The organism is Dactylosporangium cerinum (assembly GCF_042653625.1).
Lineage (GTDB): Bacteria > Actinomycetota > Actinomycetes > Mycobacteriales > Micromonosporaceae > Dactylosporangium > Dactylosporangium cerinum.
On sequence record NZ_JBHSIU010000086.1, the window covers coordinates 178533 to 235855 of the forward strand.

At 72.1% G+C, this 57323-nt stretch carries 52 protein-coding genes and 1 tRNA gene (2 of these 53 cut by a window edge); 38 read left to right on the forward strand and 15 right to left on the reverse strand.

What is annotated here, in order from left to right; genetic code table 11:
• From ACFPIJ_RS49820 to ACFPIJ_RS49830, 3 genes are all read right to left on the reverse strand, one after another.
• A protein-coding gene (locus ACFPIJ_RS49820) for a serine hydrolase (protein ID WP_380126498.1) crosses the window boundary here: on the reverse strand, positions 1–236 show its 5' end (the start). 439 nt of this gene lie to the left of the window's left edge; 236 of the gene's 675 nt are visible here — the first part of the coding sequence; the start codon lies at positions 234–236; the stop codon falls past the left edge of the window.
• 631 nt (positions 237–867) lie between these two features.
• Positions 868–2490 (reverse strand): PQQ-binding-like beta-propeller repeat protein, encoded by a 1623-nt coding sequence (locus ACFPIJ_RS49825; protein ID WP_380126499.1) that lies wholly within the window; start codon positions 2488–2490, stop codon positions 868–870.
• 21 nt (positions 2491–2511) lie between these two features.
• The gene (locus ACFPIJ_RS49830; RefSeq protein WP_380126500.1) at positions 2512–3054 is read right to left on the reverse strand and encodes a CGNR zinc finger domain-containing protein; all 543 of its coding nucleotides are present in this window, start codon (positions 3052–3054) and stop codon (positions 2512–2514) included.
• 94 nt (positions 3055–3148) lie between these two features.
• Here ACFPIJ_RS49830 and ACFPIJ_RS49835 point away from each other — a divergent pair, with 94 nt between their 5' ends.
• Complete coding sequence (locus ACFPIJ_RS49835) at positions 3149–3562, forward strand: hypothetical protein (RefSeq protein ID WP_203845176.1); 414 nt, start codon at positions 3149–3151, stop codon at positions 3560–3562.
• Between the two features lie 64 nt (positions 3563–3626).
• Positions 3627–4844 carry an NADP-dependent isocitrate dehydrogenase gene (locus ACFPIJ_RS49840; protein WP_203845177.1) on the forward strand — a complete coding sequence of 406 codons (1218 nt, stop codon included), beginning with the start codon at positions 3627–3629 and terminating at the stop codon, positions 4842–4844.
• Positions 4845–4997: 153 nt separating this feature from the next.
• Here ACFPIJ_RS49840 and ACFPIJ_RS49845 read toward each other — a convergent pair whose 3' ends face one another.
• Both ACFPIJ_RS49845 and ACFPIJ_RS49850 read right to left on the reverse strand, forming a co-directional pair.
• Entirely contained in the window at positions 4998–5924 is a 927-nt protein-coding gene (locus ACFPIJ_RS49845) for a glycosyltransferase family 2 protein (RefSeq protein WP_380126501.1), read from the reverse strand.
• Positions 5921–6844, reverse strand: coding sequence for a sulfotransferase (locus ACFPIJ_RS49850; protein WP_380126502.1), 924 nt, complete (start codon positions 6842–6844; stop codon positions 5921–5923). The genes ACFPIJ_RS49845 and ACFPIJ_RS49850 overlap by 4 nt, the downstream gene beginning before the upstream one ends.
• A gap of 79 nt (positions 6845–6923) precedes the next feature.
• On the opposite strand from ACFPIJ_RS49850, the gene ACFPIJ_RS49855 reads away from it, so the two are divergent.
• Positions 6924–7736, forward strand: a complete 813-nt coding sequence (locus tag ACFPIJ_RS49855) for a WecB/TagA/CpsF family glycosyltransferase (protein ID WP_380126503.1) — start codon at positions 6924–6926, stop codon at positions 7734–7736.
• Between the two features lie 11 nt (positions 7737–7747).
• Here ACFPIJ_RS49855 and mfd read toward each other — a convergent pair whose 3' ends face one another.
• A complete protein-coding gene (gene mfd / locus ACFPIJ_RS49860) occupies positions 7748–11338 on the reverse strand; it encodes a transcription-repair coupling factor (RefSeq protein WP_380126504.1) in 3591 nt (1196 codons plus the stop codon).
• Positions 11339–11599: 261 nt separating this feature from the next.
• On the opposite strand from mfd, the gene ppc reads away from it, so the two are divergent.
• The 12 genes from ppc to ACFPIJ_RS49920 all read left to right on the forward strand — a co-directional run bounded on the left by ppc (position 11600) and on the right by ACFPIJ_RS49920 (position 26411).
• The gene (gene ppc / locus ACFPIJ_RS49865; RefSeq protein WP_380126505.1) at positions 11600–14425 is read left to right on the forward strand and encodes a phosphoenolpyruvate carboxylase; all 2826 of its coding nucleotides are present in this window, start codon (positions 11600–11602) and stop codon (positions 14423–14425) included.
• Positions 14426–14481: 56 nt separating this feature from the next.
• Positions 14482–16026: an adenylyl-sulfate kinase gene (gene cysC / locus ACFPIJ_RS49870; RefSeq protein ID WP_380126585.1), complete on the forward strand. Its 1545-nt coding sequence runs from the start codon at positions 14482–14484 to the stop codon at positions 16024–16026.
• Between the two features lie 83 nt (positions 16027–16109).
• On the forward strand, positions 16110–17927 hold the full coding sequence (locus ACFPIJ_RS49875) for a GNVR domain-containing protein (RefSeq protein WP_380126506.1): 1818 nt from the start codon (positions 16110–16112) through the stop codon (positions 17925–17927).
• A gap of 70 nt (positions 17928–17997) precedes the next feature.
• Complete coding sequence (locus tag ACFPIJ_RS49880) at positions 17998–18930, forward strand: hypothetical protein (RefSeq protein ID WP_380126507.1); 933 nt, start codon at positions 17998–18000, stop codon at positions 18928–18930.
• On the forward strand, positions 18890–19369 hold the full coding sequence (locus tag ACFPIJ_RS49885; protein WP_380126508.1) for a hypothetical protein: 480 nt from the start codon (positions 18890–18892) through the stop codon (positions 19367–19369). Before ACFPIJ_RS49880 ends, ACFPIJ_RS49885 begins: the two co-directional genes overlap by 41 nt.
• On the forward strand, positions 19366–20574 hold the full coding sequence (locus tag ACFPIJ_RS49890; protein WP_380126509.1) for a hypothetical protein: 1209 nt from the start codon (positions 19366–19368) through the stop codon (positions 20572–20574). Before ACFPIJ_RS49885 ends, ACFPIJ_RS49890 begins: the two co-directional genes overlap by 4 nt.
• 2 nt (positions 20575–20576) lie before the next feature.
• Positions 20577–21464, forward strand: coding sequence for a sulfotransferase domain-containing protein (locus ACFPIJ_RS49895; RefSeq protein ID WP_380126510.1), 888 nt, complete (start codon positions 20577–20579; stop codon positions 21462–21464).
• Entirely contained in the window at positions 21461–22933 is a 1473-nt protein-coding gene (locus ACFPIJ_RS49900) for a lipopolysaccharide biosynthesis protein (protein WP_380126511.1), read from the forward strand. Before ACFPIJ_RS49895 ends, ACFPIJ_RS49900 begins: the two co-directional genes overlap by 4 nt.
• Positions 22930–23676: a class I SAM-dependent methyltransferase gene (locus ACFPIJ_RS49905; protein ID WP_380126512.1), complete on the forward strand. Its 747-nt coding sequence runs from the start codon at positions 22930–22932 to the stop codon at positions 23674–23676. The genes ACFPIJ_RS49900 and ACFPIJ_RS49905 overlap by 4 nt, the downstream gene beginning before the upstream one ends.
• A 21-nt stretch (positions 23677–23697) precedes the next feature.
• Positions 23698–24771, forward strand: a complete 1074-nt coding sequence (locus ACFPIJ_RS49910) for a glycoside hydrolase family 26 protein (protein ID WP_380126513.1) — start codon at positions 23698–23700, stop codon at positions 24769–24771.
• Between the two features lie 2 nt (positions 24772–24773).
• Positions 24774–25469: a hypothetical protein gene (locus tag ACFPIJ_RS49915; RefSeq protein WP_380126514.1), complete on the forward strand. Its 696-nt coding sequence runs from the start codon at positions 24774–24776 to the stop codon at positions 25467–25469.
• A gap of 6 nt (positions 25470–25475) precedes the next feature.
• Positions 25476–26411: a nucleoside triphosphate pyrophosphohydrolase gene (locus ACFPIJ_RS49920; protein WP_380126515.1), complete on the forward strand. Its 936-nt coding sequence runs from the start codon at positions 25476–25478 to the stop codon at positions 26409–26411.
• A 42-nt stretch (positions 26412–26453) separates the two neighbouring features.
• On the opposite strand, the gene ACFPIJ_RS49925 is transcribed toward ACFPIJ_RS49920, so the two are convergent.
• A complete protein-coding gene (locus ACFPIJ_RS49925) occupies positions 26454–27335 on the reverse strand; it encodes a DMT family transporter (RefSeq protein WP_380126516.1) in 882 nt (293 codons plus the stop codon).
• Between the two features lie 69 nt (positions 27336–27404).
• Between ACFPIJ_RS49925 and pdxR the strand changes: the two genes are divergently transcribed.
• The 5 genes from pdxR (at position 27405) to ACFPIJ_RS49950 (ending at position 32896) form a co-directional block, all read left to right on the forward strand.
• A complete protein-coding gene (gene pdxR, locus ACFPIJ_RS49930) occupies positions 27405–28772 on the forward strand; it encodes a MocR-like pyridoxine biosynthesis transcription factor PdxR (protein ID WP_380126517.1) in 1368 nt (455 codons plus the stop codon).
• Positions 28773–28804: 32 nt separating this feature from the next.
• On the forward strand, positions 28805–30418 hold the full coding sequence (locus tag ACFPIJ_RS49935) for a DUF885 domain-containing protein (protein ID WP_380126518.1): 1614 nt from the start codon (positions 28805–28807) through the stop codon (positions 30416–30418).
• 86 nt (positions 30419–30504) lie between these two features.
• Positions 30505–31782 (forward strand): phosphopyruvate hydratase, encoded by a 1278-nt coding sequence (gene eno / locus ACFPIJ_RS49940; RefSeq protein ID WP_380126519.1) that lies wholly within the window; start codon positions 30505–30507, stop codon positions 31780–31782.
• Positions 31783–31844: 62 nt separating this feature from the next.
• The gene (locus tag ACFPIJ_RS49945) at positions 31845–32390 is read left to right on the forward strand and encodes an FtsB family cell division protein (RefSeq protein WP_380126520.1); all 546 of its coding nucleotides are present in this window, start codon (positions 31845–31847) and stop codon (positions 32388–32390) included.
• Positions 32387–32896: a DUF501 domain-containing protein gene (locus ACFPIJ_RS49950; RefSeq protein ID WP_380126521.1), complete on the forward strand. Its 510-nt coding sequence runs from the start codon at positions 32387–32389 to the stop codon at positions 32894–32896. Before ACFPIJ_RS49945 ends, ACFPIJ_RS49950 begins: the two co-directional genes overlap by 4 nt.
• 254 nt (positions 32897–33150) lie before the next feature.
• Here the strand turns inward: ACFPIJ_RS49950 and ACFPIJ_RS49955 are convergent, their stop codons facing one another.
• From ACFPIJ_RS49955 to ACFPIJ_RS49965, 3 genes are all read right to left on the reverse strand, one after another.
• A complete protein-coding gene (locus ACFPIJ_RS49955) occupies positions 33151–34092 on the reverse strand; it encodes a phosphotransferase (RefSeq protein ID WP_380126522.1) in 942 nt (313 codons plus the stop codon).
• A 67-nt stretch (positions 34093–34159) separates the two neighbouring features.
• The gene (locus tag ACFPIJ_RS49960; protein WP_380126523.1) at positions 34160–34903 is read right to left on the reverse strand and encodes a hypothetical protein; all 744 of its coding nucleotides are present in this window, start codon (positions 34901–34903) and stop codon (positions 34160–34162) included.
• Positions 34904–34945: 42 nt separating this feature from the next.
• Complete coding sequence (locus ACFPIJ_RS49965) at positions 34946–35416, reverse strand: cellulose binding domain-containing protein (protein WP_380126524.1); 471 nt, start codon at positions 35414–35416, stop codon at positions 34946–34948.
• Between the two features lie 33 nt (positions 35417–35449).
• On the opposite strand from ACFPIJ_RS49965, the gene ACFPIJ_RS49970 reads away from it, so the two are divergent.
• Complete coding sequence (locus ACFPIJ_RS49970) at positions 35450–35947, forward strand: amino-acid N-acetyltransferase (protein WP_380126525.1); 498 nt, start codon at positions 35450–35452, stop codon at positions 35945–35947.
• A 9-nt stretch (positions 35948–35956) separates the two neighbouring features.
• Positions 35957–36880 carry a Ppx/GppA phosphatase family protein gene (locus ACFPIJ_RS49975; RefSeq protein ID WP_380126526.1) on the forward strand — a complete coding sequence of 308 codons (924 nt, stop codon included), beginning with the start codon at positions 35957–35959 and terminating at the stop codon, positions 36878–36880.
• 10 nt (positions 36881–36890) lie between these two features.
• On the opposite strand, the gene ACFPIJ_RS49980 is transcribed toward ACFPIJ_RS49975, so the two are convergent.
• Positions 36891–37313: a hypothetical protein gene (locus ACFPIJ_RS49980; RefSeq protein ID WP_380126527.1), complete on the reverse strand. Its 423-nt coding sequence runs from the start codon at positions 37311–37313 to the stop codon at positions 36891–36893.
• Between the two features lie 155 nt (positions 37314–37468).
• Between ACFPIJ_RS49980 and ACFPIJ_RS49985 the strand changes: the two genes are divergently transcribed.
• From ACFPIJ_RS49985 to ACFPIJ_RS50030, 10 genes are all read left to right on the forward strand, one after another.
• Positions 37469–38068 (forward strand): LppU/SCO3897 family protein, encoded by a 600-nt coding sequence (locus tag ACFPIJ_RS49985; protein WP_380126528.1) that lies wholly within the window; start codon positions 37469–37471, stop codon positions 38066–38068.
• A 101-nt stretch (positions 38069–38169) separates the two neighbouring features.
• Positions 38170–38493 (forward strand): PadR family transcriptional regulator, encoded by a 324-nt coding sequence (locus ACFPIJ_RS49990; protein ID WP_203845204.1) that lies wholly within the window; start codon positions 38170–38172, stop codon positions 38491–38493.
• Positions 38490–39434 carry an HAAS signaling domain-containing protein gene (locus tag ACFPIJ_RS49995; RefSeq protein WP_380126529.1) on the forward strand — a complete coding sequence of 315 codons (945 nt, stop codon included), beginning with the start codon at positions 38490–38492 and terminating at the stop codon, positions 39432–39434. Before ACFPIJ_RS49990 ends, ACFPIJ_RS49995 begins: the two co-directional genes overlap by 4 nt.
• Before the next feature lie 9 nt (positions 39435–39443).
• Positions 39444–40157 (forward strand): uracil-DNA glycosylase, encoded by a 714-nt coding sequence (locus ACFPIJ_RS50000; RefSeq protein WP_380126530.1) that lies wholly within the window; start codon positions 39444–39446, stop codon positions 40155–40157.
• 19 nt (positions 40158–40176) lie between these two features.
• On the forward strand, positions 40177–40899 hold the full coding sequence (locus tag ACFPIJ_RS50005; protein ID WP_380126531.1) for a DUF4129 domain-containing protein: 723 nt from the start codon (positions 40177–40179) through the stop codon (positions 40897–40899).
• Complete coding sequence (locus tag ACFPIJ_RS50010) at positions 40889–41557, forward strand: hypothetical protein (RefSeq protein WP_380126532.1); 669 nt, start codon at positions 40889–40891, stop codon at positions 41555–41557. Before ACFPIJ_RS50005 ends, ACFPIJ_RS50010 begins: the two co-directional genes overlap by 11 nt.
• Positions 41554–42543: an AAA family ATPase gene (locus ACFPIJ_RS50015; protein ID WP_380126533.1), complete on the forward strand. Its 990-nt coding sequence runs from the start codon at positions 41554–41556 to the stop codon at positions 42541–42543. Before ACFPIJ_RS50010 ends, ACFPIJ_RS50015 begins: the two co-directional genes overlap by 4 nt.
• Positions 42536–43864 (forward strand): DUF58 domain-containing protein, encoded by a 1329-nt coding sequence (locus ACFPIJ_RS50020; RefSeq protein ID WP_380126534.1) that lies wholly within the window; start codon positions 42536–42538, stop codon positions 43862–43864. Before ACFPIJ_RS50015 ends, ACFPIJ_RS50020 begins: the two co-directional genes overlap by 8 nt.
• A complete protein-coding gene (locus ACFPIJ_RS50025; protein ID WP_380126535.1) occupies positions 43861–44433 on the forward strand; it encodes a hypothetical protein in 573 nt (190 codons plus the stop codon). Before ACFPIJ_RS50020 ends, ACFPIJ_RS50025 begins: the two co-directional genes overlap by 4 nt.
• Positions 44434–45313: 880 nt before the next feature.
• Positions 45314–46681 carry an NAD(P)/FAD-dependent oxidoreductase gene (locus ACFPIJ_RS50030; protein ID WP_380126536.1) on the forward strand — a complete coding sequence of 456 codons (1368 nt, stop codon included), beginning with the start codon at positions 45314–45316 and terminating at the stop codon, positions 46679–46681.
• On the opposite strand, the gene ACFPIJ_RS50035 is transcribed toward ACFPIJ_RS50030, so the two are convergent.
• On the reverse strand, positions 46678–48390 hold the full coding sequence (locus ACFPIJ_RS50035; protein WP_380126537.1) for a hypothetical protein: 1713 nt from the start codon (positions 48388–48390) through the stop codon (positions 46678–46680). The genes ACFPIJ_RS50030 and ACFPIJ_RS50035 overlap by 4 nt on opposite strands.
• Before the next feature lie 148 nt (positions 48391–48538).
• Between ACFPIJ_RS50035 and ACFPIJ_RS50040 the strand changes: the two genes are divergently transcribed.
• The 4 genes from ACFPIJ_RS50040 to ACFPIJ_RS50055 all read left to right on the forward strand — a co-directional run bounded on the left by ACFPIJ_RS50040 (position 48539) and on the right by ACFPIJ_RS50055 (position 53059).
• A tRNA-Leu gene (locus ACFPIJ_RS50040) sits at positions 48539–48622 on the forward strand.
• Positions 48623–48781: 159 nt separating this feature from the next.
• Positions 48782–51802, forward strand: a complete 3021-nt coding sequence (locus tag ACFPIJ_RS50045; protein WP_380126538.1) for a lamin tail domain-containing protein — start codon at positions 48782–48784, stop codon at positions 51800–51802.
• 121 nt (positions 51803–51923) lie between these two features.
• On the forward strand, positions 51924–52742 hold the full coding sequence (locus ACFPIJ_RS50050; protein WP_380126539.1) for a Bax inhibitor-1/YccA family protein: 819 nt from the start codon (positions 51924–51926) through the stop codon (positions 52740–52742).
• Positions 52742–53059: a hypothetical protein gene (locus ACFPIJ_RS50055; RefSeq protein ID WP_380126540.1), complete on the forward strand. Its 318-nt coding sequence runs from the start codon at positions 52742–52744 to the stop codon at positions 53057–53059. The genes ACFPIJ_RS50050 and ACFPIJ_RS50055 overlap by 1 nt, the downstream gene beginning before the upstream one ends.
• 90 nt (positions 53060–53149) lie before the next feature.
• Here the strand turns inward: ACFPIJ_RS50055 and ACFPIJ_RS50060 are convergent, their stop codons facing one another.
• The 3 genes from ACFPIJ_RS50060 to ACFPIJ_RS50070 all read right to left on the reverse strand — a co-directional run bounded on the left by ACFPIJ_RS50060 (position 53150) and on the right by ACFPIJ_RS50070 (position 56297).
• On the reverse strand, positions 53150–54397 hold the full coding sequence (locus tag ACFPIJ_RS50060) for an acetyl-CoA C-acetyltransferase (protein WP_380126541.1): 1248 nt from the start codon (positions 54395–54397) through the stop codon (positions 53150–53152).
• Between the two features lie 71 nt (positions 54398–54468).
• Entirely contained in the window at positions 54469–55254 is a 786-nt protein-coding gene (locus ACFPIJ_RS50065) for an SGNH/GDSL hydrolase family protein (protein ID WP_380126542.1), read from the reverse strand.
• Positions 55251–56297 carry an SGNH/GDSL hydrolase family protein gene (locus ACFPIJ_RS50070; RefSeq protein ID WP_380126543.1) on the reverse strand — a complete coding sequence of 349 codons (1047 nt, stop codon included), beginning with the start codon at positions 56295–56297 and terminating at the stop codon, positions 55251–55253. Before ACFPIJ_RS50070 ends, ACFPIJ_RS50065 begins: the two co-directional genes overlap by 4 nt.
• A 284-nt stretch (positions 56298–56581) precedes the next feature.
• On the opposite strand from ACFPIJ_RS50070, the gene ACFPIJ_RS50075 reads away from it, so the two are divergent.
• Complete coding sequence (locus ACFPIJ_RS50075) at positions 56582–56932, forward strand: YkvA family protein (protein WP_380126544.1); 351 nt, start codon at positions 56582–56584, stop codon at positions 56930–56932.
• Positions 56933–56959: 27 nt separating this feature from the next.
• Positions 56960–57323, forward strand: partial view of a cystathionine beta-synthase gene (locus tag ACFPIJ_RS50080; protein WP_380126545.1) — the beginning only. The gene runs 1001 nt beyond the window's last position; the window shows 364 of its 1365 coding nt (coding positions 1–364); its start codon is at positions 56960–56962; its stop codon lies beyond the right edge, outside the window.

A 57323-nucleotide genomic window follows, 5' to 3' on the forward strand; every position in this document is an offset into this window, starting at 1 on the left:
CCGAGCATCCCCGGCCCGTCGTAGCGGTTCCACAACGCGGTCGCCGCGTCGTTGTCGGAGTTGATGAGCGCCTTGTCGAGGTTGGCGCGGTCGGTGGCGTCCAGCGCGATGGTCTGCTGCCGGTGCCGTTCGAGCAGGTCGGTGGCGATCGCCAGCTTGATCGTCGACGCGGTCCAGGTGGTGGCGGTGGTGTTGCCCGCCTTCCACACCGCGCCGGTCTGCCGGTCGCGGACCACGATGCCGAGAGTGCCGGGCTGCTGCTTGACGAACGCCGCCGCCTGGTCTGCTCCGCCTTTGGCGGGGCTTTGACTCGGCGCGCCGCTCGCGGTTTTTGTCGGATTTTCGCCCAACGCGCTGTTTTGCGACGCACTTTCGGTAGGCGCTTGCGCCGCCGGTTCGGCGTTTTGTGCTGGTTGGTCGCTTTTGTCGCTACCGCAGGCGGCGAGCGTGATGATGGTGAGAAGGGCGACTAGCCACTGCCGGACGGACACCCACGAACTGTAACGGCACGATCAACCTTGGGACGGCGGCGACGTTTGGCGGCAAGGCCACCGCTCGGCGCGACCTGTTCTGGGTCCTGCGTGGTCCTGCCGCTGCTCGAAGCCGTGTGCCAGACGTGGCTCTGGGCTGCTCGGATGGTTCCGGGCCGCTCGGATGGCTCCGGGCCGCTCGGATGGCTCTGGGCCGCTCGGATGGTTCCGGGCCGCCGGGACTGCCGCGGGTCACGGCGGTGCGGCCCGCGGTGAACGGCGCCCAGACCGGTCCCGCCGGGGCGACGGCGCTGAGCAGACGGGATGTCGCCGCCCGCCTACGCTGGGTCGGCGCCGAGCCGGATGCCTGGTCCCGTGCCGACCGGTGAGAGGTGGGTCAGGTGACGCTCAGGAACAGCTCCGTGGCCTTCTCCTCCCTGGTGGTCACGACGGCGTGGGTGGTGGTGGCGGCCAGGGCGACCTCCGGGCAGCGGGTCGTGCAGGCGATCGTGCGGTCCTCGGTGGAGCCGCCGTCCGTGGTGCGGGCGCCGATGAGGCGGAGGCGGCCGTCCGGGCCGCGCCACAGGATGTAGGCCTTGTCGGCGGCGGTGGTGGCGGCGAGGGGCTGGTAGGAGCCGAGGCCCGGCAGCCCGACGTCCCACTTGACGGCGCCGGTGCGGACGTCGACGGCGGTGAGGTGGGCGCGCTCGCCGCTGGGCTCGGCGTAGAGCAGGAGGCCGCCGGCGGCTGGGACGGCCAGGGCGCCGGCAGCATCGTGGCGGTTGCCGACGGTGCCGGTGTCCGCGTCCATGTAGACGGCGCGGCGGGGGGAGGCGCCGGTGACGGTGACGAAGCCGTCGCCGGTGGCGTAGATGCGCAGCTCGGTGGGGCTGCGCTGGATGGTGTGCCAGGACCAGCGCTCGGCGCCGGTGGTGGCGGTCAGGCCGACGGCGACGTCGTCGACGCCCTGGGCGCGGCAGCGCAGGGCGACCGCGACGGTCTCGGCGGTGGTGGCGAGGTCGGTGACGTCGCAGGGGCCGCCGTTGCGGGCGGGGGTCCACCGCCACAGCAGGGTGCCGGCGGTGGCGTCGATGCCGAGCAGGTCGCCGGCGCCGATGCCCGAGCCGGCGAGGACGACGGTGCGGCCGGCGCCGTGGACGGAGGCCATCTTCCCGGCCTGGTACCGCGCGGTGAACCGGACCTGCCCGCTGCCGGCGTCCAGCGCCGTGACGAGCACGCCGTCGTCGGTGCCGAAGACCACGACGACGGTGCCGCCGGCCGGGCCGTCGACCAGGCCGGCGGTCTGGGTCGGCAGGTCGGAGCGCAGGTAGCGCCACGCGATGGCGCCGCTGGCCAGCCACACGGCCCGGACGCCGTCCTCGGCCCGCACGATCGCCAGCTGATCGTGGACCCCGACGAGTTGCACCCCGACATACGGCAGTGGCCAGGTCTGGTCGCCTGCGGCGGTGGGCGGATCGCCGGCGGTCGTGGCGTCGACGAAGCGGCCCTCGCGGGCGTAGTCCACGGCGAACCCGGCGACGACTGCCAGCACCACCACGGTCGCGGCAACCGTGAGCCAGGGCCGGGCCGATCCCGGCAGCGCGCCGGGGCCGCCGATGGCGGCCAGCAGCCAGCCGAGGGTGAGGGCGGCCGCGCCGGCGACGGTGACCGGGCCGCCCAGGCCGACGCCGGCGCTGGGCTCGACCAGCCGGGCGAGGCCGATGGCGACGAGGGTCGCGGCGAGCCCGGCCACGGCCGCGACGGCGGCGGTCAGCCGGAACCGGCGCGGCTCGGTGCGTGCATAAGCCACGCAGAGCCCGCTGAGCAGCGGCCCGAGGAACACGATGCCGGCGATCGTCACCCCGTCGGGGTGGCGGCTGCCGGACAGGGTCCAGGGCAGCGCGAGGCCGGTGACGACGGCGGCGATGCCGGCGACCACGGCGACGAGCCCGGTCCCGCGGATGACCGGACGCACGGCGAAGCGGCCAGCGGGACGCGCTGCGGAGCGCGAGAGATTCACGAGGAACAGGATGCCGGGTACCTACGACAATTTCACGCGGCGCTTCTGTCGGTAAGCGGCGGACTTCGCTCGGTTCTGGCACGCGAGCGAGCAGAAGCGCCGCGAGGCGTTCTTGGTGACGTCGAGGAAGTACGCGTCGCACACCTCGGCGTCGCAGCGGCCGAGCCGGTGGGTCTGCCGGGTGCCGACGAGAAACGCCAGGCTGGTCGCCGACTCCGCGGCCCAGGCGTCAACGACGTTGGCGTCCACGGCGTGGAACGCGAGGACGGCGGACCCGTGCAGGTTGGGCACCGCGCCGTGGTCGGCGAGCACCGCGTTGAGCGCGGCGGCGGCGCTGTGCAGGTCTGCGGCGATGCACGCGTCCACCGCGGCCCGGAGCCGGGTGGCGGCGTCGGTCAGGATGTCGACGTCGGCGCCGGCCAGTGGAAACCCCTGCCAGCGCTCACTCTCGGCCAGGTCGGTGAATGCGGTGCCGATGCGCTGGTCCACCCCCAGATGACGGCCCTGCCGCGGCGTCACCACGAGGTCGTTGACGAGGACGAGGCACAGCTCGACGTGCGTCAACACGTAACTGTCTATTTCGCCTTGACCAGTGATGCCGCTGCCTACTATCGTCACTGGCATAGCTTAACTTGGCAGTGACGGGGAGTGGTCCAAGATGGAGTTCGAGTTCACCGACGCGGGTCGCATCCTGGCCGGCATCGCCCTGCTCTCGATCGTCACGATCGAGGTCGGCGGCTGGTTCCTCACCAAGATCGTGCGCGGTGACGTGCCGATGACGCCCTTCCAGCAGGCCTTCGCACGTGCTGGACACGCCCACGCCGGCGTCTTGGTCACGCTCGGGCTCGTGGGCATCCTCTATGCCGACCTGGCCGGGATCGACGGAGTCCTCGGCTGGATCGCGCGGGGTGGTGTGCTGGCTGCTGCCATTCTCATGTCCGGCGGATTCTTCGCGTCGTCCGCAGGCAAGGGCCGCACGAAACCCAACGGGGCCATGGTGATGATCTGGATCGGCGCGGTGTCGCTCGCGGCGGGCGTGGTGAGCCTCGGGGTCGGGGTCCTCGGCTCCTGATCCCTTCGATGCAGTACGCTCGTACTGCTAAGCGAAGGCAAGCCGCGAGAGGAGCGCCCGGCCGATGGCGAAGATCAAGGTAAACAACCCTGTCGTCGAGCTCGACGGCGACGAGATGACCCGCATCATCTGGAAGCAGATCCGCGAGCAGCTGGTCCTGCCGTACCTCGACGTCGACCTGAAGTACTACGACCTGTCGATCGAGTACCGCGACCAGACCGACGACCAGGTCACCATCGACGCGGCCAACGCCATCAAGCAGTACGGCGTCGGCGTCAAGTGCGCGACGATCACCCCGGACGAGGCCCGGGTCGAGGAGTTCAAGCTCAAGAAGATGTGGCGGTCGCCGAACGGCACCATCCGCAACATCCTCGGCGGCGTGGTCTTCCGTGAGCCGATCATCATGTCCAACGTCCCGCGGCTCGTCCCGGGCTGGACCAAGCCGATCATCATCGGCCGTCACGCCCACGGCGACCAGTACAAGGCGACGGACTTCGTCGTGCCCGGCCCCGGCAAGGTCACCGTGACCTACACGCCCGAGGACGGCGGCGCGCCGATCGAGTTCGAGGTCGCGAAGTTCCCCGGCGGCGGTGTCGCCATGGGCATGTACAACTACGACGACTCGATCCGCGACTTCGCCCGCGCGTCGCTGCGCTACGGCCTCGACCGCGGCTACCCGGTCTACCTGTCGACCAAGAACACGATCCTGAAGGCCTACGACGGCCGGTTCAAGGACCTGTTCGCCGAGGTCTTCGAGAACGAGTTCAAGGACGAGTTCGCGGCGGCCGGCATCACCTACGAGCACCGCCTCATCGACGACATGGTCGCCGCCGCCCTGAAGTGGGAGGGTGGCTTCGTCTGGGCCTGCAAGAACTACGACGGCGACGTCCAGTCCGACACGGTCGCGCAGGGCTTCGGCTCGCTCGGCCTGATGACCAGTGTCCTGATGACCCCGGACGGCAAGACCGTCGAGGCGGAGGCCGCCCACGGCACCGTCACGCGGCACTACCGCCAGTGGCAGAAGGGCGAGAAGACCTCGACGAACCCGATCGCGTCCATCTTCGCGTGGACGCGTGGCCTCGCCCACCGCGGCAAGGTCGACGGCACGCCGGAGGTCACCGCGTTCGCCGACACGCTCGAGCAGGTCTGCGTCGACACCGTCGAGGCCGGCCAGATGACCAAGGACCTCGCGCTGCTCATCTCGCGCGACGCGCCGTGGCTCACGACCGACGAGTTCATGAACGCCCTCGACCAGAACCTGGCCAAGCGCCTCGGCGCCTGACCGCCCATCGCAAATCTGGTCAAGCACCTCGGCGCCTGACCGTTGCGAACCTGGTCAAGCGCTTCGGCGCCTGACCACTATCGCGAGTCCGGTCAAGCGCTTCGGCGTCTGACCACCATCGCAAGAGGGGCCCTTCGCGCGAAGGGCCCCTTTTCATATGCCGTGACCCCGGCGATGCAGGGCGCCCAGGACGCTTTCGACCTTGACCACGCCCGTGACGGCGGCGAGGGCGATCGCGGCCCGCGGTTCGCGCCAGTTGGAGCGCATCGCGGCCTTGGTCCAGAGCCAGGCGTCGCGGCGGTTGCCCGAGGCCGCGGACCAGCAGGCGAGCTGGCCGTAGACCCGGCCCGCTCCGGTTCCGGAGCCGGCAATCTCCGGATGGCGCGTCATCATCCATCGCAGTGAGGCCATTTTGGTGGCGTACTCGTAAGCGAACATCGATGTGCGTCCCCACAGGACGCGGACGAGCGGCTCGTCGACGTGGACGATCTCGCCGCGTTTGGCGGCCCGCAGCAGCAGGTCCCAGTCCTCGTTCTGGCTGCCGGGCGCGTCCTCGGCGACGAGACCCATCTCGTCGTCGGCGAACACGAAGCGGCGCACCAGGAACGTCGACGAGTGCAGCATCGACATCCGGGAGCGGATCAGGTCGTCGAGGCCCACCAGGGTCGCCCCGGCAAGACGGGGGGTGAGCCGGTCGCCGAACTCGACCTCGATCGCCGCCGTGCAGAACTCCGCCTGGGGACGTTGCTGCAGCGCGAGGACCTGACGCCGCAGCTTGGTGGGGGTCCACGCGTCGTCGTCGTCACAGAAGGCGACCAGGTCGGTGTCCAGGGCCACGATGCCGGTGTTGCGGGCCCCGGCGAGGCCGGGCTTGCGCAGGTTGGGCAGGACGTCGAGGGGGCGGTCGCCGCCACGGCACAGGGTCACGTCCGGGTCGTGCTGGTCGAACACGACGATCGTGCGGACCGGGCCCGGGTAGTCCTGGGCGACGATGCCCTCCACGGCGCGGGCGAGCAGTTCGGGCCGGTTGCGGGTCGGCACCACCACGCCGACGCTGGGCCAGTGGCCGGCGGTGTTCATCGGGCCCCCCGGTAGCCGTACATGCCGAGCAGCGGTGCGGTGAGCGCGCTGACGACGCGCCGCTGCCGCCCCGGCAGGGCCGTGCGCCACGCGTCGTCGCGGCGCAACGGGACCGGTCCCACGGTGAACCGCATCGGGTTGCCGGCGGCGCTGTGACACGGCCCGAGCTCCGCGGTCCCGCCGCGCAGGAAGTCCATGCCGTCCGTCGCCAGACCGGAAAACTCCGAAATTTCGGATAAGACAGACTCGGGGGAGTCGAGGAGCGACTCGTAGCGGACCCGCATGACCGGCACGCCGCACCGGTGCAGCACCGACAGGGCCGTGTTGTGCGCGTTCCACAGCAGTGCCGACCGGCTCGGCGAGTAGCGGGTCATCTCCTCCGCGCCGTCCGTCTCCGGCCGGGTCACCGTCTTCGTCCACGAATATGCGACCCCGCGGCTGTCCCGCACCACGTGCACGACCCGCAGGTCGATGCTCGGTGCGTACCGCAGGCAGTACGCGAGCGCCGCGTGCTTGGACGAGTCGACGAGGACCTCCGCCCCGGACACGACCGCGGCGGCCTCGTAGAGCCGGGCGTACCAGTCGGCGTACTCCTCGACGAGCAGGCGGTGCGATGGGCTCATCCGCACGCTGGCCAGCCGCGGAATGTGCCTGGTCCGCTCGACCGCGTGCCGCAGCGCGAGCACCCGCCACACGTCGACGTGCTGCCATCCGCCGAACGCCTTCTCCCCGACCGCCTGCCAGAAGTCGCAGGACGAGAAGTGTGCCCCGCAGGCGCAGCGCTCGTCACCGGCGACGTCGCGCTCCCACAGGTGGACGACCTCGCCGAGCGGGCACACGCCGGGCAGCTCGCCGAGCAGGCGCTCCAGCAGGGTGGTCCCGCTGCGCCCGAGCCCGCCGAGGAACAGAACGCGTACCAACCGTCCTCCTTGGTCGTTTTGGTAGATATGCCAGCTGTGCTGGCATCTGTTACCTCTAACGACGAATTACGGATGAACGATGCTGCACACCAGAGCGCGCTGGCGGCGGGTCCCTCTCGGCGGCCTCTCCGTGGACCCATTGACCGAGGCGGAAGTCGTCTCCCACGTGCGCTCGGCGCTGGCCCGCGGCGAGGGCGGCTGGATCGTCACGCCCAACGTCGACATCCTCCGTCACGTGTCCCGCGACCCCCAGCTGCGCGCCCAGCTCCGTGAGGCCGACCTCGTCGTCGCCGACGGCACGCCCCTGGTCTGGGCGGCCCGCCTCGCCGGCTGGAACCTCCCCGCCCGCGTCGCCGGCTCAGACCTGATCTGGTCGCTCTCCCGGGCCCTCGCCGCCGACGGTGGCAGCGTCTTCGTCCTCGGTGGCACGCCCGCCGCCGACGGCCCCGACGGGGCCTACCGCGCCGCCGCCGTCCTTGCCGACACCTGCCCCGGCCTGCGCGTCGCCGGCACGCTGTGCCCCCCGTTCGGCTTCGACACCGACCCCGCGAGCCTCGAAGCCGTGTGCGCCGCGGTCATCGACGCCGAGCCGGAGATGGTCTACGTCGGCATCGGCTTCCCGCGCCAGGAGCACCTGATCCGCCGGCTGCGTGCGGCACTGCCCGGCACCTGGTTCCTGGGCTGCGGTGCCGCGGTGAACTTCGTGGCCGGCGACATCCAGCGGGCGAACCCGGCCATGCAGAAGGCCGGCCTGGAATGGCTCGACCGCCTGGCCCGCGAACCTCGCCGGCTGGCGCGCCGCTATCTGCGCGAGGACGCGCCGTTCGCCGCGGCGCTGCTGGCGCGTTCCCTGCATCATCGGCTGACCCACCGGCCTGCGCATCGGGCCTGAAGGGGCACCGGTCAAGACACCGGCACCGGATCGCCGAGCACCGTCTTCAACAGCTCAGCACCCCACTCCAGCAGTTGCGTGTCCCGCATCGGCTCGCCACCGACCCGGCGGGTCGACGGCCGGGGCAGGGAGACCGTGTCGGCCGCCGCCTTGTAGACCGACTCCGGGTAGAGGCGCTTGAGACGCATCTGCTTCGAGTCGGCCAGCTGCAGCGGGCCGAAGCGGACGTGCTTGCCCTGCAGGGAGACGTCGGTCAGACCGTAGGCGCGGGCGAGGAACCGGAACCGGGCGACCGCGAGCAGGTTGGCGACCGGCAGCGGCGGCTCGCCGTAGCGGTCCTTCATCTCGGCCACGATCTCGTCGAGGGCCGGGTCGTCCTTGGCGCCGGCGATCTTGCGGTAGATCTCGAGGCGGAGGCGTTCGGCGGAGATGTATTCGAGGGGCAGGTGGGCGTCGACGGGCAGGTCGATCTTGACGTCGGGCTGCTCCTCCTCCTCGGGGCGCTCGCCCTTGAACTGCGCGACGGCCTCGCCGACCATTCGCACGTAGAGGTCGAAGCCGACGCCCTCGATGTGGCCGGACTGCTCGCCGCCGAGGAGGTTGCCGGCGCCACGGATCTCGAGGTCCTTCATCGCGACATACATGCCGGCGCCGAGCTCCGAGTGCTGCGCGATGGTGGCGAGCCGCTCGTGGGCGTGCTCGGTCAGCGGCTTGTCCGGCGGGTAGAGGAAGTATGCATACGCCCGCTCGCGGCCACGGCCGACGCGGCCACGGATCTGGTGCAGCTGGGACAGGCCGAGCAGGTCGGCGCGCTCGACGATGAGGGTGTTGGCGTTGGGGATGTCGATGCCGCTCTCCACGATCGTGGTGCAGACGAGGACGTCGAATTCCTTCTCCCAGAAGCCGACCATGATCTTCTCGAGGGCGTCCTCGGTCATCTGGCCGTGCGCGACCGCGATCCGGGCCTCGGGGACGAGGTCGCGCAGCTTGCGGGCGGCACGCTCGATCGACTCGACCCGGTTGTGCAGGTAGAAGACCTGGCCGTCGCGGAGCAGCTCGCGGTGGATGGCGGCGGAGACCTGCTTGTCGTCCTGCGCGCCGACGAACGTGAGGACCGGATGCCGCTCCTCCGGCGGGGTCGCGATCGTCGACATCTCGCGGATGCCGGTGATCGCCATCTCCAGGGTGCGGGGGATCGGGGTGGCGGACATGGTGAGCACGTCGACGGAGGCCCGCAGCTGCTTCAGGAACTCCTTGTGCTCGACGCCGAAGCGCTGCTCCTCGTCGACGATGACCAGGCCGAGCTGCTTGAACCGGGTCGCGGTCTGCAGCAGCCGGTGGGTGCCGATGACGATGTCGACGGTGCCGTCGGTGACCTTCTCCATGGTCAGCTTCGTCTCGGTCGGGGTCTGGAAGCGCGAGAGCTGCCGCACCTCGACCGGGAACTGCGACACCCGCTCGGAGAACGTGTTGAAATGCTGCTGCGCGAGCAGCGTCGTCGGCACGAGCACGGCGACCTGCTTGCCGTCCTGGACGGCCTTGAAGGCGGCGCGCACCGCGATCTCGGTCTTGCCGTAGCCGACGTCGCCGCAGATGAGCCGGTCCATCGGGGTCGACTTCTCCATGTCGCCCTTGACCTCTTCGATCGCGGCGAGCTGGTCGGGGGTCTCCTGATACGGGAACGCGTCCTCCAGCTCACGCTGCCACGGCGTGTCCGGGCCGAACGCGTGACCCTGCGAGTTCTGCCGGACCGCATAGAGCTGGATGAGCTGCGCGGCGATCTCCCGGACCGCCTTGCGGGCCCGCGACTTCGCCTTCTGCCACTCGGAGCCGCCCATCTTGTGCAGGGTGGGCGTCTCCCCGCCGACATAGCGCGACAGCTGGTCGAGCTGGTCGGTGGGCACGAAGAGCCGGTCGCCGGGCTGGCCACGCTTGGTCGCGGCGTATTCCAGGACCAGGTATTCCCGGTCGGCGCCGTTCACCGTGCGCTGCACCATCTCGATGTATCGCCCGATGCCGTGCTGCTCGTGCACCACGTAGTCGCCGGTGCGCAGTTCCAGCGGGTCGATCTGGTTGCGCCGACGCGACGGCATCTTGCGCATGTCCTTGGTGGACGCGCCCCGGCCGCCGGAGATGTCGGTGCCGGTGATGATCGCCAGGCGGGCGCCCTCGTCGAGGTAGCCGTTGCCGAGCGAGCCGGTGGTGACCGTGACGATGCCGGGGTCGGGGACCGAAGCGATCCCGTCGACCAGCGAGACCCCCAGCCCGGCGTCGCGGAGCACCTCGACGGCGCGCTGCGCCGGGCCGGAGCCCTCGAAGACCAGCGCCATCCGCCACCCGTCACCGGCGAGCCGCTTCAGGTCGTCGACGACGCGGGCGGTCTCGCCGTGATAGAGCGGCGCGGGCTGGGCGGGCAGCGCGATGGAGATCGCGTCGTCCGAGACGGTGACGTCGGGCTCCTCGCCGAGCCGCCACGGCTCATCCACAGCCGGGGCGGGGGAGAGCGAGAACGCGCTCAGCGACCACCACGGCAGGCCGAGCGACGCCGCGGCCGCACGGACCTCGGACAGGCTCTTGAACGCGGCCGCGCCGAGGTCGATCGGTGCCTTCCCGCCGACTGCGGCGGCGGCCCAGCTCGCCTCCAGGAACTCCTCGCTGGTGCGGACCAGGTCGTGCGCCCGGGTGCGGATCCGCTCCGGGTCGCACAGCAGCACGTGCGTGCCGGCCGGCATGGTGTGCAGGACCAGCTCGAGGGAGTCGGTGTCGCCGAGCAGCGCCGGTGCCAGGGACTCCATGCCCTCCACGGGGATGCCGCCGGCCAGCTTGTCCAGCAGCTCCGCCAGCTGCGGGTGGTCCGTCGACAGCGCCGCGGCCCGGGCCCGGACCTCGTCGGTGAGCAGCAGCTCCCGGCACGGCGGCGCCCACAGCCGCTCGACCTTCTCGATGGTGCGCTGGTCGGCGACGGCGAAGGTGCGGATCTCCTCGACCTCGTCACCCCAGAACTCCACCCGCAGCGGGTGCTCCTCGGTCGGCGGGAACACGTCGAGGATCCCGCCGCGCACCGCGAACTCGCCCCGCTTGGTGACCAGGTCGACCCGTGCATAGGCGAGGTGCGCCAGCCGCACCACGAGCTCGTCGAGGTCGGCGGTGTCGCCGCCGGACAAGGCAACCGGCGAAAGATCACCCAGGCCCTTGAGCTGCGGCTGAAGCACGGAACGGACAGGCGCCACGACAACCCGGGGCATGCCCGCGTCAGGTGTGGGGTGCGCGAGACGGCGCAGCACGGCCAGGCGCCGCCCGACGGTGTCGGAGCGCGGGGAGAGGCGCTCGTGCGGCAGCGTCTCCCAGGCCGGGTAGACGACGACGTCGGCAGGGTCGAGCAGGCAGCCGAGCGCGGCGGCCAGGTCTTCGGCCTCCCGGCCGGTGGCGGTGACCGCCAGGACCGGCCGTTCCGCCGCCACGACCGCCGTCACGAAGGTGCGCAGCGACGGTGGCGCGGTCAGGTCGACCTGATCGCTGCGACCGCCCCGGGCCAGGTCACGGACACGGGCGAGCGCTGAATCCAACAAAGCGGCGGAGGTGAGACCGGCAAGCCTTGGCATCGGTGCAACCCAATCTGCACGGCAAACAACCCCGGCACCCAGGATGGGCGGGGGGTGTATCGAGCAGCACCAGCCTATCCCCGAGGTCTGACAAAACCACCGAGGGTGAGCGGCGAAGGGTTTGAGAGGGGCGAAGGGAGGGGAGCGGACCAGAAACAGTGGCGTGACTCACCGGAACGGCACGGTGCGTCGCGGTAGCCGATACGATGCCGGTGAAAACGGACAGCGCCGTCCCAGCCGACTCGTCCGGAGGGATCCAGCATGTCTGCAGAGGCACCCGCGTCCAGCGACGCCGACGCCGCGCTGCGCGCCGACATCCGTCGCCTCGGCTCGCTGCTCGGGCAGAGTCTCGTGCGGCAGGACGGCCAGCAGCTGCTCGACCTCGTCGAAGAGGTCCGCGCGCTGGTCCGCACCGACCCCGAGGCCGCCGCCGAGCGCCTGACCGGCCTCGACGTGGTCGCCGGCACCCAGCTGGCCCGGGCGTTCTCCACCTACTTCCACCTGGCCAACATCACCGAGCAGGTGCACCGGGCGCGTGAGCTGCGCCGCATCCGCGTGCGTGAGGGCGGCTGGCTGGAGCGGGCCGCGAAGCTGATCGCCGACCGTGGGGTCGGGGTGAAGGAGATCAGCTCGATCGCCTCGAAGCTCGCGGTGCGGCCGGTGTTCACCGCCCACCCGACCGAGGCCGCCCGCCGGTCGATCCTGACGAAGCTGCGCGCCGTCGGCGACGAGCTCGACGCCGAGGCGGTCGCGACCGCGCTGGACGGCTCGCTCGAGCCGGACAAGACCCGCACGGCCCGCACCGACCGCCGGCTGGCGGAGCTGCTGGACCTGCTGTGGCAGACCGACGAGCTGCGGCTGGAGCGGCCCGAGCCGAGCGACGAGGCCCGCAACGCCGTCTACTACCTCGCCGACCTGGCCACGGGCGCGGCCCCGCAGGTGCTGGACGACCTGTATGACACGCTCAAGGACCTCGGGGTGCAGCTGCCCCCGACCGCGCGCCCGCTGAGCTTCGGCTCGTGGATCGGCGGCGACCGTGACGGCAACCCGTTCGTCACCCCGGCCGTCACCCGCGACGTCCTGCTGATCCAACATGAGTACGGCATCCGCGCCGCCGAGAGCGTCATCGACGGCCTGATCGACGAGATCTCCGTCTCCAAGCGCCTGCGCGGGGTGTCGCTGGACCTGTCCGCGAGCCTCGCCGCCGACCTGGACAACCTGCCGGAGCTGCCGGCCCGCTACCGGCGGGTCAACCTCGAGGAGTCCTACCGGCTGAAGCTGCGCTGCATCCGGCTCAAGCTCCAGCACACCCGCACGCGCCTGGCCACCGGCACCCCGCACAAGCAGGGCCGCGACTACCTCGGCACCGGCGAGCTCATCGCCGACCTGGAGCTGATGCGGGCGTCCCTGGCCCGCAACGGCGGCCAGCTCGCCGCGACCGGCAAGCTCGCCTCGGCGATCCGCACGCTGTCCGCGTTCGGCCTGCAGCTGGCCACGCTCGATGTGCGGGAGCACGCGGACGCGCACCACGAGGTCCTGTCGCAGCTGTACCGGCGGGTCGGCGAGGTCGAATACGCGCACCTGGACCGCGACTCGCGCCGCCAACTGCTGATCGACGAGCTCAACGGCCGCCGTCCCCTGGCGACCCGCGACACCGGGCTGACCGACAGCGCGCGCAAGACGTTCGACGTGTTCGCCGCGATCCGCGAGGTGCAGGACCGGTTCGGCCCGGAGGTCGTGGAGACCTACATCATCTCGATGACCCAGGGCATCGACGACGTGCTCGCCGCGGTCGTCCTGGCCCGCGAGTGGGGCCTGGTCGAGGTCAGCGCCGGCGCCGGGTTCGGCGGGGCGTCGATGGAGTCGGCCCGGGCCCGGGTCGGCTTCGCGCCGCTGCTGGAGCAGGCCCGCGAGCTGGAGATGGCCGGCGAGCTGCTGGACGACCTGCTGTCGATCCCGGTCTACCGGGCGATCGTGCGCGCCCGCAACGACGTGCAGGAGGTCATGCTCGGCTACTCCGACTCCAACAAGGACGCCGGCATCACCACCTCGCAGTGGATGATCCACAAGGCGCAGCGGCAGCTGCGCGACGTCGCCGCCCGGCACGGGGTGCGGCTGCGGCTCTTCCACGGCCGCGGCGGGACCGTCGGCCGCGGTGGCGGCCCGACCCACGAGGCCATCCTGGCGCAGCCGTGGGGCACGCTCGACGGTGCGATCAAGGTCACCGAGCAGGGCGAGGTCATCTCCGACAAGTACACGCTGCCGGCCCTGGCCCGGGAGAACCTCGAGCTGACCCTGGCCGCCGTGCTGCAGAGTGCGCTGCTGCACACCGAGCCCCGGCAGCCGGCCGACGCGCTCGCCCGCTGGGACTCGGCGATGGAGACGGTGTCGACGGCCGCGTTCGCCAACTACCGCGCCCTGGTGGAGAACCCGGACCTGCCGGCGTACTTCTGGGCGGCGACCCCGACCGAGCTGCTCGGCGCGCTCAACATCGGCTCCCGCCCGTCGAAGCGGCCGAACGCCGACGCCGGCCTCGGCGGGCTGCGGGCGATCCCGTGGGTGTTCGGCTGGACGCAGTCGCGGCAGATCGTGCCTGGCTGGTTCGGCGTGGGCAGCGGCCTGGAGGCGGCCCGGGTCGCCGGCCTCGGTGACGTGCTGCGGGAGATGCACGAGAAGTGGCACTTCTTCGGCACGTTCCTGTCCAACGTCGAGATGATGCTGGCCAAGACCGACCTGGAGATCGCGTCGCGGTATGTCGACACGCTGGTGCCCGAGCACCTGAAGCCGGTCTTCGAGGTGATCCGCGCGGAATACGAGAAGACCGTCACCGAGGTCCTCGCGATCACGGGCGAGTCGACGCTGCTGGAGCGCCAGCCGGTGCTGGACCGCACGCTGGGCGTCCGGGACAGCTACCTGCAGCCGCTGCACCACCTGCAGGTGTCGCTGCTCGCCCAGTACCGGGCCAGCAAGATCGCCGACAGCGGCGTCTGGGGCGGCGGACGGAAGTCCTCGCCGGACCCGGCGCTGGAGCGGGCGCTGCTGACCACGGTCAACGGCATCGCGGCCGGCATGCGCAACACCGGATGACCGGGACCCCAGCGGGGTGAAAACAAAGTCAGACTGACAGACTGTCGAGCGTGTCTGTGAACGGTTGGGCTGTCGATGGATGGGCGTTGCCGGACGAGGTGCTCCGGGACGCCCCGACCTACACGCCCCGGCCATCGGAGCTCGCCGACCTGGAGCTGCTGCTGTCGGAGGCGTATCGGCCGCTGACGGGCTTCCTCGGCCCGGCCGACCTGAGGTCGCTGCGGCGCAACGGCCGCCTCGCCGACGGGACGGCCTGGCCGGTTCCGGTGACCCTGGAGGTGCCGCTGGCCGTCCTCGGCCAGCTCGACATCGCCGACCCAGCCAAGCGGGTGCTGATCCTCGCAGATCTGGAGGGCGCGCCGATCGCCGCGCTCGACACCACGGATGTGTATTCGACGCGGGAGGGCTTCGGCGGAGCCGCCGGCCGGGTCAAGCGCCTCGGCGACGGCGGCCACGGGGCGTTCCGCCGCATGCGCAGGACGCCGGCCGAGGTGCGCGGCATCCTGCCGCAGGGCCGCATCCTCGGGGTCATCGCGGACCGCCCGCTGCACCGCCCGCAGCTGGCCCAGATCGCGCGCGCCGCCCGCACCCTGGCCGCCCACCTGCTCGTCCTGGTGCCGGTCGGCAGCCCCGGCCCCGACGGGCTGGCCCCGGAGGCCCTGGTCCGCTGCGTGCTCGCGGCGCGGGACCGGATGCCGGACTGCACGATCGTGGCGCTGCAACTGCCGCACCGCGGCGGCGACGACATCCGCGCCGCGATGCTGCGCACCCGGGTCGCCGCCGCCTACGGCGTCACCCACCTGCTCGCGTCCAGCGACTCGATGCTGTCCGGCGGCGGGCTGCGGGTCCTCGTGCCCCGGGAGCTCGCCTACGACGGCCGCGACGGGCAGTGGCGCTCCCTCGACGACATCCCGCCGAAGCACCGCCGGCTGCCGCTGACCTTCGCCGAGATCGAGGACCACCTCGACCGGGGCACGATCCTGCCGGAGTGGCACACGCCGCCGGCGGTCGCCCGCGAGCTGGCCCGGTCCCGGCCGCCGCGCCGGCAGCGGGGCCTGGTCGTCTTCTTCACCGGCCTGTCCGGCTCCGGCAAGTCGACGATGGCGACCGGGGTCGCGGACGCGCTGCAGGAGTCGGGGGAGCGCACCGTCACCCTCCTCGACGGCGACATCGTGCGCCGGCACCTGTCGGCGGGCCTGACGTTCTCCGCCGCCGACCGCGACACCAACATCAAGCGGATCGGCTGGGTCGCCGCCGAGGTGGGCCGCCACGGCGGGGTGGCGATCTGCTGCCCGATCGCGCCGTATCACGAGGCCCGGGCCGCGGCGCGGGAGTACGCCCGTAACGCCGGGGCGGGTTTCGTGTTGGTCCATGTGTCGACCCCGCTCGAAGAATGCGAGCGGCGCGACCGCAAGGGGCTCTACGCGAAGGCGCGAGCGGGACTGATCAAGGGCATGACCGGCATCGACGACCCGTACGAGGCGCCGACCGACGCCGAACTGGCGATCGACACGACGGACCTGTCGTACGGCGAGGCGGTCACCACCGTCCTGCGGTACCTCGGCAACAACGGCTGGCTGGATCCTCGGCCAATTCCGTAAAAGCGGGCACATCAGCCCATTACGCCTGACGTCCCGGAAGCGTTAGCCCCTGGAGAACCTGACGCCGAAGGGGCCGCCGCTTCATGGACGCCAACCGCCAGCTTTCCGCCGATACCGACTCACCGGGCGTCGACCTGCTCGGTATGGCCCGGCGCCATTGGTGGCTGGTGCTCCTGATGGTCGGTGCCGGTCTCCTCGGTGCCGGGCAGTTCACCGGGATGCAGCAGAAGGTGTACGAGTCCGCGACCTCCGTCCTGGTCTCGCCGCTCGGCAACGGGCAGGACGCGAACTCCACCAGCGGCCGTACCAAGGGCGACATCAACCTCGACAACGAGGCGCAGCTCGTCACCTCCACGACGGTCGCCACCGACGCCCGTGAGCTGATGCGCGCCACGCAGACGCCGGACGAGCTGGCCCGCCAGGTCCGGGTCGAGGTGCCGCCGAACACCACGTTCCTGGTCATCACCTACTCCTCCGGCGACGCCCGGACCGCCCAGGCGGGGTCGCACGCGTTCGCCGAGGCCTACCTGCGCAACCGCGAGGAGAGCGCGAAGACGGAGGTCGCCGGGCGGATCGCGATCCTGCAGGACAAGCTCAACCAGCTCAACGCGAGCCTGCTGCAGATCAACACCAAGCTCGCCAACCTCCGCCCGACCGACCCGGACCGGCCGAACCTGGAGAGCCAGCGCACCACCGCGACCTCGCAGATCAACACCCTCGCCGGTCAGCTCAACCAGCTGCTCACCACGACCGTCAACGCCCGGAAGATCATCCGGGACGCCGACCTGCCGTCCCGCCCGGTGAAGCCCAACCGGCTGCTCAACCTCGCCAGCGGTGCCATGGTCGGCCTGCTGCTCGGCGTCGGCGCGGCCCTGCTCCGCGAGCGGCTCGACCAGCGCGTCCGCCGCCCCTCCGACCTGCCCCGCCGGGTCGACGTCGCGGTCCTCGCCGCCGTCCCCGGCCGGGTCAAGCCCCGCCTCGACGACGTGTTCGCGCCGTTCGGCGCCGGCGGCCGCATCTTCAACCGGCTCCGCAACGAGGTTCTCGCCAGCATCCCCGCGCCGAACGGCGCCGACGCCCGGGTCGCGCTCGCCGGGCAGGTGGTCGTCGTGGCCGGCGCGAGCCGCGGGGCCGCGTCGACCGTCGTCGCGGCCAACCTGGCCGCGGCGTTCGCCCGCACCGGCGCCGAGACCGTCCTCGTCTGCGCCCACCTCCCCGACAGCCTCGTCGACACCGCCAGCGTCAACCGGATGCTCGGCGTGCGGTCCATGCCGGGCCTGTCCGATGTGCTGGCCGGCCGGTTCTCCCTCAGCAGCGCCACCCAGCGCGCGCCGCGGCACCCCAACCTCAGCGTCGTCACCACCGGCGGCACCGCCAGCGCCGGCGGGCTGCTGCAGTCGCAGGCGCTGCGGGACACCCTCGCGACGCTGCGGGAACGCGCCGCGTACGTCGTCGTCGAGGCGCCGTCGACGGCGACCAGCGCCGACGCGCAGAGCCTGGCCAGCCTCGCCGACGCCGCGATCGTCGCGGTCGAGCTGCGGCGCACCCGCAACACCGAGATCGCCGACGCCGCCGACCAGCTGCGCCGGGTCGGCACGCCACTGCTCGGCGCGGTGGTCCTGCCGCGCCTGGCCGGCGCCCGCGGGGCCGGGGAGCGCGACGCCCAGGAGGTGACCGTCGCCGACGACATGACCACGGTCCTGGACAAGCTGCCGCCGAAGGAGCCCGAGGAGCCGATGGTGCCGAAGCGGATCCGCACCGCTGCCGCCGCCGCGACCGTCACGGCGCCGAAGGTCGTGCCGGCGCCCCCATCGGTGCCGAAGCGGCAGACCCGCACCATCTCCGTGACCCGGGTCAGGGCCGACACCGCGGGCGAGAACGGCGCCGACAAGCGCCGATGAGTGAGCTTGCGAGCGAGTCATGTAGCAGGTTCGGGGCAGGCCGACGCCGGAGCGCAGCGGAGGTGGCGGTATGACCGCCCTCGCGAACCACCCCTCACTGCAGGCGGCACCGGGACCGGGTCTGGCGAAGAAGCTGCACCGGCTGCCCGCCTGGCCCGTGACCGGCCTGCTCATGCTCTACCCGCTGTGGTGGGCACTCGGTCTCGGCACCCTGATCTTCTTCCTGGTCGCCGTGCCGATGGCGGTGTCGCTGGTGCGGCACCGCGCGTCGGGCCAGTTCGTCAAGCTGCCGCCGGGGTTCCTGCTGTGGCTGCTCTTCCTGGCCGTGGTCGGTCTCGGGCTGTTCAGCCTCGGCGCCGACCCGACCGGCACCGTGCCGGGCACCGCGGCCAGCCGCCTGGTGTCCTTCGCGTTCCGGTTCGGCGGCTACCTGGCGATGACCGTCATCCTGGTGTACGCCGGCAACGTCGACCGCCGCGAACTGCCGCAGCGGCGCTTCATCCGGCTGCTCGCCTGGCTGTTCGTCGTCACCGTCGCCGGCGGGCTGCTCGGCATGGCCGTGCCGACGTTCGAGTTCACCGCGCCGCTGGAGCTGCTGCTGCCGCACCACCTGCGCGAGAACGGCTTCATCCAGTCGCTGGTGCACCCGACCGCCGCGCAGATCATGAACCTGCTCGGCGGCGAGACCCCACGGCCCGGCGCGCCCTGGGGGTACACCAACACCTGGGGCAACAACGTCTGCCTCCTGGTCGGCTGGCTGCTCGTCGCGGGCTGGTCGCTCACGAGGAGCCGCCGCACCAAGGCGTTCACCGTCGCGACGCTGCTCGTCGCGATGGCGCCGATCGTCTACTCACTCAACCGGGGACTGTGGATCGGGCTCGGGGTCATGGTGCTGTACGTGGCGGTGCGGCTGGCGCTGCGCGGGCGGTTCGCCGCGCTGGGGCCTCGTCGGGGTCGCCGGCGTGGTCGTCGCCGTCGCCGTCGCCACGACCCCGCTCGGTGACGTGGTCACCGCCCGCCTGGAGGACGGCAAGTCCAACGGGGTCCGCATGTACACCACGGAGAAGGCCATCGGCGGGGTGGCCGAGTCGCCCCTGATCGGCTTCGGCTCGACCCGCAACACCATCGGCGGCCGGAACTCGATCGCGGTCGGCGAGAGCGACGACTGCGAGCGCTGCGGCAACTTCACCATCGGCGGCAACGGCCAGCTGTGGCAGCTCCTCTTCGCGCACGGGCTGCTCGGCACCGTCACCTACCTGGGTTTCTTCGTCGTCGGGCTGTGGCGCTTCCGGCGCGACGCGACCCCGGCCGGGCTCGCCGCCACCGCCGCGATCGTGTCCAGCTTCGCCGCGATGTTCTGGTACAACGCGCTCGTCTCCCCGCTGGCGCTGACCTTCCTCGCGTACGCCGTCCTGTGGCGCAACCGTTTGGAGAGCCGATGAGTCCCGTGAAGACCGCCCCGGCCGCACTGCGGGTCGACGACGAGCAGCTGCGCGCGCAGTACATCGAGGAGGTCCTCGCCCTGCTGTACCCGGGGCAGGGGACCGCGACGGTGGAGTACCTGGTCGTGCCGAACGCCCGCAAGCCGCGGCTGCTCGTGCCCGCCGACGACCGCCGCCTCGCCGCAGCCGCCGTGCGCCGGTACGCCGAGCCCCAGTCCCGGGTGGCGAAGCTCAAGCGCGACGCGGTCGTCGCCGCCCTGCGCACGGGCGCGTCGTCGATGCTGCTGCGGGACCGGCTGCGCATCACGCCGGGCGCGGACACCATCGACACCTACCTGCGCCACGTGCTGGAGACCGACGTGCGGCTCAGCGTCCACATCGGACCCGCGCGGGCCAACCGCAAGCCGGTTCTGCAGCTGCTCACCGCCGACGGCACCACCACGGCGTTCGCCAAGCTCGGCACCTCGCCGCTGACCCGGACCCTGGTGAAGGCCGAGGGCAACGCCCTGGCGGCCGTGTCGACCGCCGGCCTCAAGGCGCTGCGGGTGCCCGACGCGCTCCACATCGGACAGTGGGGCGAGCACGAGGTCCTCGTGCAGTCGGCGCTGCCGGTGTGGCGGCCGCGGGCCCCGCTGACCGCGCCCCGGCTCGCCAACGCGATGCGCGAGGTCGCCGCCTGCTGCGGCACCCGGCGCGGCCGCTTCGACGACAGCGGCTACTGGACCCGCCTGCGCGCCCGGCTCGACGCCGTCGCCGAGCACCCGGAGGGCGGCGCGCTGCGGGCCGCGGCCGAGCGGATCGCCCGCTCCGCCGGCGGTGTCCAGCTCACCTACGGCTCCTGGCACGGCGACTGGTCCCCGTGGAACATGGCCTGCCTCACCGACACGATCCTGGTCTGGGACTGGGAACGCTTCACCCCCGGCGTCCCGATCGGCTACGACGCGCTGCACCACGCGCTGCAGGCCGGCCTCGGCCGGTCCCCGTCGGCCGCCAGGTGCGTCAACGACCTCATCGACGCCGCGCCCGAGCTGCTGCTGCCGTTCGGCGTGGTGCACCGTCAGGCGGTCGAGGTGACCACCCTGCTCTACCTCATCGACCTGGCCACCCGGTACGTCACCGACCGGCAGGCGGAGGCCGGCGCCCGGCTGGGCGTGCTCGGCAGCTGGCTGCTGCCCGTTCTCGTCGCGCGAGTGGAGGCACTGTAACCATGCCCGTGCAGATTCCCGACACGATGAAGCGGATCGTCCACTTCGGATCCCGCAACTACGGGCAGCTGACCGCCAGCCGGCGGATGCTGCCGCAGTTCCTGATCTGCGGCGGCCAGCGCTGCGGCACCACGTCGCTCTACCGGGCCCTCGCCGCGCACCCCGCCGTCATCAAGGCCGTGCTGCACAAGGGCGTGCACTACTTCGACGTCGGCTATCACCACGGGCTGCGCTGGTATCGCGGCCACTTCCCGCTGCAGCGGCGGGCGCTGCGGATCCAGGACGAGCTCGGCGTCCCCGCGCAGACGTTCGAGTCCAGCCCGTACTACATGTACCACCCGCACGCCCTCGCCAGGATCGCCGCCGACCTGCCCGACGTGAAGCTCGTCGTGCTCGTCCGCGACCCGGTGGAGCGCGCCTACTCCCAGCACGCGCACGAGGTCGCCCGCGGCTTCGAGCCGGAGGTCGACTTCGGCCGCGCCCTCGCCCTGGAGCCCTCCCGGCTCGCCGGGCAGCGCGAGCTGCTGCTCAACGACCCCAGCGCGTACAGCTTCGCCCACCAGCACCACGCCTACCGGGCCCGCGGCGAGTACATCGAGTACATCGAGCCGATGGCGGCGCTGCTCGGCCGCGACCGGGTCCACGTCGTGGACAGCACCGAGTTCTTTCTGCGCCCCGAGCCGGTGTACGACGCCGTCCTGGACTTCCTCGGCCTGCCGCGGGTCGGGCAGTACCCGGCGTTCGAACGGCACAACGCCCGCCCCCGCAACCGCCTCGACGACTCGATCGCGTCGCAGCTCGCGGCGCATTACGCACCCTTCGACGAGCGCCTGGCCACCTGGCTCGGCCACCGCCCCTCCTGGCTGTCCACAGCGGACAGTCCGGCGTGACGGCGACGCTCACCAAACCCACCCTGGAGACGCCCAGCGGCATGCTGCGCGGCGCCGCCCGGGGTGGGCTGGCGAACCTTGCCGGCACCGCCTGCACCGGCGTCGCCGGGCTCGGCGTCACCTGGCTCGCCGCCCGCGCCCTCGATCCGCACGGCGCGGGCGCGTTCTTCGCCGCCACGGCCGTGTTCGGCCTCGGTGTCACCGTCGCCAAGCTGGGTGTGCAGACGTCGCTGGTGTACTGGCCGGCCCGGATGCGCGCCGTCGGCGACCTGTCCCGCCTCGGCCAGTGCCTGCGCACCGCGCTGGTCCCCCTGGCCGTCGCCGCGCTGGTCATCGCCGGCGGGCTGTGGTTCGCCGCGGACCTCGTCCCCGGCCGGGCCGACCTGGTGCGGACCCTCGCGGTGTTCCTGCCCCTCGCCGCGCTCAGCGACGCGCTGCTCGCCGCCACGCGCGGGCTTCGCGCGATGCGGCCCACCGTGCTGCTGGACCGGGTCATGCGCCCCGGTCTTCAGCTGGTGTTGCTCGCGCTCGTCTGGGCGCTCGGCTGGGGGCCGGACGTGTTCGCCGCGTTGTGGGCGTTGCCGTACCTGCCCGCCGCGCTGCTGGCCGGGCTCGCGCTGACGCGGCTGCGCGGGGCAGTTTCCTCAGATAAAACCGATATTTCGGATTTCACCCCGCGGCGGTTCTGGGCGTTCACCGCGCCCCGCGCCGTCGCCAGCCTTGCGCAGATGGCGCTGCAGCGCGTCGACGTGCTGCTCGTCGCGGCCCTCGCCGGCCTCGCCCCCGCCGCCATGTACGCCGTTGCCGGCCGCTTCGTGATTCTCGGCCAGTTCGTCAACCAGGGTGTCACCCAGTCCGTCCAGCCCCGCCTCGCCGAACGCCTCGCGGTGCGGGACACGGCCGGCGCGAACCTGCTCTACCGCCAGGCGACCGCGTGGGTCGTCCTCGCCTGCTGGCCGCTGTACCTGCTGATGTTCACCTACGCGCACCAGTACCTGGACCTCTTCGGCGAGCACTACGAAGGCGGCGTGCACATCGTGCGGCTGCTCGCCGCGACGATGATGGTCGCGACCGCGTGCGGGATGGTCGACGTGGTGCTCGCCATGGCCGGCCGCACCTGGTGGAACCTCGCCAACGTGGGTCTCGCCCTGGTCACCATGCTCGGCGTCGACGCGCTGCTGATCCCCCGGCACGGCGCGTTCGGGGCCGCCGTCGGCCTGTGCGCGGCGGTGCTCGTCAACAACCTGGTCCCCCTCGTCCAGGTGGTCCGCGGCCTCGGCCTGCACCCGTTCGGCCGAGCCACGCTGCTCGCCGGTGGGCTGGCCACATCGTGTTTCGCCGTGCCGCAGCTGGCCGTGCTGCCGGTCCACGGGCTGTTCGTGAAATTCGCCGCCACGGGGGCGGGTGCGGCCGCGTACGGCTACGCGGCCGTGCGTTTGAGGCACGTTCTGATGCAGGGGGAACGATGAGAACTGACTACGCGGAGGTCTTCCAGTCGGATGCGGCGGTCGACAAGTACGAGCGGGTGGTCTACGCGCCGGAGACCTACTCGACGGCGGTGAGCGGCCGGCAACGCGCGTTCCTGCGCCGCCTGGTCCGCCGCGAGTTCACCGCCCGCCGGCCGGTCCAGCACGACTTCGCGTGCGGCACCGGCCGGGCGATCAGGCTGCTGCACGGCGTCGTGCGGGCGGCGCACGGCTACGACGTGTCCGCCCAGATGCTCGCGAAGGCCCAGGAGGCGGGCGTCTACGCGAAACTGCACCAGGTCGACGGTGACGGACCGGTCCCGGAGCCGGCCACTGTGGACGGACCGGCCCTCGTCACCGTGTTCCGGCTGCTGCTCAACGCGCCGAAGGACGTCCGGGACCGGGCGATCGCGTTCGCCGCGAAGATCCTGCCGGAGGCCGACTCGGGCCTGCTGGTCGTGGAGAACCACGGCAACCGCTCGTCGCTGCGGCACCTGCGGCACCGCTCCAACCGCGCCAACCAGTGGTTCGCCGAGCTGCACCACGCCGAGGTCGAGCAGCTGCTCGCCCGGCACGGCTTCGAGGTCGTCGAGCGGCGCGGCTTCGCACTGTGCCCGGCCGGCGCGTACCGCCGCGAATGGCTGCGACCGGTCGCCCGCCGCGCGGACGACCTCGCCGCCCGCAGCGGCCGCCTGTCGGGCGTGGCCACCGACGTGCTGTACGTGGCCCGCCGGATACCCAGGTAGTTCACGGAGGGAGTGCTCGCAGTGAAGCGGATCGGGCTGATCGCCGCCGTCGTGGTCGCCGTCGTGGCCGGGGCGACGGCGGTGACCCTCAGCGTCATGTCCACGAAGGACACACCGGCACCCAGGCCGGCGCCTTCCTCCGGGCCGGCGTCGCCGGGCGCTCCGCCGGCGATCGCGACCTCCACCGGTCCGTTCGCGGCCGGCCCCATCGCACCCCCGAAGCGCGGCTCCTACCTGGGTGCGTGGGTCCGGCCGGAACACCTCACCGAGTCCGGCCGGCTCACCGCGATGACCGCCTGGGAGAAGTCGGTCGGCCGGAAGATGGCGATCGTCAACACGTACCGCCGCTTCGACGAGAACTTCTTCAACGCCTCCGACGAGCAGTTCGCCGCCCGCGGCACGACGCTGATGCTGTCGTGGGCGGGCGGCGACACCCGGCTCATCACGATGGGCCGCTACGACGAGCTCATCCGCGAGCGGGCCCGCGAGCTCAAGGCGTTCGGGCGTCCGGTGCTGCTGCGGTACCGGTGGGAGATGGACCGCCCGAACCTGCGCGCCCAGATGTGGTCCGGCGCGGACTACGTCGCGGCGTGGAAGTATGTGCGGGCCATCTTCACCGCCGAGGGCGCCACCAACGCGTCCTGGGTATGGTGCCCGACCGTGGAGGGTTTCCAGGGAGGCTACGCGGACGAGTTCTACCCCGGCGACGACCAGGTCGACTGGAACTGCGTCGACGTCTACGCCGGCACCAGGTACGACACGATCGGCGCGCTGATGCGGGAGTTCCTGCAGTTCTGCGCGCAGCACCCGACGAAGCCGGTGATGATCGGCGAGTTCGGGGTGGCCCGCGCCTGGGGCACCGAGCAGCGCGCCACCTGGCTCGCGGACGCGTCCGCGACCTTCAAGGCCAACCCGCAGATCCGGGCGGTCATGTACTTCGAGTCCGACCCGACCGACAACAAGGGCCCCACGCAGCAGTTCCAGGTGTCCGACGACCCCACGGTCCTGGGCGCGTTCCGCACCTCGCTCGCCCAGGACCCGCACTACACGCCGATGACCGCCGCTGCCGCCGGCGCCAGGTCCAGAAAGAAGTGATCATGCCTCGGTTCCGTGTCCTCGCGCTGGTCGCGGTCCTCGCGTGTGCGTTCCTCGCCGGCTGCCGGTCCGACCCGAACGTCGCGGCCTACCTCGGCGAGGACACCGTCACCATCGACGAGGTCCGCAGCGTCGCCGCCGACCTGCCCTTCGCCCCGGCCCAGCGCGGCGAGGTCACCGGCTACGTCCTCGGCTCGATGATCATCCGTGAGGTCGGCGGGCGGCTCGCGGAGCAACGCTCGCTCCCGCTGTCCCGGACCACCACCACGTCGGCCGTCGCGCAGTACTACGACCTGCCGACCGACGCGCCGATCGTGTCCCTCGTCACCGACACCCAGAACGTCCTGCTCACCCTGGCCCAGTCGGTCACCCCCGTCGAACCCGGCCGCGACCAGCAGCGCGCCGCCTTCGACGCGCTGTACTTCCCCAGCGGCCGCCCGGTCTCCGAGCGGTACACCTTCGAACAGGTCCAGTACCTGCTCAACCGCGACAGCATCGGCCGGATGATCGCCCTGCGCCGGCTGCTCGACGAGGCCGTCGCCACCTCCGGCATCACCGTCAACCCGCGCTACGCCGGGCTCACCTACGGGCTGCCGGTCGAGGTCAACCTCGGCCAGACCGGCGGCCCCGCGCGGGCCAGTATCCTGGTGCACCTGACTGTCGCCCCGGATTCCGCGGGGTCCTTCGAGGAGGTCTGAGGCACCGTGCCGGGCAGCGTGATCCTGCTGGTGACGTCACCCCGGCTCCCGGCCGGCGTGCTCACCGCCCAGGCGTGGGATCTCATCCGCGCCCATCCGGTGCTCACCGCCGCTGACTCCGAGCAGGTTGCCGCCCTGCGTGCCGCCGGCGCGTCGGTCACCGTCGTCGAGCCCACCGTCGACGTCCTGCTCGACGCCCTGGCCGCGCACGGCACCTTCGTCTGGCTCGCCTCACCCGACGGCGACGAGGACCTCGCCCGGTCCCTGGGCCTCCGGCTGGCCCGCGAGCCCGGCCTGGCCGAGCTCGAGCTGCTCTACGGCTCCTGGGACCCGCCCGGCGCCCGCGTCCTGGACGCCGTCACGGTCATGGACCGGCTCATGCACCCCGAGACCGGCGACGCGTGGAAGCGGGCCCAGACCCACGCCTCGCTGGCGCCGTTCCTGCTGGAGGAGTCCTACGAGCTCTACGACGCCATCCGCGACGAGGACCTGGACGCGGTGCGCGAGGAGCTCGGTGACGTCCTGCTCCAGGTCGTCCTGCACGCCCGCCTCGCGGAGGAGACCGCCGGATTCACCCTCGACGACGTCGCGGGCGACCTGGTGGACAAGCTCATCCGGCGAAACCCGCACGTCTTCGCCGACACCGAGGTCGGCGGCATCGACGACATCATCGCCAACTGGGAGCAGATCAAACAGGCCGAGAAGTCCCGTGCCTCCGCCGTCGACGGGGTGGCCCTCTCCCAGCCTGCCCTGGCCCTCGTGGCGAAGCTGCTGCACCGCGTCGCCCGGGCCGGCCTGACGGTCCCCTTCACCCCCGCCGACCCGCTCGGGGCGGCGCTCTTCGCCCTCGTCGTCCAGGCGCACGAGACCGGCCAGGACGCGGAGGCCGCCCTGCGCACCGCCGCCCTGTCCTATATGGACGCCGTCCGCCGCGCCGAGTAGGGATCCACCAGCGGCGCTCGACCATCCTGGCCGTCGTCGCGATCAGGCAGTCGCCGGCGCCGGCGTCGCGGACGGGTTCGAGGCGTCCCGGCTGGCTCGCCTCAGGCCGATCACGAGCCCGGCGGCGACGGCCAGGACGCCGGCGAGCTGGCGGGGGTCGGGGACGACCCGGTCCGTGACGGCGACCGTGGCGAGGGCGAACACCGGCACCAGCCCGACGAAGACACCGGCGCGTTCGACGCCGAGGTGGGCGACGCCGGTGTACCAGCAGACGAACGCGACCACGGTCAGCACGAGCCCGAGAAAGGCCAGCGCCGAACCCTCACCCGCGGTCGGCAGCCGGGGGCGTTCGCCGCTGAACGGCAGCACCACCAGCAGCAGCGGCACGGCGAGGGCGGTGCTCCAGGCCGACACCCGGACCGGGCCGAGGCGGGGCAGCAGCGGCGCGGCCAGCAGCGAGAACGCGGCCTCGCACAGCAGCACCCCCACAGCGGCAAGAAGGCCGGGGGCGTCGATGCGGCCGCCGCCCTCGACGAGGACCGCGCCGAGGACCACGACCGTGGCGGCGAGCAGCAGGCGCGCCGACGGGCGGCGGCGTTCCTGCAGCGGGCCGAGCAGCGCGAGCAGGAGCGGGCTGACCCCGACGATCGTGCCGATGGCGGCCGGGTCGGCGTGGCGGAGGGCGTACATGAGCAGCACGTTGAAACCGACCAGGCCGGTCGCGGCGACCAGGGCCAGCCGCACCAGCTCGCGTCCGGTGGGCCGCAGCCAGGAGGTGAGCAGGGCGAGCGCCGCCGCGGCGAGGGTGTAGCGCAGTGCCTGCCCGGTCAGGACCGGATAGTCCACCAGCGATCGGCTGACGGTGAAGGAAGAGCCAAGGATCGCGCAGGTCAGCACGCAGTACAAGGTGTACAGCCGGTTCATGACGGTGAACTTACGATCGGCAGTGGTCCACGCTACAGTGCCACCGAGCCCCGCGTTTGGAGGTCCACTTTGTCGGTCTGGGAGGCGTTGGTCGAGCTTGACCGCACTCGGCCGCGGGTTGGCGACCAGCTCGTCGGCGCGCTGCGGGAGGCGATCACCCGCGGGCGGCTGGCGCCCGGGACACGGCTGCCGTCGACCAGGGACCTGGCCGCCGACCTCGGCGTGTCGCGAGGGCTGGTCGTGGGCGCGTATGAGCAGCTCACCGCCGAGGGGCGGCTGCTGACCCGGCGCGGGTCCGGCACCGTGGTCGCGGCCGTCGCCACGGCCGTCCCGCGCCGGCGCAGCGACCCGCCGGACCGGCCGGCGACGGTCGCGCCGTTGCGGCCGGGCGTGCCGGACCTGGGGATGTTCCCGCGCACGGCGTGGCGCCGGGCCTATGAGACGGCGCTGACCAGCGCCCTGGACGCCGACTTCGACTACGGCGACGCGACCGGCGCGCCGCGGCTGCGCCGCGAGCTGTCCAGCTACCTCGGACGGGTCCGCGCCGCGCTGGTGGCACCGGAGGGGCTGATCGTGACCGCCGGTGTGACGCAGGGCCTGGCGCTGCTGGCGAAGGTGCTGCAGGGGCGGGACGTGCGCAGGATCGCGCTGGAGGACCCCGGCCCGGCGGCGCTCCGGGACCACCTCGGGCGGCTCGGGCTCGAGGTCGTCCCGGTGCCGGTCGACGGCGACGGTCTCGACGTCCGGGCGCTCGGCCGCAGCCGGTGCAAGGCGGTCGTGGTCACCCCGGCACACCAGTTCCCGACCGGTGTCGTGCTGGCGCCGCAGCGCCGGACCGAGCTCATCGCCTGGGCCCGCAGGGTCGACGGGCTGATCGTCGAGGACGACTACGACGCCGAGCACCGGTATGACCGCGAGCCCGTCGCCTGCCTGCAGGGCCTCGCCCCGGACCGGGTCGCCCTGGTCGGCTCGGTCAGCAAGGTCCTCGCGCCCGGGCTGCGGCTCGGCTGGCTCGCACCACCGGCGGCGGTCCTGCAGGCGCTGTGCGCGGCCAAGGCCGACGCCGACAACGGCGGCCCGGCGCTGCAGCAGCTGGCGTTCGCGGAGTTCCTGGCCGGCGGCGGCTACGACCGGCATCTGCGCCGGGCCCGCCGGCTGCACCGGGAGCGCCGCGACGCGGTCGTCGCCGCGCTGCGCCGGCACCTGCCGCGGGCCCGCATCGGCGGGATCGCCGCGGGGCTGCACCTGGTCATCGAGCTGCCACCGGGGACCGACGACCGGGCCGTGGCGCAGCGAGCGCTGGAGAGCGGGCTCGGCCCGCTCGCGCTGTCGTCGCTGCGGGTGCGCAAGGGGCCGCCCGGGCTCGTCCTCGGGTACGCCGCGCACACGCCGCACGAGCTCGCCAGGGCGGTCAGGACGCTCGCCGGACTCGTCTAGGTCCGCTCTGGGTCCGGTATAGGTTCAAGGGCATGCCGCATGACTTCGTGCCCCTTGCCGAGCACATCGCCGACGCGTTGCTGGAGTCGGATCCCCGGCTCGCGGCGTCGGCGGGCGACCACCGGTTCGACGACCGGCTGCCCGACCTGTCCGCGGAGGCGGTCGCCGGCGACGTCGACATGCTCCGCGACGCCTCCGCCGCGCTGACCCAGGTCGACCTGGACCTGCTCGACCCGCAGGAGCAGGTCGACCACGCGGTGCTCCTCGCCCGGGTCGAGCGGATGCTGTTCGAGCGGACGGAGATCCGCGAGCACGAGTGGAACCCGCTCGTGCACAACCCGGCGACGCTGCTCGACGCGCTGATCTCGCGGCCGTTCGCGCCCGCCGAGGAGCGGCTCGTGTCCATCGCGGCCCGGCTCTCGGCGATCCCCGACGCACTCGCGACCGCCCGCGCCACCCTCACAGATTCGCCGAAGGTGCACCTGGAGACCGCACAAGGACAATTTCAAGGCACGGCCCGGTTGGTACGGGATGAGCTCGGCGAACTGCTCAAAGAGGCGCCGGGGCTGGCCGACGTGGTGCGGCCGTTGCAGGAACGGGCCGCGGCCGAGCTCGACGACTTCGCGGCCTGGCTGCGCGGGCGGGTCGACGCCGCCGACCGGGACCCGCGCCTCGGCCGGCGGCTGTGGGAGGCCCGGCTGTGGCACACGCTCGACACGGAGCTCGGCGCCGCGACGGTGCTGGCCCGCGCCGAGGCCAACCTGGAACGGGTGACGGCGCAGCTGCGGGCCGCGGCGGCCGAGCTGACCGGCGGCCCGGAGACCGACGACACGGTGCGCGCCGCGTTCGCCCAGGCGGCGCTTGATGTGCCGGACAACGACTCGATCGTGGACCTGGCGAAGGTGTCCCTGGACGAGGCGACCGCGTTCGTGCGGGACCACGACCTCGTCACCCTCATCGACGACCCCCTCGTGATCATGGAGATGCCCGAGTTCGCGCGGGGCGTCGCCGTCGCGTACTGCGACCCGCCGGGCCTGCTGGAGGCGGCGGAGCTGCCGACGTTCTTCTGCATCTCACCCACTCCGTCGGACTGGTCCGCGGAGCGGGTCGCGTCGTTCTACCGTGAGTACAACAACCACATGCTGGTCGACCTCACCGTGCACGAGGCGACTCCCGGGCACTTCCTGCAGCTCGCGCACGCCCGCCGCTTCCGGGGCCGCACCCGGGCCAGGGCGATCGGCTGGTCCGGGCCGTTCGTGGAGGGCTGGGCGGTCTACGCCGAGGAGCTGATGGCCGAGCGCGGCTTCGGTGGCCTGCCGGTGCGCCTGCAGCAGCTGAAGATGCAGCTGCGGATGAGCATCAACGCGATCATCGACCAGCGGATCCACTGCGACGGGATGACCGAGCAGGAGGCGATGGCGCTGATGATGGGCGCCGGGTTCCAGGAGGAAGGGGAGGCGGCCGGGAAGTGGCGGCGCGCGCTGCTGTCCTCGACCCAGCTGTCGACGTACTTCGTGGGCTACACCGAGGTGCGTGAGATCGCGGGTGAACGGCCGGTGGACGTCACGCTGCGCGACTGGCACGACCAGATGCTCGCGCACGGCTCGCCCCCGCCCCGCCACCTGCGCACCCTGCTCAACCTGTAGGTGCGGGTCAGCAAGATCCGCGCAACCGATAGGCTCAAGGTGCCGCACCGTGGCGGCCGACCAATCTTTGTCTGCAAGGAGTGACAGTGGCCACGATTGAAGCAATCGGCGCGCGGGAGATCCTGGACTCGCGGGGCAACCCGACCGTCGAGGTCGAGGTCGTCCTCGACGACGGCACCCTCGCCCGCGCGGCCGTCCCGTCCGGCGCCTCGACCGGCGCCTTCGAGGCCAACGAGCTGCGCGACGGCGACTCGAAGCGATACCTCGGCAAGGGTGTCGAGAAGGCCGTCGAGAACGTCAACGAGCGCATCGCCGAGGCCGTGCGCGGCTTCGACGCCACCGAGCAGCGCCTCATCGACCAGGCCATGCTCGACCTCGACGGCACCCCGGAGAAGTCGAACCTCGGTGCCAACGCGATCCTGGGTGTCTCCCTGGCCGTCGCCAAGGCCGCCGCCGACTCGGCCGGTCTGAGCCTCTTCAAGTACCTCGGCGGCCCCAACGCGCACCTGCTGCCGGTGCCGATGCTCAACATCCTCAACGGTGGCTCCCACGCCGACTCCAACGTCGACGTCCAGGAGTTCATGATCGCCCCGATCGGCGCGCCGACCTTCCGCGAGGCGCTGCGCACCGGCGCCGAGGTGTACCACTCGCTGAAGTCGGTCCTGAAGAAGAAGGGCCTGTCCACCGGCCTCGGCGACGAGGGTGGCTTCGCGCCGAACCTGCCGACCAACGCCGCCGCGCTCGACCTGATCGCCGAGGCCGTCGAGAAGGCCGGCTTCACGCTCGGCAGCGACATCGTGCTCGCGCTCGACGTGGCCGCGACCGAGTTCTACAAGGAGGGCGGCTACAAGTTCGAGGGCGGCTCCAAGTCCTCCGACGAGATGATCGCCTACTACACCCAGCTCGTCGACGCGTATCCGATCGTGTCCATCGAGGACCCGCTGTCGGAGGAGGACTGGGACGGCTGGAAGGCGATGACCGACGCGATCGGCAACCGCATCCAGATCGTCGGCGACGACCTGTTCGTCACCAACCCGCAGCGCATCGCCCGTGGCATCGCCACCGACACCGCCAACGCGGTGCTCGTCAAGGTCAACCAGATCGGCTCGCTCACCGAGACGCTCGACGCCGTCGACCTGGCCCACCGCGCCGGGTTCCGCACGATGATGAGCCACCGCTCGGGTGAGACCGAGGACACCACGATCGCCGACCTGGCCGTCGCGGTCGGCAGCGGCCAGATCAAGACCGGTGCCCCGGCCCGGTCCGAGCGGGTCGCCAAGTACAACCAGCTCCTGCGCATCGAGGACGAGCTCGACGACGCGGCGCGGTTCGCCGGTCGGGGCGCGTTCCCGCGGTACCGTTAGTCCGGTTTCATGTCCGCGGCCCTCCTCCCGAGGGCCGCGGGCGTGTTCCACAAGGGGGAGGCATGCAGCAGCGCACCAGGCCGGGCGGCCGCGGCGCGCCCACCAGAGCCTCAGGTCCCCGCGGCGCGCAGCGCGCCGGGGCCGGCGGGGCGGGCAGGGCACCGGTCAGGCCGACGGTCGCCAGACGGGCCGTGTCCTCCGGCGGTGCCGCATTGCGCACCCGCGCCCCGCAGCCGAGACGTTTCACCAACCGTGCCGTGGTCCTGGGCCTGGTCCTGCTGGTCCTGCTGCTGGCCTACGCCTATCCGGTCCGCGTCTACCTCGCCCAGCAGGCCGAGATCACGGCCCTGGAGCAGAGCCAGGAGCGGCAGATCGCCAAGATCGCCGACATGGCGGAGCGGGCGGCGAAGTGGAACGACGACGAATACGTGATCAGCCAGGCCCGTCAGCGGCTGCACATGGTCCTGCCCGGCGAGAAGCCCTACGTCGTGGTCGACCCGGCGCGCAACCGGCAGACCGACCCGACCGCGATCCCGGGCGCCGCGAAGGCGCCGCGTCCCTGGTACAACAAACTGTGGTCGAGCGTCGAGGCGGCGGACAAAGCATGACTTCGGAATTCGAGCCCGCGACCGACGCCGACCTCGCGGTGGTCGCCGCCCAGCTCGGCCGCGCCCCCCGCGGCACGCGCGCGGTCGCGCACCGCTGCCCGTGCGGCCTGCCCGACGTGGTCGAGACCACCCCGCGGCTGCCCGACGGCACCCCGTTCCCGACCCTGTTCTACCTGACCTGCCCCCGGGCGGTGCACGAGTGCAGCCGGCTGGAGTCCTCGGGTCTCATGCGCGAGATGGGTGCCCGCCTCGCGGCGGATCCTGACCTGCGCAAGGCCTACGAGGCGGCCCACGAGGACTACCTGCGCCGCCGCGAGCAGGTCGGCCACGTCGACGAGATCGACGGCGTCTCGGCCGGCGGCATGCCCACCCGGGTGAAGTGCCTGCACGTCCACCTCGGCCACGCGCTCGCGGTCGGCCCGGGCGTCAACCCGTTCGGCGACGAGACCCTCGCCCTGGCCGCCGAGTGGTGGGCCGCCGGCCCCTGCGTCCCTCCGCCCACCTGAGACGTTCCGTGATCCGGTCGACCTTGTGCACCCCTGGGTGCACAAGGTCGACCGGATCACGAGAGCGGCGCCCTGAGGCGGAGGCCGGCCACGGGATGGGCGCGTATGCGCCGTCCCAGCCAGCGCGGCACGCGCGGCTGTGCGAGCGCAGCGAGCATTGGGGGTCCGGGGTGAGAATCCCCCGGCGGGACCCGCCGCGGAGCGGTGGGGCGGCGAGCTTCGGCGAAGCCGCAGGCGGGTGACAGTGAACAGCTTCAGATGCGGGTGACGACCGAGCGGAGGATCTCCCAGCCTTCCAGGTCGTCGGCGGTGCCGGTGTGCGGGCGGCGGAAGCGGCGCACCTCGACGGCGATGTCGGTCAGGGCCCAGCGCAGCTGGTACAGCATGATCGTCGAGGGGCGGGGCAGGACGCCGGTCGCGGCGGCGTAGGCGGAGAAGATCGAGCCGTCGCCCGGCTCGATGAGCCACAGGTCGCGCTCCGGCGGGGAGATCAGGACCGTGTCCCAGTCGATGAGACGCCAACCGCTCGGGGTGAGCATCGTGTTGCCGGAGTGCGGTTCGCCGTGGGTGAGCACCGCGCGGACGGGTTCGCCGTGGCTGTCCAGCACCAGCTCGTCGTAGCGGGCCAGGAGGCCGGCCAGGGCCTCGCGGTGTCCGGCGAGCAGTTCCGCGGCCAGGCGGGCGTAGGGGCCGCAGTCGGGGCCCGGGGCCTTGAGCGCCGCCTCGATCTCGCCGCGGCCGGGGACGGCGAAGTCGTCGACGCGGGCGTGCCGGTGGACGATTGTGGGCGCGGTGTGCAGCTGGATGATCATGTCCAGGGTGGCCTGGCGGTGGTCGGGGCCGCGGAACGCGTTCCAGTCGAAGCTCTGGCCGTCGACGAACGGGTAGACGGTGACGGCGAAGTCGCCGTGGACGAAGAGCGGCGCGCCGGCGCGGGTCGGCACGGGGGCGACCGCGAAGGTCCGGCCGATGGCGTGCAGGTCCACCGCGACGCTCAGCGACGCCGTGAGCCGTCCGACGTCGGCGTCCTGGTCGACGGTGACGAACCAGCGGTTGCCGCCCTCGTCGGCGACCTCCCAGTGGTGGCTGCCGAAGCCGACCGCACGGTATCCCAGCGACGCGACGGGGAGGCCCCATTGCAGTCGCAGGGCCTCCTTGAGGGCGTCTTCGGTGAGACCAGCGGGCGGCGTCAGCACGGTTCTGCACGTTACGGCAGCACCGCCACCTCCGCCGCCCGACGGCCACCGAGCACGGCAGGAAACTTTACTTACCCGCGACCGGCGGTGCGGTGTTCTGCACGATCTGGGCGCCCTTCGGTGCGACGAACGCCTGCGCGTCGACCTTCTCGCTGTACTTGCTGAGCTCGACGCCGATCGCCTTGTCGTCGGTGCCGACCCCCTTGAAGCGGGTGAGCAGGCCGCTCTCGGCGACGCAGACGTGGAACTCCTTCGCCGTGACGTCGTTCGGGCCGGCGTTGGCGTCCTGGGGGATGCCGGTGACGTCGAGGCAGTCGCTCTTCTGGCCGGCGATCGTCGCGGTGTTCTTGGCGATCTTGACGCCCGGGACCACGGCCGCCGCGGTCATCAGGGCGAGCGCCATCTCGGTGTTGATGAAGCCGCCGCCGGCCACGGCCGAGAGGTAGGCGGCCTGGTCGGCGGAGGAGAGCTGGCCGGTCTGCACGGCGCTCTTCTGGCAGACGACCTTCTGGCCGGTCTTGCCGGTGCAGACCAGCAGCGTGTCCTCGGTGAGGATGAAGCGCCCGTCCTTGCCGATGTACGCGGCCTTCGGCGGCTGCTGCACCACGGTCGTCGCGGTGCCGTCATCGGTCTTGTACTCGGCGGTGAAGGTCAGGTTGCCCGACTTGCCCATCCGGTCGGCGAGGTCGGTGATTGCGGAGACGTTGTCGACGGTCTGCTTGACCTGGTTGAGGAGGCCGCAGCCCAGCGCGCCGGCGCCGAGCACGGACGCGAGCACGACGGCGAGGATTCGGGAACCGGCACGATGCATGCCGCCAATGTGGGGCCGGTCACCGGGTCTTTCAACGAACTGTCAGCAGGGCGACCCGTTGACGGTGCAGCTGACCGGATCGGCGGCCTTGCCCTTGGCCTCGAAACCCATCCGGATCGAGCCGCCGGGCTCCAGGTAGGTGTTCCACGATTGGGAGCGCAGCGTCACCTTGTTTGCCTTGTGCTCGGCGGCGGCGCCCCAGGTCGACGTGAGGTCCACGCCCGGCGGCAGCTGCAACTGCACCGTCCAGCCCTGCAGCGGCTGGCTGCCGATGTTGGTGACGGTCACCTCGGCGTTGAAGCCGTCCTTCCACTTGCTGCGCACCGCGTAGCCCGCCTTCACGCCCCCGCCGCTGCGGACCGGGGCGGCGCTCGCGCTGGGAGTTACCAGCTGGGTCCGCTCGACGGTCACCACCCGGGTGCCGGGGTCGCGGGTCAGGTACATGACGGTCATGGTGCCCGCAATGACGGTCGCCACCGACGCGGTGACGACGAGCACGCGCTCACGTGTCATATGCCACATCCGCGCGCCACTACCCTGACGGTCATGGAGGTAACCGTCCGGCGGGCCCGGACCGGAGATGTGCGGGGCATCAGGAGGCTGGTCGCCATGTACGTGGCGGACCGGCGGCTGCTGTCGAAACCGACAGTGGCGCTGTATGAGGCGGTCCAGGAGTTCTGGGTCGCGGAGCGCGACGGCGTGATCGTGGGCTGCGGCGCGCTGCACGTGATGTGGGAGGACCTCGCCGAGGTGCGCACGGTCGCCGTCGACCCGATGATCCGCGGCCACAAGATCGGCCACAAGCTCGTGGCGGAGCTCCTGGCGGCGGCCCGGGAGATCGGTGTGCGGCGGGTGTTCGTGCTCACGTTCGAGACACGGTTCTTCGGCTCGTTCGGGTTCGTGCCGATCGACGGCACCCCCGTCACCCACCAGGTCTACGAGGAGCTGCTGCGCTCCTACGACGAGGGTGTCGCGGAGTTCCTCGACCTGGAGCGGGTCAAACCCAACACCCTCGGCAACCACCGGATGCTGCTGCATCTGTAGGTTGCACGCATGACCCGGGTTGCGGCGATCGACTGTGGCACCAACTCCGTCCGCCTGCTGATCGCCGACGTCCAGCCCGACGGGTCCCTCGTGGACGTCACCCGGCAGATGCGGATCGTGCGGCTCGGCCAGGGCGTCGACCGGACCGGCCGGCTGGCCGAGGAGGCGATCGAGCGCACCCGGGTGGCGCTGGTCCACTACGCCGCCGAGATCGCCGCGGCCGGGGTCGATCATGCCCGGATGGTCGCCACCAGCGCGAGCCGGGACGCGTCCAACGCCGACGACTTCCGCGCGATGGTCACCGCCACCCTCGGCTTCGCCCCGGAGGTCGTCAGCGGCGACGAGGAGGCCCGGCTCACCTTCGCCGGCGCCGTGCAGGGCCTGCAGGCGAAGCCACCGTTCCTGGTCTTCGACATCGGCGGCGGCTCGACCGAGTTCGTGGTGGGGACCACGGCCGGCGTCGAGGCCGCGATCAGCGTCGACATCGGCTGCGTCCGGCTCACCGAGCGCCACCTGCACGACCACCCGCCGACGCCGGCGCAGATCCTGGCCGCCGAGAAGGACATCATCGGCGCGGTCGACCGGGCCCTCGCCGCAGTCGACGCCGGGCGGGCCAGCACGTTCGTCGGCCTCGCCGGGTCGGTGACCACCGTGACCGCCCTGGCGCTGGGCCTGACCGAATACGTGCCCGAGCACATCCACCGGGCCCGGGTCTCCACCGCAGACGTGGCGAAGGTGACCGCGGACCTGCTCGCCGCCACGCCGGAGCAGCGGCTGGAGAACGCCGTCATGCACCCGGGCCGCGCGGACGTGATCGGCGCGGGCGCACTGATCCTGCGGATCATCCTGGAGCGGGCCGGCGCCGAGGCCGTGGTCGCCTCGGAGTCGGACATTCTGGACGGCGTGGCTATGTCGTGTTTACGTCAGTCCTGATCAGCCGGCCTCAGCCGGTGCGGCGCACCTCGGCGCGGGACTGCTCGCGCGGCTCGGCGTCGTCGCGGGACCACCACCAGCCGTAGGTGAGCACGCCCTCGGCCGGCATCGTCATGATGATCTTCGCCGGCATGGGCCCCTCGTACGCGTTGAAGACGCCGGCCTCGTGTTCCACGAACCTGGTCACACCGGGCAATTCCAGGCACGTGACGTGCAGTTCGAGCCGTCCGGCCTCACTCGCTGTGAGGATCGTGTGCTCAACGTGTTGCAGTCCCTTGCTGTCGCTGACTGCTTCGTAATCGAGGGTGATCGCGTTGCCGCGCACCACCGAGGTCACCTTGATGCGGGCGACGAACGGTCCGGACTCCAGCCCGTCACCGCGCCCACGGTAGACACCGGGGCCGGAGGCGAGGCGCTTCAGCAGATCGGTCACGGCGCACACCGTAATACGCCCGCGCACTGGACTGTATGCATCAGGCGTCTGCGGTTATCGTGAGCCGTCTCCCGCGGGCTGGTGGGTCGCTTTTGCAGGCCCAGGACCACTTCGCCCGTTAGGGTGATCTTTGCGGCATACCCGGAAGGAACCACATGTCAGATCAGTACCCGCCGCCCGGCAGCTACCCGCCGCCTCCCGGTGGTGGCGACCCATACGGCCAGCAGCCGCAGTACGGTCAGCAGCCCCAGTACGGTCAGCAGCCGCAGTACGGCGCCCCGCAGTACGGCGACCAGCCACAGTTCGGATCGCCGCCCGGCGCGCCCTTCGGTGCCCCGCCGCCCCCGCCCCGCCGGGGCCGCGGTGGCAAGATCGCGCTGATCATCATCGGCATCGTCGTGGCGCTGTGTGTGGCCTGTGGCGCGATCCTGTGGTTCACCGGCAACAGCGTCTTCGACTCGATCAAGGACGAGATCAACAGCAGCTCCACCAACGCGAAGGTCGGCGACTGCCTCGAGGGTGACGAGATCACCGGCACCGACACCAAAGAGGTGGACCTGAAGATCGTCAAGTGCACCGACACCAAGGCGAAGTACAAGGTCGTCGGTATCAAGGACGGCGTCAGCCGGGCCGAGTCGCTGAAGAACGACACCACCGTCTGCAACGACTACATCGAGAAGGGCGCCGAGTCCGTCCTCTGGCAGGGCACCAACGCCGCCAGCGGCCAGGCCCTCTGCCTCTCGCCGGTGAAGTAACCACAGACGTCCGTCACTGAAGGGCGGTCCGCGACACGCGGGCCGCCCTTTTGCATGCCCGTACTTGATAGTAGTGCGCAATGCACAGTACTGTGCTTCACGTGGACACCACCCAGCTGCTCAAGGGGGTCCTCGACCTGGCCGTGCTCGCCGTCCTGCGGGACGAGGACGGATACGGCTACGACATCCTGCGCCGGCTGCGGTCGGCCGGGCTCGACGAGGTCGGCGACGCCTCCGTGTACGGCACCCTGCGCCGGCTCTTCCAGGCCGGGATGCTCACCACCTACGTGGTCCCCAGCGAGTCGGGACCGCACCGCAAGTACTACGCGCTGAACGCGGCCGGCCGCACCCAGCTCGGCGCCTCGGGCAAGGTGTGGCGGGGCTTCGCCACGACCATGGACCAGTTGATCGGGGAGACGTCGTGACCGAGGCAGCCACGATCGAGATCGACTACTACTACGAGCGGGTCGCGGCGGCCCTGGCCGACCTGCCCGAGGACACCCGCGACGAGCTCCTCGAAGACCTGCCGGCGCACTTCGCGGAGGTGCTGGAGGAGCAGGGCGGCCCCCTCGTGGACCGGCTCGGCCCGCCGGCGACCTACGCCGCCGAGCTGCGCGCCGCCGCCGGCCTCGACACCGGTCCGGCCCCGGACACCGACCGGGCGCCGCTGGTCGTCTACTACGAGCGGCTCGTCGCCGCTCTGCCGGACCTCGACAAGCGCGCCGGCAAGGTGATCGGCTACCCGCGGGCCACCGAGTTCCTGCGGCTGCTGCGCCCCGCCTGGTGGATCGCCCGCGCGGTCGCGATCGTGGTGCTGATCTTCGCCACCGACATCCTGCCGACGGAACGCTTCGACGACCCACTGGGCTGGCTGTTCATCGCGGTGGCGATCGTCGTGTCGGTCCGCATCGGCGCCACAGGGGTGCCCCGGCTGCCGCGCTGGATCGGGTTCGCCACGACCGCGGTCGCCGTCGTCGGCACGCTGTTCGTCGTCGCCAACGCGCCCAGCCTGCTGCGGCAGTACACCTCCCAGAACTACTACCCGACCGCCGGCGGTCCGCTGTCCGGCGTGACCAACGTCTTCCCGGTCGACGAACAGGGCCGCCACCTGGAGCGCATCACCCTGTACGACCAGAACGGCAACCCGATCCAGGTCGGCGACTACTGGCGCTGCATGACCGGCGATGGGTCCAGGCCGGCGACCTACCCGCTGTGCTTCGGCACCCCGCGGCCGGCCGAGACCCCGGAGCCGGCGGACAGCGGGGCACCGTCCGCCACTCCTTCGGCCAGCCCCTCGGCCAGCCCCTCGGTCACCGCCTCGCCGTCGCCGTCAGTGTCGCCGCCCGCCGTGAGCCCGTCCCGCTAGCTTTGGGGCGTGACCGACGACCTCGACCTCCTCGACGCCGAGATCTGCGACTGCCGGCTGTGCCCCCGGCTGGTCGCGTGGCGGGAGGAGGTCGCGGCGACGAAACGGGCCGCCTTCCGCGACGAGGAGTACTGGGGCCGCCCGGTCCCCGGCTTCGGTGCCCACGACGCGAGGATCGGCATCCTCGGCCTGGCACCCGCGGCGCACGGCGGGAACCGGACCGGTCGCATCTTCACCGGCGACCGGTCCGGTGACGTCCTCTTCGCCGCGATGCACCGGGCCGGCCTCGCCAACCAGCCGACCAGCGTCAGCCGCGACGACGGCCTCACGATCACCGGCACCCGGATCTTCGCCGCGGTGCGGTGCGCGCCGCCGGACAACAAGCCGACCCCTGCGGAGCGCGACACGTGCGCGCCCTACCTGCACCGCGAGCTCGCCCTCATCCGCCCCGACCTGCGGGTCGTCATCGCGCTGGGCGGGTTCGCGTGGGCCGCGTTCTGGCCCGCCCTGCGCGCCGTCTACGGTGTAGCACCGGCACGGAAGGTACCGTTCGGCCACGGCGCGCTGTGGCAGGCCGACGATGCCCCGTGGCAACCAGGCGCCGCCCCCGCGTTGCTCGGTTGTTACCACGTGAGCCAGCAGAACACCTTTACCGGCAGGCTCACGCCAGGAATGCTGGACGAGGTTTTCACCCGTGCGAAGGCACTCGCCGGGATCGGATGACGCTGACCGACGGGATGTCATGGACCGCACCTTCAACCGCTGGTTGCCGGTGCTCGCCGTCATCGCCGCCCTCGGGGTCGCCGCCGTCGCCGCGGCCACCTCCTCACCGGAGATCAGCAAGCTGCCGGTGCCCCCGCTGGACCAGAGCCCGCCCGTGCCGTCCGACCTGCCGACCAGCACCGCGGTGGCGACCCTCCCGCCGTCACCCGCGACCGAGCAGGCGTCGTCCTACGAGTTTCCCGAATGGGTGACGTACACCGCCGGGGTCCTGTGCGTGCTCCTGCTGGTCGTCGCCGCCGGCGTGCTGGTGTGGTCGCTGCTGCGCAACGGCGACCCGAAGCGCAAGGCCAGGCTGTTCGTCGAGCCGAAGCAGCCGGCCCCGATGACGGACGACGGCGGCGCCGCGGTGATCGCCGCGGTCGACGCGGGCCTCGTGGAGCTCTCCGACACCGACACCGACCCGCGCAAGGCCGTCATCGCGTGCTGGGTCCGCCTGGAGCGGGCCGCCGCGGCCGCCGGCACCCCGCGGGAGACCGGCGACAGCCCCACCGACCTGGTCACCCGCCTGCTCACCGGGCACCAGATCAGCCGGCCGACCCTGGAGGGCCTGGCGCACGTGTATCGCGAGGCCCGGTACGCCACCCACCCCGTCGACGAACGGTCCCGGCAGAACGCGACCGAGGCGCTGCGGCAGCTGCGGACCGAGCTGGCACTGCGCGGAGGTGCCGTCCGTGGCGCGTAACCCCGACGAGATGGTCAGCCTCGAAGAGCTCTTCGACGCCGGCCGCACCGCTGTCGCCGCCGACCCCCGCCCGGTGCGCCGGCCCTCCCGGCCGTATGACACCAGGTGGTGGATCCGCAGGCTGTTCATCGCGCTCGCGCTCACCACCGTCGGGTGGGGTCTGCTGTACGTGTTCGGCCTGACCGTGTCGTACCCACTCGTCTTCCTCGGGATCCTCTCGGCCGGGATCATCCAGGAGGGGCTGCGGCAGGTCCGCGCCGACGAACTGCCGGTCGCCGTCACGGGACGTGGGCTGACCCCGGTCCGGCCACCGACCCTCGCCAAGAAGAAGGCCCTCGCCAAGACCCGGCGCACCGGCGAGGTCGTCGACGGCATCCCGGTCCTCGACGGCCTGCGGCTGGCCGTCGGCCGGTGGGAGGACCGCCTGGTGTGGGGCGAGCGGGACGCGAAACGGTTCGGGGCCCTGGTCGTGCCCCGCATCGCCGACCTGGTCGACACCAGGTTGCGGCAACGACACGGGATCACCCTGGCGGGCTCGCCGAGACAGGCCCGGGCACTGCTGGGGGAGGAGCTGTGGACGCTGCTGCATCAGCCGCCGTCGCGCGTGCCGAGCCCAGGGGACGTAGCATCGATCGTCGCGAAGGTGGAGGAGCTATGAAGACGCTCGCACCGGCCGAGGTTGGCCGGATCGCCAAGGTGGTCCTCGACCAGGTCGGCACGGTGGTCGTCGGCAAGCGCGACTCGCTGGAGCTGGTCCTGGCCGGGATCCTCGCCGGCGGTCACGTGCTGCTGGAGGACCTGCCGGGCCTGGCCAAGACGCTGACCGCGCGGTCGTTCGCGCAGACGCTCGGCATCGGGTTCCGCCGGCTGCAGTTCACCCCCGACCTGCTGCCCGCCGACGTGACCGGGTCGTTCCTCTACGACCAGCGCTCGCACGAGTTCACGTTCCGGGCCGGCCCGGTCTTCACGAACCTGCTGCTCGCCGACGAGATCAACCGCACCCCGCCGAAGACGCAGTCGGCGCTGCTGGAGGCGATGCAGGAGCGGCAGGTGTCCGTCGAGGGCGCCACCTACCGGCTCGACCCGCCCTTCCACGTCCTCGCCACCGCCAACCCGATCGAGTACGAGGGCACCTACCCGCTGCCGGAGGCCCAGCTCGACCGCTTCCTGCTCCGCGTCTCGTTCGGGTACCCGGAGGCCGACGAGGAGTGGGAGGTCCTGCGCCGCCGGATGACCCGCCGGCAGGAGGAGGCGGTGATCGAGCCGGTCGTGGACTCCGAGACCCTCCTCGCGATGCAGGGCGCCCTGGAGGACGTCACGGTCGAGGACTCGATCGGGCGGTACATCGTCTCGCTCGCCGCGGCGACCCGCTCGCACCCGCAGGTCCTCGTCGGCGCCTCCCCCCGCGGCTCGCTCGCCCTGCTGCTGCTGGCCCGGGCCGCCGCCGCGCTCAGCGGCCGGGACTACGTCATCCCCGAGGACGTCAAGGCCGTCGCCGTGCCGGCCCTCGCCCACCGCATCACGCTCCTGCCGGAGATGTGGCTCAAGCGCATCGACCCCCGGGCCGTGGTGGGCGAGGTGCTCGCGCAGACCCCGGCCCCGGCCAGCGGCGCGCTGCCCACCTACGGCGGAAGGCGTGGCTGAGCCGCGGCCGCGCCGGACGCACGCCCGCGCCTTCGAACCCACCCGGGCACTCGGCCGGGCGGTGTTCATCGCCGGGGTGCTCGTCTTCGTCGCCGTCCTCATCGGACGGTTCGACCTGGTCGTGCTGGCCACCCCGTTCGCCGTCGGCACCGCCCTGTCCCTGGTGCGCCGCCCCGGCCGCGCGCCGACGATGGAGGTCACCACCGCCGAGCCGTTCGTGGTCGAGGGCGCCGACCTCGACGTGAACGTCGGCGTCGGCAACCCCAACCCCGGCGGCTTCGACCTCGTCGTGGTCCGGCTCGCCGTGCCCCGCTGGGTCCGCCTCGAACACAGCGACCGCCCCTACGTCGTCGACGTCGACCCCGGCACCATCGCCGGCATCGACCTGCACGGCCGGGTCCTGCGCTGGGGCCGCCACCTGCTCGGCCCGGTCACCGCACACGGCTTCGCCGCCGACGGCCTGCTCATCAGCCGGTCCGTGCAGGCACCCGCGCTGCCGATCAAGGCGTACCCGGCGATCGAGCACTTCGACGCCGACGAGGCCATGCCCCGCGCGGCCGGGCACGTCGGCGGTCACCGCTCCCGCCGCCCCGGTGAAGGCGGCGAGCTCGCCGGGGTGCGCCGCTTCGGCTCCGGCGACCGGCTGCGCCGCATCGACTGGCGGGTCTCCCTGCGTACCCGCGAACTGCACGTCGTCAGTACCCTGTCCGACCGCGACGCCGAGGTCGTCGTCCTGCTCGACGCGCTGCACGAGGCGGGCCGCTCCGGCGGCATCGACGGCCGCGCCTCGGTCCTGGACACCACCGTGCGCGCCGCGGCCGGCATCGCCGAGCACTACCTGCGCCGCGGCGACCGGGTCGCCCTGCTGCAGTACGGCGGCCAGATCCGCCAGTTGCGCGCCGCCAGCGGTCGCCGGCACTACATGACGACGCTGGAATGGCTGCTCGACATCGCCCCCGCCCAGGTCGCCGACGAGCCGCCGCCCTCGGTCTTCGGCCCGCACATGGTGCAGCACAACGCCCTGGTCATGGTCCTCACCCCGCTGCTCGACCCGCGCTCCGCCGCGATGCTGGCCAACCTCGCCCGCGCGGGCCGCTTCGTGGTCGCCGTCGACACCCTCACGGCGCCTTCGGGTGCCCTGCGCGGCACCGGACCATGGGGCCACGTCGCCCACCGCCTCTGGGCCCTCGAACGCGACAGCGTCATCGGCCAGCTCCGCGAGCACGGCGTCCCCGTCGTCCCGTGGGGCGGCGCCGGCAGCCTCGACGAGATCCTGCGCGGCGTCACCCGCGTCGCCCTCTCCCGGACGGTCACCAAATGATCGAGGAGCTCCAGGACGCCCTGCTGGCCCGCCTCGGCCGGCTCAAGGACATGCTCGAACGCGCCGCGGCCGGCCCCCTGCTGGTCCGCTTCATGGTGTTCCTGCTCACCCTGGTCTCGGCCCTGATCGCCTTCCCCGCCGAGGTGATCCTGCGCCCCGCCGCACTGCTCTTCGCCGCGGTGCTGGCAGCGCTGCCCGCCCTCTTCCCCCGCACCCGCCTGATCGGCCTGGCGATCCTGCTGTGCGTGTTCGGCTGGCTCCTGGGCACCTACGTCTACGACCAGGTCATCACCATCCCGCGCCTCATCGCCCTGGCCACGGTCCTGTACCTCACGCACTCCCTCGCCGCCCTCGCCGCCGCCCTGCCCTACGACGCGATCGTCTCGCCCGGCGTCATCGTCAGCTGGCTGCTCCGCGCGACCGCCATCATCAGCGCCAGCGCGATCGTCAGCGTCCTGCTCCTCGCCGCGGTCAAGGCCGTCATCGGCCCGGTCTTCCTGATCGCCTCCCTGGCCGGCGTTTTGGCAGCCGGGGCTCTGGCTTGGCTGATCACCCGCAAGGCCAACTGATTTGGCTGTGCTGTGCGAGCGGGGCTGGGCTAGCTGTGCTGTGCGAACTGTGCTAGCTGGGCCACCGCTGGCGCGGCGTCCCGGCGGGGGGCTGCGCCACCCCACACCCCCCATGCTCGCTGCGCTCGCACTCAAGCCTGTTTCTTCCGCGGCGGCCTTCGGCCGGAAGAGCAGTGGGGGATTCTCACCCCACACCCCCCATGCTCGCTGCGCTCGCACTCAAGCCTGTTTCTTCCGCGGCGGCCTTCGGCCGGAAGAGCAGTGGGGGATTCTCACCCCACACCCCCAATGCTCGCTACGCTCGCACGACCTGCGCCCTGGCGGGCGCGGTCGACTCGGACGCTTGCGCGTGGGCACTTGAAGGACCGGGGGTCCGGGTTTCGGATCGCTCAGGTCTGTCGTCCTCCTCGCCCGCCATGCGCGCGAGACGACGGGGGCGGGCCTGCCCTCCCGAAAACCCGTCGATCACCAAAGTGGTCGCCGTTTCCCACAGTCCAGGAAGCATGGGCAACACCCGCGCCCATGGGATGGGCCCGCCTCCGTCGTCTCGCGCGCAGAGCGGGCGAGTTGGACGAAAGACCTGTGGGACGAGAAACCTGGACCCCCGGTCTTTCGGGTGCCCACGCGCAAGCGTGTGAGTCGACCGCGCCCGTCAGGGCGCAGGTCGTGCGAGCGCAGCGAGCATTGGGGGTCCGGGGTGAGAATCCCCCGGCGGGACCCGCCGCGAAGCGGTGGGGCGGCGAGCTTTCGCGCAGCGACAGGCGGGAAACAGTGCAGCGACTGGCGGGTAACTGTGCGCGCCGTTACAGCTGTGGTAACGGTCGTTACATGTCTGTGGCCTGACTGAACGTGAGGGCTTTTGGCCGTTAGCGTTGTTGCTGTGGCTGCTAAGCGAATCCTGATCGTCGGTGCCGGACACGTCGGGCTCTACGCCGCTCTGCGCATGTCCAAGAAGCTGCACCGGCACGAGGCCGAGGTGACGGTTGTCGACCCTCAGCCGCACATGACGTACCAGCCGTTCCTGCCGGAGTCAGCGGCCGGCAACATCTCCCCGCGGCACACGGTCGTGCCGCTGCGGCGCGAGCTCAAGCGCTGCCACGTGCTCTCCGGTGAGGTCACCCGGATCGAGCACGCCCGCAAGGTGGCCATCGTCCAGCCGATCGTCGGGCCGGCCCGCGAGGTGCCGTATGACCACATCGTGGTGGCGCCGGGTTCGGTGTCGCGGACGCTGCCGATCCCAGGGCTGCGCGAGCAGGCGGTCGGCTTCAAGACCATCGGCGAGGCCATCTTCCTGCGCAACAGCGTGCTGGACCGGCTCGACGTGGCGGCGACCACGAGTGACCCGGCGACCCGCAAGCGGGCGCTGACGTTCGTGTTCGTCGGCGGTGGGTACGCCGGGATCGAGGCCCTCGCGGAGATGGAGGACATGGTCCGCGGGGCGTTGCGCTACTACCCGGAGATCCCGCAGGAAGACGTGCGGTTCGTGCTCGTCGAGGCGGCGCAGCGGATCCTGCCCGAGGTCGGCCCCGAGATGGGTGCCTACACGGTCGTGCAGCTCACCCGCCGGGCGATCGACATCCGGCTCGGCACGCGGCTGGAGTCGTGCGTCGACGGCATCGTGAAGCTGTCCGACGGCGACGAGTTCCCGGCCGACACGATCGTGTGGACGGCGGGCGTCAAGCCGCACCCGATGCTCGAGGACACGGACCTGCCGAGGACCCCGCGCGGCGCGATCACCTGCCTGCCCACGCTGCAGGTCGTGGACCAGAACGGGGACGTCGTCGAGGGGGCCTGGAGCGCCGGCGACTGCGCCGCCGTGCCGGACCTCACGTCGGAGGTGCCGGGGGCGTTGTGCTCGCCGAGCGCGCAGCACGCGGTGCGCCAGGCGGCGAAGCTGGCCGACAACATCGCCGCGGTCGTGCGCGGGCGCAGGCCGGTGGACTACAAGCACAAGCACGTCGGTTCGGTCGCCGGGCTCGGCCTCTACAAGGGGGTCGCGCACGTCTACGGCGTGAAGGTCCGCGGGCTGCCGGCGTGGTTCATGCACCGGTCCTACCACCTGAGCCGGATCCCCACGCTCAACCGCAAGATCCGGGTGCTGGTCGACTGGACGCTGCAGCTGGTGCTGCGCCGTGAGGTCGTCGCGCTCGGGTCGCTGCACGAGCCGCGCGAGCCGTTCCTCACCGTGGCCCCGCCGATTCCGCTGCCCACGAAGGCGGAGCAGAAGGACAAGGCCAAGGCGGCCTAGGGCGCGCGCCACACCCAGACGTCTCCGACCTGTTCGCCGGGGCCGAGCAGATCGTCCATGGTCTGCTTGAGCGCCCCGGCCTTCGGGTGGTGCGGGTCCAGCACGAAGGACGCCGCCCGCCAGTATGCGATGTCGCGGGTCAGCGCCTCCCGGTCCGCGGCGGTGAGCTCCGCCGGCCGGCCGGACTTCGCGACCCGCTGCAGCAGCTGCGACGTCGGGCGGGGGTAGACGCCGACGGCCGCGGCGCCGCCCTTGCCGTACGGCCCGATGAACCAGCCCTGCGGCGTGGCGATCCGGGCGTTCGTCGCCGCGGCCCAGCGCATCGCGTCCGGATCCCGCGGGTCGGGCAGCGGCACCGGCACGACCACGCCGTCTTCGGGCGCGTACACCTTCCAGTACCCCTCCGTGAAGAACCGCGGCACGGGCGCCCGGTCGATCACGGGCAGCGGCGCCGGCGCCAGGGGCACGAGCGCGGCGACCACCGCGACCGGCACGAGCAGCCGCAGCGTCTCGGTCTGCGTGATCGCCGCGTCGACGACCCGCGCCAGGATCACGGCGAGCAACGGGATCGCGGCCAGCGCGAACCGCGTCGGCAGCGCGGACTCGATCACCGGCAGCCCCGACAGCAGGGAGAACGGCCCCCGCTGCGACGTCGGCTCGCGGTCCATGGCGATGAACGGCCCGAGCGCGAAGAGGCACAGCACGACCGCGGTGACCGCGGCCGCGACGACGGCCGGGCGCCGCCACATCCACACGGTCGCCCCGAGCGCGACGAGCAGCAGCGGTGCGCCGAAGAAGGTGGTGTACTCGGCCGGGCCGCTGACCAGCCGCGCGGCGCTGTCGTCGCCGGCGAGCGACAGCGGCGAGATGGCGGTGAAGCTGAACAGGTCGGCGGAGAAGAACGACGGCAGGAAGACACCGCCCTCGACACTCTGCGGCCCGTGGAACTGCAGCCACAGCGGATAGGCCAGCAGCGCCGCGGCCAGCCCGGCGGCGAGACCGAGCCCGAACACGAACGGCGGCGCGACCCGCAGCGAGGGGCGGGCCACCGCCACGAACACGAGCGTGAACAGCGCCAGGGTGACCGCGGTGAGGAACAGCACCTCCTCGCCGACGAAGAACTGGACCGCGACCAGGGCGCCGAGCAGCAGCCCGGTCCGGGCGGTCCGCCAGGTGACCTCGGTCTGGCGGGCGATGCGGACCACGCACCAGACGATCGGCGGCACCAGCCAGGCCGCGGTCATGTGCAGGTGCGCGTTGGACTGCGACACCATGCCGGGCGCGAAGGCGGCGAAGGCCGCGCCGATCAGCGCGCCGGCCCGGTGCATCGCGAGGGTCCTGGCGAACAGCAGGTACCACCCGATCCCCGTCGCGGCGAGGTTGCCGGCGACCAGCAGGCTGAACGTGACGGGCGCGCCGAACGCGAGGGTGACCGGCGCGAGCAGCAGCCCCATGCCGATCAGCGAGGCGTTGCACAGCAGGTTGACCCCGTCGGGCGCGTTCAGCATGCCGGTCACGAGGGAGAAGTCGCCGCGATACGCTCGGGTGGCGTAGGCGAGGAACCATTCGTCGAGCGCCTGGTCACTCGGGTTGAGGGCGAGCACCCGCCCCGCCGGACCGGGCCACAGTCGGTGCGTCAGGAACGCGGCGGCGAGCACGAAGAGCAGCCCGACCCCGGCGTCGACCGCCCAGCGGTGACGCATATGCATCGGCTGACCTTCATTTGTCAAGGTCTCCGGCGGCGCCATCTCAACCTCGTCGGTCAGTGGGGTGCTGCTCACCCGGATGACAGTAACGGCGGTCCCCTTGTCGGTGTTGAGGGTTCGTCGGACGGGCTACCGTGAGACGCGTTTCTACGCCCGGGTGGTGGAACGGCAGACACGGCCGCCTTAAAAGCGGCTGCCGCGAGGCGTGCGGGTTCGAACCCCGCCCCGGGCACCAATTGTTTCGCCGTGCGTTCATGTTCCCTTCGTCGTCATGGTCGAGGCTTTCGCGGAAAACACTTTCCGCGAAAGGCCGGCCACATTGCGCACCCAGTTCCGAGTGATTGTTGCGGTAGCGACCGCTTTCGCCGGTATCACCGTCGGATATACGCCGGCGGTGGCGGAGGAAGCGTCCACCATCCGTATCAACGAGGTTGAGTCCAACGGCGGCACGCCCGGCGACTGGGTCGAGCTGGTCAACACCGGCACCGCCGCCGTCGACGTGTCCGGCTGGGTGGTCAAGGACAACGACGACACCCACGTGTTCACCATCGCCGCGGGCACGAGCGTCGCCGCGGGCGGCTACCTGGCCGTGGACGTCGACCCGGTCTTCGGGCTGGGCGGCGCCGACTCGGCCCGGCTCTTCGCCGCCGACGGGGTGACGCCGGTGGACTCCTACAGCTGGACCGCGCACGCCGCCACCACCTACGGCCGGTGTCCGGACGGCAGCGGCGCGTTCGTCACGACGTCCTCGTCGACCCGGGGCGCGGCCAACGACTGCACCACTCCCGCCGCGAAGGTGAAGATCAACGAGGTCGAGTCCAACGGCGGCACGCCCGGCGACTGGGTCGAGCTGGTCAACACCGCCGCGGTTGCCGTCGACGTGTCGGGCTGGGTGGTGAAGGACAGCGACGACACCCACGTGTTCACCATCGCGGCCGGCACGACGATCGCCGCCGGCGGCTACCTGCCGGTCGACGTCGAGACCGCGTACGGGCTCGGTGGCGCCGACTCCGCCCGCGTGTTCGCGGCCGACGGGGTGACGCTGCTGGACTCCTACAGCTGGACCGCGCACGCCGCCACCACCTACGGCCGGTGCCCGGACGGCAGCGGCGCGTTCGTCACGACGTCCTCGTCGACCCGGGGCGCGGCCAACGACTGCACCACTCCCGCCGCGAAGGTGAAGATCAACGAGGTTGAGTCCAACGGCGGCACGCCCGGCGACTGGGTCGAGCTGGTCAACACCGGCACCGCCGCCGTCGACATCTCCGGGTGGCAGGTCAAGGACAACGACGACACCCACGTGTTCACCATTGCGGCGGGCACGGTCCTCGCCCCCGGCGCGTACACGACGCTGGACGTGGACCCGGTGTTCGGGCTCGGCGCGGCCGACTCGGCCCGGCTGTTCGCCGCCGACGGGGTGACGCTGCTCGACTCGTACACCTGGACCGCCCATGCGGCAGTGACCTACGGGCGCTGCCCGGACGGCACGGGGCAGTTCGCCGCGACGACGGCGGCCACCCGGAGCGCGGCCAACGCCTGCCCGGGCCAGACGCCCGCCGCGGCCTGGCCGGGCGGTGCGGACGTCACCACCGCCGACCAGCTCAACGCGTTCGGGGGCAACCTGAGCGGCCTGGCGTACCAGGGCGGCTCGACCCTCTGGGCGGTCAAGAACGGCCCCGGCACGCTGTACCGCCTCACCTGGGACGGCGCGGCGTGGACGCCGGCGACCACCACGGTCCTGCACTACGCCGACGGCACGGGTGACGTCGACGCCGAAGGCGTGGTCTGGCGGCCCGACGGCATCTACGTGTCGACCGAGCGCAACAACGCCGTGAGCGGCGTCAGCCGGCCGACGATCGAACGGTACGACGGCGTCAGCGGCACCGCGACCGCCGAGTGGAACCTCACCGCAGACCTGCCCGCGGTCGCCGCGAACAGCGGCCTGGAGGCGATCACCTGGGTGCCGGACGCGTACCTCACCGCGCACGGGTTCGCCGACCAGCGCGGTGGCGCGTACGACCCGGCCGCGTACCCCGGTCACGGCGACGGGCTGTTCCTCGTCGGCCTGGAGGCCAACGGTGCGGTGTACGCCTACGCTCTCACCTCGGGCGGCGGCTTCACCCGGGTCGCGACGTTCGCCAGCGGGTTCCCGTCCGTGATGGACCTGGAGTTCGAGCCGGAGACCGGGCACCTGTGGGCGGTCTGCGACGACACCTGCAACGGCCGGGTCGCCACCCTCGACGTGACCGCCGGCACGTTCGCCGTCAGCGGGCTGTACGAACGCCCGGCCGGTATGCCGAACCTCAACAACGAGGGCTTCGCGATCGCGCCGCAGTCGGCGTGCGCCGCCGGCCGCAAGCCGGTGTTCTGGTCCGACGACAGCGGCACCGACGGGCACGCCCTGCGCGGCGGCACGATCGCCTGCACCGACCTCGACGCGGACGACGACGGCATCCTCGACGAGGTCGACCCGGCGCCCGCCGACTCGGCCAGCTTCGCCACCGCCGCGGTCTCCGGCCGGATCACGGCCCGCGGGGACAGGGCCGTCGCGGTGTCCGCCGGATCCGGCGGGTCCGTCCGGTTCGACGTCGGCAGCGGTACGGCGCCCGTGGTGCTCGAGCTCACCGGCAGCACCGCGGCGGTCACGCTCGGCCAGGGGTCGTACCTGATCACGGGCGCCGTCGGGGTGTCCACGCTCGACGGCGACCCGGCGGGCGTGGCGGTGACCTTCCGCTCCGTGCCGGTCACGTTCAGCGTCCCGGCCGGCGGTTCCCTGGCGTTCACCGAGACGCTGACCGGCATCCAGCACGCCGGCGCCGTCACGGTCCAGGCGGCCGGCCTGCTGTGCGGCGCGGTCGACGCCGTGGTGGTCGGCACCACCGGCAACGAGCGCCTCACCGGCACCGCCGGCGCCGACCTGATCGTCGGCCGTGGCGGCAACGACGTGGTCACCGGCGGGGGCGGCGCCGACTGCGTCGTGACCGGCCCCGGCAACGACGTGATCACCACCACGGGCGGCGACGACCGGATCGACGCCGGCGGCGGCAACAACGTCGTCGACGCGGGCGCCGGCACCAACACGATCACCGCGGCATCCGGCAACGACGTGATCACTACCGGCGCCGGCGACGACCGGATCGAGGCCGGCGGCGGCAACAACGTCATCCGCGCCGGTGACGGCGCCAACGTCGTCGTCACCGCGTCGGGCAACGACAGCATCACCACCGGCGCCGGCGACGACCGGGTCGACGCCGGGAACGGCAACAACACCGTCACCACCGGCGCCGGCAACGACGTGATCGGCACCGGCAGCGGCAACGACGCCGTCGACTGCGGTGCGGGCGCCGACACCGCCGCCGCGGGCCGCGGCAACAACACCAACACCGGCGGTCGCTGCGAGACCTTCGGCGTATAGCACCCGACCTGCGGGGGCCGGGGCGGTTCGCGCCGACCCCCGCGAAACTGAGATCCACTTGAACCGGGCAGGCGCGGTACGCTGGTCGTACACATGAATGCGACGCCTCTGGAGGCTGATCGTGCAGAGTTCGAACCCGGTGCTCAACCGCCTAGGACAGGCGGCGCGACAGGAGCGGTCGCAAGTGCAGCCGCCGAGCTTCGGTGCGCCTCCCGGCTACGGGTATCCCCAGTCCGGCTACCAGGCCCCGGCCGCCACCCGGGCGATGACCATCGACGACGTCGTGGTGCGCACCGTCGCACTGCTGGGCGTCACCGGCATCTTCGGTGCGGGGGCCTGGGCGCTCCTGCCGGACACCGGTGGCGTCACCACCCTCGCGCTGTTCGGTTCGCTCATCGCGGGTCTGGTGCTCGGCCTGGTCATCTCGTTCGCGCAGGTGACCAACCCGGCCGTCATCGTCCCCTACGCCGCCCTGCAGGGCGTGCTGCTCGGCGTGGTCAGCCGCTGGTACGAACATGCCTACAGCGGCATCGTCATCCAGGCGGTCATCGGCACGTTCGGCATCTTCGCCGTCATGGCGGTGCTCTACAAGCTGCAGATCCTGCGGGCCACGCCGCGGTTCACGAAGATGGTCATCGGCGCCCTCGTCGGCGTCGTGGTGCTGAGCCTGGCCAACTTCGTGTTCTACCTGTTCGGCCTCAACCTCGGCCTGCGCGACTACGGCACCGAGGGCAAGGTCGGCTGGCTGCCGATCGTGTTCAGCCTGGTGATCATCGTGGTCGCGGCCCTCACGTTCGTGCTCGACTTCGACGCCGTCGAGCAGGGCGTCCGGCAGGGGCTGCCGGAGAAGTACGCCTGGTACTGCTCGTTCGGCATCCTGGTCGGGCTGATCTTCCTGTACTGGGAGATCCTGCGCATGCTCAGCTACCTGCGCCGCTGATGCAGCCCGACGACCGCCTCACCGCGACGGTGGGCCGGCTGGTCGGGCAGGTCGGACACTGGACGCCGTCCCGATGGGCGGCGTCCGGTGCGTCCGGGGCCTCTCGCGCCGACACGGTGCACGACCTGGTGCAGTGGCTCGCGGACCGCTGCGCTGACGCGGAGGGCCGGGACCGCCTGCCGGTGCCCCGCCTCGACAACGACCTCGCCCTGCCGGACCAGCTGCGGGTGGTGGCCGCGGACCTGACAAGGTTCGGCGGCCCCGCCCTGGTGGACGAGGCCGCCGAGAAAGTGCGGGCCGTGCGCGGGCAGCTCTGACGCCTGCGCTTCAGTGAGGCTGAGAGCACCCGCGCCCGGCTGGACTGCACAGTAGATGATCCGCAGGGCCCTGTGCAGCTATGGCAGGGTTCAGGACAGGCGCTCGATGACCATGGCCATGCCCTGGCCGCCGCCGACGCACATGGTCTCCAGGCCGATCGACTTGTCGTGCCAGCTCAGCGAGTTGATCAGGGTGCCGGTGATGCGGGCGCCGGTCATGCCGAACGGGTGACCGACCGCGATCGCGCCGCCGTTGACGTTGAGCTTCTCGATCGGGATGCCCAGCTGCCGGTACGACGGGATGACCTGCGCGGCGAACGCCTCGTTGATCTCGACCAGGTCGACGTCGTCGATGCTCATCCCGGCCCGCTTGAGCGCGCTGCGGGACGCCTCGACCGGGCCGATGCCCATGATCTCCGGCGACATGGCGGTGACGCCGGTCGACAGGATCCGGGCCAGGGGCGTGATGCCCAGCTCACGGGCCTTGACGTCGCTCATGATGACGACCGCTGCGGCGCCGTCGTTGAGCGGGCAACAGTTGCCGGCGGTGACCCGGCCGTCGGGGCGGAAGACCGGCTTGAGCCCGGCCACCGCCTCCAGGGTCACCCCGGCGCGCGGACCGTCGTCGGTGCTCACCACGGTGCCGTCGGGGGTCGTCACCGGCGTGATCTCGCGGGCCCAGAAGCCGCTGCCGATCGCGGCCTCGGCCAGGTTCTGCGACCGGACGCCGAACTCGTCCATGTCCGCCCGGGTGACGCCCTCGAGCTCGGCGAGGTTCTCGGCGGTCTGGCCCATCGCGACGTAGATGTCGGGCAGCGCGCCCTCCTCGCGGGGGTCGTGCCACGGCTCGCCGCCGCCCTCGGCGCGCTTGGTGGTGCGCGCGTAGGCGTCCGCGAACGCCGGATTCTGCCACGGGCCGCCGACGGCCGCCTGCGCCTCGGCCGGCAGCCCGTCGGAGTTGCCCCGCGCGTAGCGCGACACGCACTCGACACCGGCGGAGATGAACACGTCGCCCTCGCCGGCCTTGATCGCGTGGAACGCCATCCGGGTGGTCTGCAGCGACGAGGCGCAGTAGCGGGTGGTGGTGGCGCCCGGCAGGTGGTCGAACCCGAGCAGGGTGCTGACCACGCGGGCCATGTTGAAGCCCTGCTCACCGCCGGGCAGGCCGCAGCCGAGGTAGAGGTCTTCGATGTCCCGCGGGTCGAGTTCGGGGACCTTGGCGAGCGCGGCGCGGACGATGGTCGCGGCGAGGTCGTCGGGGCGGAGGTCGCGCAGAGATCCCTTGGCCGCACGGCCGATCGGGGACCGGGCGGTGGCGACAATGACAGCTTCCGGCATGGCTCTGACGCTACTGCAGGGTAACGAAGCCCGGCGAGCGGCTGTGAGAAATCTGCAGATTCAGTGCATCATTAGTGCAGAAACCCGCGGACCGCGGCGGCCTCCTCGACGGCGGGCAGCAGCGCGTGCGCCCACACCCGGTAGCCGTCGGCGGACGGGTGGAAGCCGTCGTGGCACAGCGTGCCCGCGTCCGCCCGGAACACCGCACCGGTCCGCGCGGCCAGGTCCACGACGACCGCGCCGGCCGCCGCGGCGGCGACGGCCTGCTGCCGGGCCACGCTCCGGCTGCGCCAGCCGAGCAGCTGCCGCAGCGGCGGCGCGAACGCCCGCAGCGCGCCGAAATCGGGGCAGGTGCCGACGACGACCGGGATGCCGGCGTCCCGCAGCCGCCGGCAGGCGGACCCGAGATACTCCGCGGCGTCGGAGCCACGCCCGACGTGCGTCACGTCGTTGGTGCCGACCAGGATCACCGCCACGTCCGGCGCCGGCCCGACCAGCGCCCGCGCCACCTGCGTGGCGAGGTCGGCGGAGCGGGATCCGGCCACGGCCACGCTGGACAGCTCGACCCGGCGGCCGGCGGTGCCCTCGGCGAGGAGCGCCGCCAGCTGCCCGCCGACGGTGTCGGCGACCCGGTCGACGCCGACGCCGAGCGCGGTGGCGTCGCCGAGCAGGACCAGCCGCATCGGCGGCTTCCCGACCGCACCCACCGAGGAGCGCATCGCCAGCCGCATGTCGGGCTTGGCGTAGGACCTCGCCCGGGCGGCCATCGCCTGTGCCGCGAGGACCGCGGCGCCGCCGACCGTGCCGGCGATCACAGTGACCGTGGCCATCCGTGCCAGCCGCTTGATCGTGATCATGTCGACTCCTGGGGGTAGCGGTCCTCAGTCTGGGAGGGCTCGCGGGCCGCCTGTTGCGGCAGCCGGTGCCAGACCCGGTGGCGCAGCTGCGCCCAGCGGCCCGCCGGGCCGCGCTCGCTGCCGGCCACCTGCGCGGCGCTGACCTCGGTGCCGGGGTGCTGGGCCGCCTCCGCCGCGGCACGCGGCAGGGACCGCACGCCCTCGCCGGCCCGCAGCGACGCGGTCAGCGGCGCCGCCACGTCGGGCTCGGTCAGCGACGCGACCACCGTCGGCAGCACCGCCTGCGCCGCCGCCAGGTAGCCGGCACCGGACGGGTGGAACCGGTCGAAGCTGAACATGCGGTCCGGCTCGGCGTAGAACAGCTCGCCGAGCAGGTCGCCCAGCGACACGGTCCGTCCGCCCGCCTCGACCACCGCGATCGTCTGCGCCGTCGCCATCTGCCGGCTCCAGTGCCGGGCCAGCCAGCGCAGCGGCGGCTGGATCGGCCGGATCGTGCCCAGGTCGGGGCAGGTGCCGACGACGACCTGGACGCCCGCGGACCGCAGCCGGCGCACCGCGTCGACCTGGTGCCGCACCGCGAGGGACACGTTGACGCGGTGCGTGACGTCATTGCCACCGATGCAGATCACCGCGACGTCGGGCCGGTGTCGCAGCGCCACGTCCACCTGCGGCGACAGCCCGCGCGACTCACAGCCGACGACCGCGAGGCAGCGCATCCACACCGGACGCCGCTGCTGCTGGGCGAGGCCGGCCGCGACCGCCGCGGCGAAGGTCTCGCTGGGCAGCTCCGCGCCGTATCCGGCGGCGGAGGAGTCGCCGAGCACGACCAGGCGGATCGGCTCACCGTCGAAGTGCGCGCCATACGTGCCGTCGGCGCGCGGGGGAGGGCTCACGACCTGGGGGATGACCCGGCGGGCCAGCAGTGCCTGCCCGATGACCACGCCGTAGAACAACGCGCTCGCGCCCGCGATGCCACCGCCGCCGACCACGGCCGCCGTGGCGATCCGCCGCACCTGTTCCGACCGAAGCTTCAACGCCCCCACTGCCCTTCTCGCCTCCCGCCATCCGCGCGACCTCCGAGGCTAACCCCCACTCCGCAAGTATCCGCCACTGACAAGTAAAGATCCCGATCGTCCTCATCCCGACCGATCGGGGCCTGCGCCGGCCCGGATCGTCGCCGCACGGCCATCGTCCCAGGCGAGGGTCATTTCCGGTTGCCCGGCGGTGGCGGCCGGCCAAACCTCCGCGCTCCACGCGTCATTTCTACCGCGCGCTGTTGTGGCCCGGCACCGTTACATTCATAGCCAGACGAGAGAGGGCGGCGATCATGGCGGACAGCACGCTGCGACGGCGGTTGGCGTGGACGGCGCTGCTGAGGGTGTTCAAGCCCGGCACGCCAGGGCTCGGCAAGCGGCTCGGTGCCATTCCACGGATGATCAAGGCGACGCTGAAGGGCGAATACGACGGCGGCACCCGCCTGGCGCTGCTGGCCGCCTCGGCCGTCTACATCGTCTCCCCGATCGACGCCGTGCCGGAGCTGTTCCTGCTGGTCCTCGGCGTCGTCGACGACCTCGCCATGGCGACCTACTTCGCCGGCGCGCTGCTGGACGAGCTGGAGCGCTTCCTGGAGTGGGAGAAGCAGCGCGACAACGTGATTCCCGGGCACGTCGTCAAGTAGCCGATTCCGGCGCTATACGCTGGCCGCGTGCGCTACTACGACAACGTCGTCGAATTGGTGGGCAATACGCCCCTTGTCCGGCTCCGCAACGTGACGTCCGGAATCTCCGCGACCGTCCTGGCGAAGGTCGAATACCTCAACCCCGGCGGCAGCGTGAAGGACCGCATCGCGCTGCGCATGGTCGAGGAGGCAGAGAAGGCCGGCCTGCTCAAGCCCGGCGGCACGATCGTCGAGCCGACCAGCGGCAACACCGGGGTCGGTCTCGCGCTCGTCGCCCAGCTGCGCGGGTACAAGTGCGTCTTCGTCTGCCCCGACAAGGTCAGCGAGGACAAACAGAACGTGATGCGGGCCTACGGTGCGGAGGTCGTGGTCTGCCCGACCGCGGTCGCGC

What these genes read in the sequence shown, in the direction of transcription:
- ACFPIJ_RS49835 (WP_203845176.1), top strand. Translation starts at nt 3,149, where the DNA reads ATGGAGTTCGAGTTCACCGACGCGGGTCGCATCCTGGCCGGCATCGCC.
- ACFPIJ_RS49840 (WP_203845177.1), top strand. Translation starts at nt 3,627, where the DNA reads ATGGCGAAGATCAAGGTAAACAACCCTGTCGTCGAGCTCGACGGCGAC.
- ACFPIJ_RS49845 (WP_380126501.1), bottom strand. Translation starts at nt 5,924, where the DNA reads ATGAACACCGCCGGCCACTGGCCCAGCGTCGGCGTGGTGGTGCCGACC.
- ACFPIJ_RS49855 (WP_380126503.1), top strand. Translation starts at nt 6,924, where the DNA reads ATGCTGCACACCAGAGCGCGCTGGCGGCGGGTCCCTCTCGGCGGCCTC.
- mfd (WP_380126504.1), bottom strand. Translation starts at nt 11,338, where the DNA reads ATGCCAAGGCTTGCCGGTCTCACCTCCGCCGCTTTGTTGGATTCAGCG.
- ppc (WP_380126505.1), top strand. Translation starts at nt 11,600, where the DNA reads ATGTCTGCAGAGGCACCCGCGTCCAGCGACGCCGACGCCGCGCTGCGC.
- ACFPIJ_RS49875 (WP_380126506.1), top strand. Translation starts at nt 16,110, where the DNA reads ATGGACGCCAACCGCCAGCTTTCCGCCGATACCGACTCACCGGGCGTC.
- ACFPIJ_RS49880 (WP_380126507.1), top strand. Translation starts at nt 17,998, where the DNA reads ATGACCGCCCTCGCGAACCACCCCTCACTGCAGGCGGCACCGGGACCG.
- ACFPIJ_RS49890 (WP_380126509.1), top strand. Translation starts at nt 19,366, where the DNA reads ATGAGTCCCGTGAAGACCGCCCCGGCCGCACTGCGGGTCGACGACGAG.
- ACFPIJ_RS49895 (WP_380126510.1), top strand. Translation starts at nt 20,577, where the DNA reads ATGCCCGTGCAGATTCCCGACACGATGAAGCGGATCGTCCACTTCGGA.
- ACFPIJ_RS49905 (WP_380126512.1), top strand. Translation starts at nt 22,930, where the DNA reads ATGAGAACTGACTACGCGGAGGTCTTCCAGTCGGATGCGGCGGTCGAC.
- ACFPIJ_RS49915 (WP_380126514.1), top strand. Translation starts at nt 24,774, where the DNA reads ATGCCTCGGTTCCGTGTCCTCGCGCTGGTCGCGGTCCTCGCGTGTGCG.
- ACFPIJ_RS49925 (WP_380126516.1), bottom strand. Translation starts at nt 27,335, where the DNA reads ATGAACCGGCTGTACACCTTGTACTGCGTGCTGACCTGCGCGATCCTT.
- ACFPIJ_RS49935 (WP_380126518.1), top strand. Translation starts at nt 28,805, where the DNA reads ATGCCGCATGACTTCGTGCCCCTTGCCGAGCACATCGCCGACGCGTTG.
- ACFPIJ_RS49945 (WP_380126520.1), top strand. Translation starts at nt 31,845, where the DNA reads ATGCAGCAGCGCACCAGGCCGGGCGGCCGCGGCGCGCCCACCAGAGCC.
- ACFPIJ_RS49950 (WP_380126521.1), top strand. Translation starts at nt 32,387, where the DNA reads ATGACTTCGGAATTCGAGCCCGCGACCGACGCCGACCTCGCGGTGGTC.
- ACFPIJ_RS49960 (WP_380126523.1), bottom strand. Translation starts at nt 34,903, where the DNA reads ATGCATCGTGCCGGTTCCCGAATCCTCGCCGTCGTGCTCGCGTCCGTG.
- ACFPIJ_RS49965 (WP_380126524.1), bottom strand. Translation starts at nt 35,416, where the DNA reads ATGACACGTGAGCGCGTGCTCGTCGTCACCGCGTCGGTGGCGACCGTC.
- ACFPIJ_RS49970 (WP_380126525.1), top strand. Translation starts at nt 35,450, where the DNA reads ATGGAGGTAACCGTCCGGCGGGCCCGGACCGGAGATGTGCGGGGCATC.
- ACFPIJ_RS49975 (WP_380126526.1), top strand. Translation starts at nt 35,957, where the DNA reads ATGACCCGGGTTGCGGCGATCGACTGTGGCACCAACTCCGTCCGCCTG.
- ACFPIJ_RS49985 (WP_380126528.1), top strand. Translation starts at nt 37,469, where the DNA reads ATGTCAGATCAGTACCCGCCGCCCGGCAGCTACCCGCCGCCTCCCGGT.
- ACFPIJ_RS50005 (WP_380126531.1), top strand. Translation starts at nt 40,177, where the DNA reads ATGGACCGCACCTTCAACCGCTGGTTGCCGGTGCTCGCCGTCATCGCC.
- ACFPIJ_RS50015 (WP_380126533.1), top strand. Translation starts at nt 41,554, where the DNA reads ATGAAGACGCTCGCACCGGCCGAGGTTGGCCGGATCGCCAAGGTGGTC.
- ACFPIJ_RS50025 (WP_380126535.1), top strand. Translation starts at nt 43,861, where the DNA reads ATGATCGAGGAGCTCCAGGACGCCCTGCTGGCCCGCCTCGGCCGGCTC.
- ACFPIJ_RS50035 (WP_380126537.1), bottom strand. Translation starts at nt 48,390, where the DNA reads ATGCATATGCGTCACCGCTGGGCGGTCGACGCCGGGGTCGGGCTGCTC.
- ACFPIJ_RS50055 (WP_380126540.1), top strand. Translation starts at nt 52,742, where the DNA reads ATGCAGCCCGACGACCGCCTCACCGCGACGGTGGGCCGGCTGGTCGGG.
- ACFPIJ_RS50060 (WP_380126541.1), bottom strand. Translation starts at nt 54,397, where the DNA reads ATGCCGGAAGCTGTCATTGTCGCCACCGCCCGGTCCCCGATCGGCCGT.
- ACFPIJ_RS50065 (WP_380126542.1), bottom strand. Translation starts at nt 55,254, where the DNA reads ATGATCACGATCAAGCGGCTGGCACGGATGGCCACGGTCACTGTGATC.
- ACFPIJ_RS50075 (WP_380126544.1), top strand. Translation starts at nt 56,582, where the DNA reads ATGGCGGACAGCACGCTGCGACGGCGGTTGGCGTGGACGGCGCTGCTG.